Consider the following 57,197-nt stretch of genomic DNA (forward strand, 5'->3'; position numbering starts at 1 on the left):
TGCCGGCCGCCGTGCCGGCCGCCGTGCCGGCCGCCGGGCCAGTGTCCGCGCCGCCAGCAGCGGGCGTGGAGGCGCGTTGCCCGCCGTGCCCGCCGCCCGCGCCCTCCGCCGCCATGTCCGTCATGCCATCGGTCCCACGAGCAGCCATTGCCATGACTCCTTTCCGAACACGCTCCGTTCGCCGCCCGTCGAGCCGATCTCGACGAGCGTTCCGTCCGGGCCGGCGGCTGTGCCGGTCTCCGGGTCGTAGGGGGTGACGTACGCGGCCGGGTCCGCGCCGCCGCCGGAAGGCCCCGACGGGCCGGGTGCGTTCTGCGCACCGCGGACCGAGGTGGGTCCGCCGCGCGGGGCCGTGCAGCGCGCCGCCGTGTTCGCGGGCCGCTCCCGGGTGTCCGAGGGGTCGCGCCGCTGGGTGCCGTAGCCCTGCCGGCACGCCGGCGGGTCGTCGGCGTTCGCCACCATCCCGAAGTGGGTGGTGCCGTCTCCGGGGATCACCGTCCAACTGCCCGCCACCACCACGGGGAAGGTGACCAGGGCCTGTTCCACACCGGGGAGCCGGACCACCGCGATCTGGCCGCCGCTGATCAGGTTTCCCAGCAGGACGGGCAGATGCGGCCGGGTCTCCGACAGCAGCGAGTCGACCTCCTGCGCGGCGGGAGCCCCGGCGCCGACGAGCCGGCGGATGTCACCGTCGGAGGACTTCAGCTCCGCGGTCAGCGCCGCGAGGTCCCGTGAGAAGGACCGGATGGCCGAGCCCTGTTCGGCCTGTGTGCCGAGCACCTTCCGGGAGTCCTCGATCAGGGCGATCGTCTGCGGCAGCGACGCGGACGCCGCCTCGACCAGGCTGTTGCCGGAGTCCACCAGCCTGCTCAGCTCCGGACCGGTGCCCGCGAACGCCTTGCCGAGTTCGTCGACCGTGATCCGCAGGTCCTCTTTGCCGACGGAGTTCACCAGCCGGTCCAGGCTCAGGACGACGTCGGTGGTGGGCAGCGGCACCCGGGTGTCGGAGCGGGCTATGACGTCGCCCTCGCGGAGGTACGGGCCGCCCGTGCCGCGGGGCTGCAGGTCGACGTACTGCTCGCCGACCGCCGAACGGTTCGCCACGACCGCCACGGTGTCCGCCGGGATCCGGGCACCGTCCTCGATGTCCAGGTCCACCGAGACGCCGTCCCGCCCGGTCAGCCGCAGCTCCCCGACGCGGCCCACGGGCACGCCCCGGTAGGTGACCTCCGAGCCCCGGAAGACGCCGCCCGAGTCGGCGAGGTCGGCCCGTACGGTGTAGCCGCGGTCGAGGACGGCGTCCACCAGGCCCGTGTAGCGGGCCCCGACGTACGACACACCGATCGCGGTGACCGCGGCGAAGGCCGCGAGCTGGATCCTGACCGTTCGTGTGATCACGGCTGCATCCCCTTCAGCATCAGCTCCGCGAGGGCGAGATCGATCCCCGGTGGAGGTCCGCCGCCGTTGTCGCCCCCGTACGACGCCTGACTGCCCGCGCACACCGGCGGGCACAGTCCGCCGCCGGGAGGTGGGGGAACGGCGGGCCCGCCGGGCCCGTCCGGAAGGGCGGTGGACTCCGGGACACCGGGGACGTCCGGGACGTCGGGGACGCCGGGGAGTTCCGGCGGGTCCGGTACGCCGGGCACCCCGGGCCGGTCCGGTCCGCCACCGTCGGGCTGCGACGGCCCGTCGGCCAGATTGCCGTAGACCGAGGCGAGGTCGAGATCGGCGGTGATCTTCAGGTTGACGTAGTCGCCGTGGATCGCGTCGACGGCGTTGCGCGGGAACGGATACGTCGTCAGCAGTTCCAGGGCGTTGGGCAGATCGGCTCCCGCCGCGTTGAGCTGCTCCAGGATCGGCCGCAGGCTCTTCAGGTTGGCCACGGTGTCGTCCCGCGACGCGTTGATCACACGGCTGCCGGTCCTGCCCAGTTTCGACAGCGACGTGAGCATGGCCGTGAGGCTGCGCCGCTGGTCGGCCAGGACCTTCAGGGCCGGAGGCACCGTGTCGAGGGCCCCCGCGATCGTCTTCTTCTCCTGTGCCAGCCGTTCGGCGAGCCGGTCGATGCCGGCCAGCGCCCGGACGATCTCCCTGCGCCGGCCGTCGAGACCGCCGATGAAGGTGTCCAGCTCCGTCAGCAGGGACCTGACCCGGTTCTCCCGGCCCTCCAATGCCTTGTTGAGCTCGGTGGTGATGGTCTTCAGCTGGGCGACCCCGCCGCCGTTGAGCAGCGCCGACAGCGCGGACAGCACCTCCTCGATCTCCGGATTGCGGCCGCTGCGGGACAGCGGGATCCGGGCGCCGTCCTTCAGCCGGCCCGCCGGGGCGGCGTCCACGGGCGCTGACAGCGACACGTACTTCTCGCCGAGCATGCTGGTCTGTCGCAGCTCGGCGATCGCGTTGGCGGGCAGCGCAACCGAGTCCGCGACGCGCAGCCGGACCCGGGCGTGCCAGCCGTCCAGTTCGACCTTCTCGACCGCGCCGACGGTGACGTCGTTCACCTTCACCGCCGACTGGGGCACCAGGTCGAGCACGTCCCTGAACTCGACGGTCACCCGGTAGGCGTTGCCGTCGGCCGCGGCACCGCCGGGCAGTGCGACGTCGTACAGACCGCTGAACTCACAGCCCGTCAGCAGCAGCGAACCGGCCGCCGCCCAGGCCGCCGTCCCCGTGCGCAGCGTCCTCATGCGCGGGCCCCCAGGATTCCGCCGAGCGTACGGTCGACCTGGCCCGTCCCGGACACGGCCCGGGTGCCGGCCGGCCCGAGCTCCGGCAGCGAGCCGAACAGCTTCCGCAGGTCCGCGCAGTCCTCGGCCCCGGCCTCCCCGGTCGTCCGCAGCAGCGAGCAGAGCAGCGCGGCCGGGTCCTGCGGCCGGTCCGGGTTGTTGCGGGTGTCGAGCGTCCCGGCGGACGGGTTGTAGGCGTTCTGCAGGTTGGACAGCCCGGCGGGGGCGACCTCCAGCAGCTCCGCGAGCGCGGCGCGCTGGGTGACCAGCACCTTGGTGACCTTGCTCAGCCCTTCCACGTTCGATGCCAGCGACCGCTTGTTCGCCCGGACGAAGTCGGAGACGTCGGCGAGCGCCGCGCCCAGGTGCCGCAGCGCCGCCGCGAGGTCCTTGCGCTCCGCGGCGAGCTGTCCGGCCACCTTCGCGAGGCTGTCGTTGAAGGACCGGACGTTCTTGTCGTCGGCGGCCAGCGCCGCCGTGAACACCTGGAGGTTGCGCACGGTCGAGAACAGGTCCTGCCGTCCGTCCGACAGGGTCGTCACCGCCCGGGAGAGGTCCTCCACGGACCGGTGGATCGCACCGCCCTGCCCCTGGAGGTTGTCCGCGCTCACGCCCAGCAGCCGCGACAGCGCGCCGTCGCCGTTGGCACCGCGCGGACCGAGCGCCTCCGACGTCGTGTGCAGACTGTCGAAGACCCGGTCCAGCTCCACCGGTACGGCCGTGCGCCGTTCTGGGATGACGTCCCCGCCGCGCATCACCGGGCCGCCCCGGTACACGGGCAGCAGCTGCACGTAACGGTCGCTGACCACGGACGAGTTGATGATCGCGGCCCGGGCCCCGGCGGGCACCTTCCGCCCGGCGTCGTACTCGAGGACCACCCGCACCCGGCGGCCCTCCGGCGTGATCTCCGCGACCTCGCCGATCCGGACCCCGAGCACCCGGACGTCCGAGCCCGGGTAGATGCCGACGGTCCGCGGGAAGAACGCGGTGACGCGGACCGGGTCCTTGCGCGGCCACAGTGCCACCGCGCACGCCGCGACCAGCGCGAGGGCGGTCACCAGCGCCGCCCCCCGCAGCAGCGTCGTGCGCGGCGGACGTACACGCCGTACAGCCATGCGCGGCACACGTATGCGCGGCACACGTATGCGTGACAGGGACGCTTTCACGAGGGACCTCCCGTCCGCGGGACCACCGGAGCGGCGACCAGGTTCTGGATGTAGCTGTCGAACCAGCGGCCGTTGCCGAGGGTGTTGGCGAAGACGCGCACATACGGCGCGAGCAGCCGCACGCTGCGGTCGAGGGCGGCCTGGTTGCGTTCGAGCATGCCGACGACCTGGTTCAGGCCCTTCAGCGCGGGCCCGATCTCCCTGCGGTTGTCCTCGACCAGCCCCGACAGCTGGATCCCGAGCGCCGCGGAACTTTTGAGCAGGGCGTGGATCGCCGCTCGCCGCCGGGAGATCTCCTGGAACAGCGCGTCGCCGTCCTTGACCAGGGCGGAGAACTCGCGGGAGCGCTCGGCGAGGACCGCGCTCACCCCGCCGGCGTGGTCGAGCAGTTCCCGCAGCGCCCGGTCGCGGGAGGCGACCGTGCGGGAGATCCGCGAGAGGCCCTTCACGGACTCCCGCACCTCGGCGGGGGAGTCCTCGAAGGTGGTGGAGATCGTCTCCAGGGCCGCGGCCAGCCGCTCGGTGTCGACCTTCTCGGTGGTCGTGGTCAGATCGCTGAAGGCCGTCACGACGTCATAGGCGGGCGTGGTCCGGTTCAGCGGGATCTCGCTGCCCGGCCTCAGCTGCCCCGGGCCCTCGGGCCTCAGGGCCAGGTACTTGGCACCCAGGATCGTCTTGACGCGGATGGCCGCACCGGTCCGGGTGCCGAGGCCCGGCTCCCCCCTGACCCGGAAGACCACCTTGACGTGGTCCCCGTCCAGGTCCACCTCGTCGACCTTGCCCACCTTCACCCCGGCGACCCGGACCTCGTCTCCGGGCTTGAGCCCGCCGGCCTCCGAGAACGCGGCGCTGTAGGTCTCGCCGTCGCCGATCAGCGGCAGGTCGTCGGCGTTGAACGCGGCGACGGCCAGCAGCGCGAGCGCGGTGAGGCCGGCCGCGCCGATCGTCACGGGGTTCCGGTCCCGGAACGGGATCATGCGTGTCCTCCGTCGTCCCTTCATGCGCACCTCGCCCGGGCGACGTGGAGTTCGGGGGTGATGACCTCCCGGGTCCTCGGCAGCACCACGCGGCCGTCGAAGTCGCAGAGGTAGAAGTTGAACCATGAGCCGTACGAGGCGGTCCTCGTGAGCTTGTCGAGCTTGCCCGGCAGCCGTTTCAGCACGCCCTCCACGGTCTTCTCGTTGTCGTTCAGCGTCCCGGTCAGCTCCCGCAGCTCCGCGATGTCGTCGCGCAGCGGCGGGCGGGCGTCCTCCAGCAGGCCGGCGGTGGCCTCCGTCAGGCCGTTGATGTTCACCAGCGACTCGCCGATCGGCCTGCGGTCGGCGGAGAGACCGGAGACCAGCCGCTGGAGCTGCTTGACCAGCCCGGAGAACCGGGCACCGCGCCTGTCGAGGGTCGCCAGCACCGTGTTGAGGTTGTCGATCACCGAGCCGATCAGCTCGTCGCGGTCGGCGAGGGTGCTGGTGAGCGAGGCGGTGTGCGCGAGCAGGCTGTTCACGGTGCCGCCCTCGCCCTGGAGCGTCCTGACGATCCCGGTGGCGAGCCGGTTCACGTCCTTCGGGCTGAGGGCGGCGAACAGCGGCTTGAACCCGCCCAGCAGAGCGTTCAGATCGAGCGCGGGCTGGGTGCGGGAGAGGGGGATCCGGCTCCCCGGCGGCAGCGTCGCGCCGTCGCCCGGGCCCTCCGTCAGCGCGATGTACCGCGAGCCGACCAGATTGCGATAGCGGATCACGGCACCCGTGCCGGTGAGCAGCGGGCGCTTCTCGGCCACGGTGAACGTGACCTCCGCCAGGGTCCGGTTCCTGATGCCGATCTCCCGGACCTCGCCCACCCGCACGCCGGCGACGCGGATGTCGTCGCCCTCCTCCAGGCCGGTGACATCGCTGAACACCGCCCGGTAGGTGTGCTCCGGAGTGAAGGAGACGGTGGCGATGGTGGTGGCGAGCAGCGCCGTCGCGAGCACCGTCACCACCGCGAAGAGACCGAACTTGATCAGCGGCGAGGCGGTCTCCCCGGCCCGCCGCAGGGACGCGGCCCTCATACGACGCTCACCGCCGTCCCGCGGGCCATCGGGCCGAACAGCAGGGTGGCCACTGCGGGAACCTCGTCCGCGGGTACGCCCAGGACCGGTGCCACGAGCGATCCGACGGCACGCTGCTCGGCCCCGGTCGCGGACACCCGCCGTCCCGCCGCGCCGGCCGGCGCGATCCGGGCGGTGCCGTCGTCCAGCTTCACGTCCGGTGCCGGGACAAGCGGCCGGGGCATGCCCCGGCAGTCGGGGCCCGAGCGCTCCCCCCACCGGGGCTCCTCGCCCGGCCGGTACCCCGGCCGGGGGCGGACGAATTCGAGGGTGATGTGCATCTTTCCGCCTCTGAAGGTCTGTTCCGACGCGGCCTCCTGCCTCACCAGACCGTCGAGCAGGCAGGGGTACTCGGGCGAGTAGCGGGCGAACAGGGCCAGCGTGGGCCGCGAGACACGGCCCAGGGTGATCAGCCGCTCCCCGTTCGCGTCGAGGAACGCGTCCGCGGTGCCCGCGACCCCGGCCGTCGAGGTGAACAGGGCGGCCAGCTGCTCCCGTTTCTCCACGACGGTCCGGCTGGTGGTGAGGGTGTTGCGCAGGATCCTCATCAGGTCCGGTGCGGCGTCCCCGTACACCTCGGCGACGTCCGCGAACCGCGAGATGTCCTCCTGCAGCGACGGCAGATGGGGGTTGAGCCGGCGCAGATAGCCCTCGACCCGGGTCAGGTTGTCGCCGATCCGTTCGCCGCGGCCCTCCAGTGCGGTGGAGAACGCCGAGAGGGTGGCGTTGAGTTCGGCGGGGCGGACCGCGCGCAGCAGCGGCAGCAGATCGTTCATCAGCTGCTGCACCTCGATACCGGCCGCGGTGCGGTCCTGGGTGATGACGTCCCCGGCGCGGATCGTCCGCGCCGGAGGGCCGCCGGGGTCCACCAGGTCGACGTACTTCTCGCCGAACAGCGTCTTGGGCAGCAGCCGGGCCCGGACGTCGGCCGGGATGCGGGAGACGTGCTCCGGGTCCAGGGCGAGGTCGAGCGTCGCCTTCTCCCCGTCGGCCCGTACCCCGCGCACCTCGCCGACCAGCAGTCCGCGCAGTTTCACATCGGCCTGCGGCTCCAGCTGGTTGCCGAGGGCGCCGGTCTCCAGCGTGACCCCGACGACGGGGGTGAACGCCTTCCGGTACACGGCCACGGACAGTGACAGCAGCAGGGCGAGCACGGCGATGAAGACGATTCCGTGGATCCGCAGTCGGACGCGCATCGGCACTACCCCGCAATCCGTACGGTCGTGCTGGCGCCCCAGATCGCCAGGCTGAGGAAGAAGTCCAGGACGTTGACGGCGACGATCGAGGTGCGCACCGCTCGGCCGACCGCGACGCCGACCCCGGCCGGGCCGCCGTTCGCGTGGTAGCCGTAGTAGCAGTGCACCAGGATGATCACGACGGCGAAGACGATCACCTTGCCGAACGACCAGAGCACGTCGACCGGCGGCAGGTACTGCTGGAAGTAGTGGTCGTAGGTGCCGGCCGACTGGCCGTGGTAACCGGTCGTGATCGTCCGGGCGGCGAAGTACGAGGACAGCAGCCCGACCACGTAGAGCGGGACGACGGCGACGAACCCGGCGATCATCCGGGTCGTCACCAGGAACGGCAGCGACGGGACGCCCATCACCTCCAGCGCGTCGGTCTCCTCGCTGATCCTCATCGCTCCGAGCTGGGCGGTGAAGCCGGCCCCGACGGTCGCGGACAGCGCCAGCCCCGCCACCAGCGGGGCGATCTCCCGTGTGTTGAAGTAGGCGGAGAGGAACGCGACGAAGTTGGAGGTGCCCAGCTGGTTGAGCGCCGCGTACCCCTGGAGGCCCACCTCGGTGCCGGTGAAGAAGGACAGGAACGCGATCACCCCCACGGTCCCGCCGACGACGGCGAGCGCGCCGCGGCCGAAGCTGACCTCGGCCAGCAGCCGCAGGACCTCCTTCTTGTAACGGCGGAGGGTGCGCCCGGTCCAGGCCAGCGAGCGCCCGTAGAAGGACAGCTGGGCGCCCAGCTCCTCCAGGGAACGCAGCGGTCGTCCCACGAGACGGTCGATCAGCGCCACGGTCAGCCCTTCTGCGGAACGACTTGGAAGTACACGGCGGTCATCACGAAGTTCGTGACGAACAGCAACATGAAGGTGATGACCACCGACTGGTTCACCGCGTCGCCCACGCCCTTCGGGCCGCCCTTGGCCGTCAGCCCCTTGTACGAGGCGACGATCGCCGCGATCGCCCCGAACACCAGGGCCTTCAGCTCGGCCGCCCACAGGTCGGACAGCTGGGCGAGTGTGGTGAACGAGGCGAGATAGGCCCCGGGAGTGCCGTTCTGCAGGACGACATTGAAGAAGTAGCCGCCCGCGACCCCGACCACCGACACCAGGCCGTTGAGCAGCACCGCGACGACCATCGAGGCCAGCACCCGGGGAACGACCAGGCGGTGGATCGGGTCGATGCCCAGCACCTGCATCGCGTCGATTTCCTCGCGGATCCTGCGGGCGCCGAGGTCCGCGCAGATCGCGGTGCCGCCGGCGCCCGCGATCAGCAGCGCCGTCACGATGGGCGACGCCTCCCTCAGCACGGCGAGCACCGAGGCCGCGCCCGAGAAGGACTGGGCGCCGAGCTGCCGGGTCAGACTGCCGATCTGCAGCGCGATGACCGCGCCGAAGGGGATGGACACCAGAGCCGTCGGCAGGATCGTCACACTGGCGATGAACCAGGCCTGCTGGATGAACTCCCGTACCTGGAAGGGCCGCCGGGGGAGCGTCCTCAGGACGTCCAGGGCCAACGCGAACAGGCTGCCGGAGTGCCGCAGGGCTCCGGTGGGGGAGAGGCTCACGTCCCCGCCACCTCCTTGCGGCCGTGCCGTTCCGCCTCGCGCCGAGCGATGGCCTCCCAGCGGGGCGGGCGGGTGATGCCGGGGCTCGGAAGCAGGCGGGGAGTGACCACGCGGGCGTCGCCGCCGTCGCCGGCCGCCGCGCCCCGGTCCAACTGCGCGAGTTCCAGCTCGACCTGGGCGGCGTCCTTCTCCTCCGCCATCCCGATCGGCCCCTGCATCCTGCCGTGGAGGAACTGCCGTACGACGGGCTCGTCACTGTTCAGCAGCCGCTCGCGGGGCCCGAACACCACCAACTCCCGCCGGAACAGCAGACCGATGTTGTCCGGGACCTGGCGGGCGGAGGCGATGTCATGGGTGACGATGAGGAAGGTGGCGTCGATCTGCGCGTTGAGGTCGACGATCAGCTGGTTGAGATAGGCCACCCGCACCGGGTCGAGTCCCGAGTCCGGCTCGTCGAACAGGATGATCTCCGGGTCGAGCACCAGGGCGCGCGCCAGCCCGGCGCGCTTGCGCATCCCTCCCGAGATCTCGCCGGGCAGCTTCTCCTCGGCGCCGATCAGACCGACCATCTCCATCTTCTCGAGGACGGTCCGCCGGATCTCCGCCTCGGACCGGCGGGTGTGCTCGCGCAGCGGGAAGGCGATGTTGTCGTACAGGTTCATCGACCCGAACAGCGCGCCGTCCTGGAAGAGGACGCCGAACAGCTTCCGCACCTCGTACAGGTCGTGCTCGCGGAGCCGGGTGATGTCCCGGTCCGCGATCCGCACCGACCCGCGGTCGGGCCTGAGCAGCCCGACGAGGGTCTTGAGGAACACCGACTTCCCCGTGCCCGAGGGGCCGAGCATGACCGAGATCTCCCCGGCGGGCAGAGTCAGCGACACGTCCTGCCAGATGACCTGATGGCCGAAGGACTTGGTCAGTCCCTCCACACGGATCTCGACACCCATCCGGTACACCCTCCAGCCGTTGAGCAGCTCCGACACCTGCTCTACGGGGAGGGGCGGGGCGTCCGTCGCGGAGAGGACCGACTTTTTTCGGCGAGGGTCGGCCGGTGCGGTCGGTCACACCCGTGCACCGGGAGGGTGTCGGCTCGGACGGGCCCGGCGCGCCTGCCGCGCGGCCGGTGCGGATCGGCGTGGGCGGGTGCGCACCCGGGGCCCGTGGGTGCGGACGGGGGTGCGTCCCGCGGCTCAGGGCGAGGGCGCGTCCCCCGGAGCCGACGGGGTGGACGGCGGCTCGGACGACACGGTGCGGGACGGACCGGACCCGCCCGGTGCGGGGTCCCCGGAGACGGCGGTCCGCGGCAGGGCGGGTGCGTCGCGGACGGTGGTGTCCTCGGCGGCCGTCGGGTCGGGCAGCGCCGGGATCCCGGAGACCTCCGGAGACCCGGGCACGTCGGGCACATCCGGTACCGACGGCACCGCGGGCGGGGGCACCGGCGGCAGCGAGGGCAGCGCCGGGTCCGGCAGGGGCAGCGGCACGGACGGACCGCCGGGCGTCCGCGTCGCACCCGCGGAGGAAGCGGCCGCGGGGCCGGCGGAGGGAGCCGGCCCGTCGGTGCCCCGGTTCCGGTCGTCGCCGGCCGGCCACTCGTCGGCGGTCTCGGACGTGGCGGGGCGACGTCCCGGCCCGTCCCCGTCGTCGGCGAACGGCACGACGAAACCGGCGACGGCCAGGGTCGCCGCGGCCGACGCCGCGACCACCGGATGAGCGTGGCTCCCCGTCCGGGGCCTGCGCCCCAGCAGCCACAGCGCCAGTCCCAGCGTGCCCGCGAGCGACGCCCGCAGCGTCCGCCGGGCCCGGGCCAGCAGTGATTCCACCGTCCGGTAGCTCAGCCCCATTTCCCGGGCGACCTCCCCGACGTCGAGGTCCTCGGACTTCAGCCGCAGGGCCTCCGCCTGGCGTGCGGGCAGCTCTCCGCTGCGCACGGCCAGCCACCTGGCCTCGGCCCGGTCGCACACGACCTCGTCGAGCGGCGCGGGCCGCGGCACCACCAGCCGCGGGCTACTGCGCACCTCCGCCTCCCGGCTGACCTGCCGGTACCGGTCGACGCACAGCCGCATCGTCACCGTCGTCAGCCACGCCCCCAGCCGCTCGTCGTCGAGGTGGGGGTTCTCGGCCGCCCGCAGCATCGCCTCGTGCACGGCGTCCTCGGCGTCCTCCGGGCTCATCGACCGCCGGCGCGCCACCTTGAGCAGGTCCTCGCGATGGCTCCAGGCACGCTGCCAGCGCTCCTGCGCCGCCCGCTCCTCGGGCCCGCCGGACGCCGCCCCGTCCTGCGGCCCGCCCGAATGCGGTGTGTGCGTCTCCGTCGCCATGAGGGCCCCTTCACGCTCGCCCCGCCGGTCCCGTCCTGCCCGGCGCGGGGTGACATTACCGCCGGGTATCGGGGCTTGTGGAGGGGGCTGCGCGCATCGAGTCCCGACCGTTGCCCACCAGCGGATCCGTGCCGGCGGGCGTTCCGCCGCGGCCGGGACGGATCCGGGAAGGGGGCGCGGCAACCGGCGTGGGCGACGGGTGCGGCGGCACCCTCCTACCGGCTCGCACTCGCCCGTCCGCGGCACCGGCGCCGCCGCGGGCGGCGGACCTCGCGCCGAGGCGATCGCGTTTCCCGCACCGCCCGAGGACGCCGGCGTGCGCGGGCTTAACGTTGGGGCATGCGATTGCGAGTGGAGTTCACGACGGAACCCTTCGACCTCGACGAGGCCCCGGTCCATGCACTGGTCGCCCGCGAGGTCATCCAGGCGGCCCACCTGGACGCCGTGGACGTGGGCCCCTTCGGCAACACGGCCGAGGGTGGGGCGGACGCCGTGCTCACCGCGGTCGACTCGCTGTTGCGCCGGGCACTGGGGGCAGGCGCCACCCGGGTCTCGCTGCAGGTCAACGTGATCGGGGAGCAGGACGCCGCCCCGGCGGTCCGCGACGGCGCGGACGAGGACGAGGAGGGGGAGCAGTGACCGAGCCCGGAGACCACCCTCTGGTCGAAGCGGTGAAACCGCTGGTGGACGCGATGGGCGCGGAGATACTCCGCCCCGACCAGGCCCAGCCGGACGATGTCGTCCTCTCCTGGGACGATGCCGAGGTGCTGGCCGTCCGGCTGCCGCAGCTGTCCGACTCGCTGGACCACATCCTGGCCGCCATGGAGCGCCGCTACGGCATGCCGCTGTCGGCTCTCGACCGCAAGGTGAAGCAGTCGGTCGTCCGGACGCTGGAGGCACGCGGAGCCTTCTCCGTACGGCACGGGGTGGAGACGGTGGCGAGCGCGCTCGGGGTCAGCCGGTTCACCGTCTACAACTACCTGAACCGGGAGAATGCCGCTCGGGGTGAGTAGCCGGGCACTCCGCGTACACGGCCGCCGTCCATATGTCGGGACGGCGGCTTTTCCGTCCAGGAAATTTCAACAAAGTGTTGACGGGCTGTCCGGGGAAGGCGTTAGCTATCCGCAGCCCGTCCGACGCACCTTGCAGAACAGCCACGGAGGCTCCCGTGTCTTCGACTTCCGTACCGGGCCTCACCCGGTTCAACACCTCGACGGACAGCGAGGCCCAGGCCGTGCTGCACGAGGTGTGCGCCAGCTCGGCCTGGGGCGGCGAACTCCTCGCCCGGCGCCCCTACGCCACCGTCGAGGCCCTCCTCGCGGCCAGCGACGCCGCCATGGCGGAGCTGACCGCCGAGGACCTGGCCGAAGCGATGGCGGGGCACCCGCCGATCGGCCGGCCGAAGCCCGGGGACCCGACCTCCTCCCGCGAGCAGAGCGGGATGGCCGGTGCCTCCGAGGAGCTCAGAGCCGAAATGCTCGAACTCAACCTGGCCTACCAGGACAAGTTCGGCCATGTCTTCCTGATCTGCGCCACCGGCCGTACCGGTGAGCAGATGAGGGACGCCGTCCGGGAGCGGATCGACCACTCGCCCGAGCAGGAGCGGGAGATCGTCCGCGCCGAACTGGGGAAGATCAACCGGATCCGGCTCACCCGTCTCGTGGAGGAAGAGAGCGTATGAGCACCGAGACAACGGCGTCCGTGTCCACCCACATCCTGGACACGAGCAGGGGCCGCCCCGCCGAGGGCGTCGCCGTCTCCCTGTCGGCCCGCGAGGGTTCCGGCGGCGGGTGGACGGCACTCGGCGGATCCGCGACCGACGCGGACGGCCGGTGCAAGGACCTGCCGGCACTGCCGGAGGGCACGACCCACGTACGGCTCGACTTCGAGACCGAGTCGTACTTCGCGAAGAAGCAAGCCGAGGCCCAGCAGGACGCCCCCGCGAATCGGGACAGCGGTGCGTTCTTCCCGGAGGTGGCGATCACGTTCGCCGTCGTGCCGGGCGAGCACTACCACGTACCGCTGCTGCTCAACCCGTTCGGCTACTCCGTTTACCGAGGGAGCTAGCAGACAATGACAGCCACATCCCGACCCGGCCGCCCCGTACTCCTGGGACAGAACCAGTACGGCAAGGCCGAGAACCGCGTCGTGAAGATCACGCGGGACGGCGACACCCACCACATCAAGGACCTGAACGTCTCGGTCGCGCTCTCCGGCGACATGGAGGACGTCCACTACTCCGGTTCGAACGCCAACGTGCTCCCGACCGACACCACCAAGAACACGGTGTACGCGTTCGCCAAGGAGCACGGCATCGAGTCCGCCGAGCAGTTCGGCATCCACCTCGCCCGCCACTTCGTGACCTCGCAGGAGCCGATCCACCGCGCGCGCATCCGCATCGAGGAGTACGCCTGGGAGCGCATCGCGACCTCCGACGCCAACTCCAAGTTCATCGGCGCCGACGAGGTCAGGCACTCCTTCGTCCGCCAGGGCCAGGAGACCCGCCTCACCCAGATCACCTACGACGGGAAGTCGTGGGAGGTCGTCTCCGGCCTGAAGGACCTGGTCGTGATGAACTCGACGAACTCCGAGTTCTGGGGCTACGTCAAGGACAAGTACACGACCCTCCGGGAGGCGTACGACCGCATCCTGGCCACGGAGGTCTCCGGCCGCTGGCGGTTCAACTGGACCGACGACGAGCAGAAGGCGCCCAACTGGGACAAGTCCTACGAGCAGGTGAAGAAGCACATGCTCCACGCCTTCGCCGAGACCTACTCCCTCTCGCTGCAGCAGACGCTGTACCAGATGGGCGCGCGCATCATCAACAACCGCGCGGAGATCGACGAGGTCCGCTTCTCCCTGCCGAACAAGCACCACTTCCTCGTCGACCTGGAGCCGTTCGGGCTCAAGAACGACAACGAGGTCTACTTCGCCGCCGACCGTCCCTACGGGCTCATCGAGGCGACGGTCCTGCGGGACGGCGCCGAGGCGCGGATCCCGGTCGACCTGACCAACCTCTGACCGCCGCCCCGGCCGCCCGTCGACACGGCCGCGGCGGTCGGAGAGCCGCCCGTCGGACGGGACCGGCCGCGGCCCCGTCCGTCCGTCCGTCCGGACGGACGGACGGGGCGGTACCGGGCACGAGGGAACAGGTGGTTTCCTTGACACGTGCACGTGGGGCGGACACGCCCGCGCCGGTCCCGCCCACCCGGTCCTCCCACCCTTTCGGCACCCACGGCCCCCGGGCCGTGGCACTCAAATCCTCCAGGGTCCTGCCGTGCCCGCACCGCCACTGAAAGTCAAAGGACGCACCGCCATGGCAGCATCGGCAGCAGCCCCGCGCATCGTCATCGAGAACTGCTCGATCGCGACCGTGGACGCCGACGACACCGAGTACGCCTCCGGCCACATCGTCGTCGCCGGCAACCGCATCGAGTCGGTCGGTCCGGGCAGGGCCCCCGAGAACCTGGAGAACGTGGTCCGACGCGTTGACGGCACCGGCCACCTCGCCACCCCCGGCCTGGTCAACACGCACCACCACTTCTACCAGTGGATCACCCGCGGCCTCGCCACCGACCACAACCTGTTCGACTGGCTCGTCGCGCTCTACCCGACCTGGGCCCGCATCGACGAGCAGATGGCGTACTCCGCCGCGCAGGGCTCCCTGGCGATGATGGCCCGCGGCGGCGTCACCACCGCGATGGACCACCACTACGTCTTCCCGAAGGGCTCCGGCGATCTTTCCGGCGCCATCATCCGGGCCGCGTCCGAGATGGGTGTCCGGTTCACCCTGGCCCGGGGCTCCATGGACCGCAGCGAGAAGGACGGCGGTCTGCCGCCGGACTTCGCCGTCGAGACCCTCGAGGGAGCCCTGGCCGCCACCGAGGAGACCATCGACGCGCACCACGACGCCTCCTTCGACGCGATGACGCAGATCGCGGTCGCCCCCTGCTCCCCGTTCTCGGTCTCCACCGAACTGCTCAAGCAGGGCGCCGAGCTGGCCCGCCGCAAGGGCGTACGCCTCCACACCCACGGCAGCGAGACCGTGGAGGAGGAGAAGTTCTGCCACGAGCTCTTCGGCATGGGCCCGACCGACTACTTCGAGTCGACCGGCTGGCTCGGCGAGGACGTGTGGATGGCGCACTGCGTCCACATGAACGACTCCGACATCGAGGCGTTCGCCCGGACGAAGACCGGTGTCGCCCACTGCCCCTCGTCCAACGCCCGGCTCGCCGCCGGTATCGCCCGCGTACCCGACATGCTGAAGGCCGGTGTCCCCGTCGGCCTCGGCGTCGACGGCACCGCGTCCAACGAGTCCGGCGAACTGCACACCGAACTGCGCAACGCGCTGCTCGTCAACCGCCTCAACCCGGTGCACCGCGAAGCCGCGCTGAATGCGCGTCAGGCGCTGCGCCTGGGCACCTACGGCGGCGCGCGGGTTCTCGGCCGCGCCTCGCAGATCGGCTCCCTGGAGCCGGGCAAGCTCGCCGACCTGGTCCTCTGGAAGCTGGACACCCTCGCCCACGCCTCCATCGCCGACCCGGTGGCCGCCCTCGTCCTCGGCGCGGCGGCCCCGGTCACGCTCTCCCTCGTCGGCGGTGAGCCGGTCGTCGAGAACGGCCGGCTGCTCAGGGCCGACGAGGACGCCATCGCCCGCTCCACGCGGGACGAGGCCCAGCGCCTCGCGCGGATCGCCGCGCAGGCCTGACACCCCCGGTAGTCCGGTCGAGGGGGACGGCCCTCGACCGGCGGGCCGCGGACCCGAGCGGGGTCCGCGGCAGCCGCCGCCGGGAGGTTGTGTGCCGAGAACACGGCACACACCTCCCGGCGACGGTGAACTCTCTCGTGCCGGCATCCCTCGGTACTTCTCCACAGGCGCACCTCACAGCAACAGCACCTGCATCACGCACCACTTCTGACCTCCCTGACACCCACGTCGGAGCCGACGTGTTGTTCGAGCTCGCCGCGATCGTCTCCATGTGCATCGTGATGCTCGTCTGCATGACCGAGTCCACCGCGGACACACTGGCCCTCGGCAGGATCGTGGACCGGCCGGCCGACGAGCGGACCATCGAGGGCGGACTGCGCGCCGACACCCTCGGTAGCGCGAGCAGCCCGCTCTTCGACGGCTTCATGCGCAGCGCCTTCGCGCAGAACATCGGCCTGGTCGCGATGACGAAGGTCCGCAGCCGCCATGTGGTGGCCGCCGGCGGCATCCTGATCCTGCTGGGGCTCTGTCCCGTCGCGGCCTCCGTCATCGCCCTCGTCCCGCTGCCGGTCCTCGGCGGCGCGGGCATCGTCCTCTTCGTCCTCTTCGGTTCGGTCGCCGCCGGCGGCATCCAGACGCTGGCCGCGGCCGCACTGGAGAAGGGCGAGAACGCGCTGATCGTGGCGTGTCCTCCGTGGGCATCGGGCTGATCCCGATCGCGGCGCCGGAGTTGTGCCACGCCTTCCCGAAGGACCTGCTGGTGGTGCTCGACTCCGGCATCTCGACCGGCTGCGTGGTCGCCATCGTGCTCAACCTGGCCGTCAACCACCTCGGCACCGGGACGCGCACCGGCGACGCGTCACCGGCCGAGGCGGAACGGGTGCCGGATCCGGTCCCGGTGCACTGAGGGACCCGCCGTGCTGGGCACGGCGACGGCGTGCTGCGGGCCGTCGCCGTGCGTGTCCGGGGCTCCCCGTCCGCGGCGGCCCGACGGCGACGCGGGGCGCGTACGGCAGACCGGGCCGCCGGACCCGCTGACCGCCGTGCCCACGTCCGTTCCGCCCCGGGCCACCGGCCGGGGCCGGCCGTGGGCGAAGTGACCCGCCTCAGTCCCCCGGACGCCAGTCCGGCCGGCGGCCGCTGAGGCCGATGACCCGGTCGAGCAGCGTGGCGTCGTCCGGCACCTGGACCACGGGGCCGAACATGCCGCCGCGGCCTCCGTCGTCCGCGGCCGGGGCCAGCAGGCCGTAGGACACCCGCAGGGCGGCCTCGTCCGGCGCGTAGTCCCGGCCGGTGGCGCGCGCCAGGTCCCAACCGTGGACGAGCAGCTCGTTGAGGGCGACCCTCCCCGCGACGGCGGCCGGGAAGACGATCCCGCCCGCCCGGGTGTCGCCGTCCCACGCCCCGGGGTCGCGCCAGGCGTTCACCAGTTCGTCCAGCAGCCTCGGCAGCTCCGAGCGCCAGTCGCCCCCCAGGACCCACTCCACGGTTCCCGGGTCGACGGCGGTCGACGGCCCGAAGTCCTTGCGGGCGGCGTCCCGGAAGGCCGCGGAGAGCCCGACGACATGGGCGAGCAGTTCCCGTACGGCGTACTTCGGGCACGGGGTCGGCTCCCCGAGGCTCGCGTCCGTCACCCCCTCGGCCAGGCGTGCCACGGCGGTGGCCACCGGACCGAGGTCCGGCGTGCCGGTCCTGTTCGTACCGTTCGTGCTGTTGGTCTCCATGACGGTGCAGACGTCCCGGCCGGCCGGAACTCATCGGCCGGGAGCCGCGCGGGTCCGGGAGGGCCCGTACGGCCGGGAGCCGCACGGGCCGGGCACGTCTCGGTGCGGCCCGGAGCCAGCGGGGCCCGCGCGGTCACGTAGGGCCGTGCGGCCCGCACGGGACCGCGAGTGCCGCGCTCCGGCGGCCGTCCCTCGCCCGAACGGGCCATCCTCCGCACGGGCAAGCGCCTCTGCCCCGGTCAACGCCCATACGCTCCCCAGGTGACCCGTACCACTGCCCTGAACACCGGCCTCGACGCATTCCTCACCTGGGCGGAGACGGAGCGGAAGACCGCCCTGCCGCCCCGCCCCGCGGACGCGGTACTGACCCTGCTGGCGCTGCACGGCGCGGACCGCCGCGCGGGTGTACCCGAGCCGACGCCCGAGCTGGTGCGCCGGGTCCTCGTCGAGGACCTGCCGCTGCTGCTGTGGGCGAGCCCGGACGAGGCCGCCGCCGTCCCGTCCGTGCTCACCGCGCTCGCGGACCGCGTACGCGACGCGGGCCGGCTGAACGCCAAGCGCCATGCGCGCGTCCTCACCGCGGCCGGCGACGCCGTACCGGAGTTCGTCCGGGCCCTGGGCGACCCCCGCAACCTGACCTGGCCCCGCTGGTACGCGTCGCTGCTGCGGGCGGACGGCGTCGAGGCGGACGACCCCGAGGCGGTACGCGCCTGGCTCGCCGCGCTCGACTCGGCACCTCACGCGGAGCGGCCGGGGCTCCCCGAACCCCTGCACCGCTCGGACGTCACCGCGGCCACCTTCGCGGCCCGCATCCGGCTCACCGACGCCCTGCTGGCCGCCTTCGCCCACGACGTCGAAGGACCCTCACCGGCGGGGCCGCTGCTGCCCACGACTCCCGCCCTGGAGGCCGCCCGCCCCGAGGAGGCGCTCACGTCCGAACTGGAGGCGCTGGCGGTGGACCTGACCGACCGCTGGACGGCGGCGGGCCTCGCCGAGGCGCTCTCGGGACCGTACGAGGGCCTCGCCCCCGGGCCCGAGGCCCTGCCGCACGTCGTCCTCGCCGACCGCTTCCTCGACGAACACCTCGACCACCACGGCGACTCCGCCACTCCGCTGCCCCCGCCCGCCGCCGTGCCCGGCCCCGGTGAGATCCGGACGCTGCTGCACGCGGCCCCGCTGCCCGCGGCACTGGCGGCCGGGAGCGACGACGTCCGCGACCTGGCCGAGCAGTGCGGCTTCCCCGGACCGGCCGAGGCCGTCTGGACCGGCGGCACGCCGCAGGAACTCGTCGAACTCGGGGCCGACGTGCTCGCCGCAGTCGTGGAGCGCATCGCCGCCGGCTCCGACCCGGACCGCGCCGCCGACGAGGAGTACGCACTCGACGCCGCGCACGTCCTCTACGGGCTGTACGCGCGGGGCGGCACCCCGGAGTCCGTGGCCCGCAAGGCGTCGGGCCACACCGACCTGACCGTCCCGCCCGACCTGGAGGACGCCCCGGCCGTCGTCCCCGCCTCGGCCCCGCCCGGGTACGAGACGCCGCCGCTCGCCGAACTGTCCGGAGTACTCGGCATTCCCGGTCTCACCGAGGACGACCGCGCGGCGGTCGACGGCCCGGCCCGCGCGCTCGCCGCCGTGGTGGACGCACTGACCCGTACCGGCTGCGTCTTCCGCACCGGCGACGCCTACGGTCTCACCCCGCTCGGCAACGCCGTCGTCCGCCACGTCCTCGCCGTGGGCCACGTCGCCGCCCCCGACGAGCACGAACTCGTCTCCTGGGACGCGGCACGCACCGTCACCGCCGTCCAGTACTGGCCGCCGGCCGTCGCCGCCACGGCGGTCACCGCGTGGACGACGGCACGTGGCGCCACCGACGCGGCGTGGAGCGAGCTGCTGGACGCCGTCTCCGCGGCCAAGTCCGCCGACTTCCACCGCACGCTGACGACGGCCCTGTTCGACCGGCTGGACCGGGCGGGCATCCCCGACGGACCCCTGCGGGCCGCGCTCACCGACCCCGTCACCGGTGCCCACGCCCACCGGCTTCTCCACTCCCGGGGCGAACCCGCGGACGAGGGCCTCGTGCCCCTCACCGCGCGGGCCACGCTCCTGCTGGAGGAGCTGGACGCCTGCTGGGCGGCGGACATGCGGACCTTCGTGGCCGCCGCCGACGCGGACCGCGCCCCCGAGCCCGCTCCCACCGCCCTGGTCGAGGCATTCGACGAGGCCGCCGCCGGCTGGCCGGGCGGTGCCCCGTCCTTGCTGACGGCACTGGCGGAGAGCGACCCTGCGGGCGCGGCCCGCGTCCTGGAGGACCTGCGGGGACGCCACCCGGACGGCAGGGTGGCAGACTTGGCGGCGCACGCCGCGAAGACGGCGAGGGCGACCGTGAAGCGGTCCGCGGCGCGCCGCCGCGGCACGGGAAGGTGAGGGCGCCGGATGTCCGCGGCAGACGAGGTGCCGGAACTCGGGCCGGAGCGGGAAACGGCAGGCCACCGGCTGCAGATCGAGTACTGCACCCAGTGCCGCTGGCTGCCCCGCGCCGTATGGCTGGCCCAGGAACTCCTCGGCACCTTCGACCGCACCGAGCTCACCGAGGTGGCGCTGAAGCCGGGCATCGGGGGCGTGCTCGTGGTGCGGGTCGACGGAGAGGTCGTCTGGGACCGCCGTGAGCAGGGGTTCCCCGAGCCGACCGCCGTGAAGCGGGCCGTCAGGGACGTGGTCGCGCCTGGCAGGACGCTGGGCCACAGCGAACGTCAGGACCCCGTGGGCGGCTCTCCCTCCTGACTCCCGGGCATCTCCGTCCGCCCGCCCCCGTGCCCTCCGCCCTCTTGCCGGGCGCGGCCGGACTGTGCGATACAGGTCTGGACCAATGCCCGGCGGACGGAGGCAGCCCGGTGCGACGACCCCTGCTCTTCCCCGTGCTGACGTGTACGTGCGTGCTGCTCGTCGCGGCATGCGGCGGTGGCGCCGGGGCCGCGGACACCCGCAGTCCCTCCGTGCCGAGCGGCGTCACCGTCCAGGCGAGCAGCGCGACCTCGGTGCACGTCATGTGGGAGCACTCCACGGACGACACCGGCGTCAGCGGCTACGAGGTCTACCGCGCCGGCACGAAGGCCGCGTCCCTCCCGGCGGCCACGCGCATGACCGACATCGACGGCCTCACCCCTTCCACCCCGTACGCGTTCACCGTCCGCGCCCTCGACACCGCAGGCAACGCTTCGGCACACAGTGCCCCGGTCCGCGTCACCACGCTCGAACCCGCCGTCGAGGACCGGCGCCCGCCCGGCCGCCCGGGAGTCCTCCGGGGCCGAGCCGACGGGAGTCGTGCGGTCACCCTGTCCTGGGGTGCCTCGGCCGACGACCGGGGAGTGACGGCGTACGACGTCTACCAGGCGGACTCCCGTATCCACAGCGTGCCCGGAACCGCCACCACGGCCCGGGTCACCGGTCTGCGTCCGGGCACGGTCTACACGTTCACCGTCCGCGCCCGGGACGCGGCCGACAACTCCTCGCCGGACAGCGCCCCGCTCGACCTGACGACCGCCGGGGCACCGGGCGCGGGCCCGGGAACGGCACCCACCGGGCTCACCGCGGCCATCCGGCGCACCGCCCCCTCCGTCCACACGGTCGAGCTGACCTGGACCCCGCCGGCGACGGGCGGGCCGGTCCGGGAGCACCAGCTCTTCCTCGACGGCACCCTCGCCACGACGATCGTCTGGGGCGCCGAACCTCCGCCCGGCCCCGTGAAGTACACCCTCACCGTGACCGACCCGCCGGGCACCCGCCACTCGCTGAAGCTGCGTGCCAGGCTCCCGGACGGCGATTGGGGGGACTTCTCGGCCCAGCGGACGGTGGTGGTGGGGGACTGAGGCGGGTCCGGGGAGCCGGCCCGGACCGTGTCCGCACCGTGAACGGTCCCGGTGAGGACCGGCACGGACACGTCGCCGTCGGTTCCGTCCCCGGTCGCCCCGGGGCGCCGTTGCCCCGGGCGCGGGCAGCCGGAGCGCGGGCAGCCGGAGCGCGGGCAGCGTCCGTCGACACCCATCGCGGTGGTCCCGTCGTCCACCGCGACCACCGGCCACCCGTCGACGGCCGCCGGACCAAGCGGAACGACACCTGCCGGGATCCGGCTCAGGGAGTCCGCCGTGCGGCGCCGTCCCTGTGCGGGGCGGGCACGAACCGCACCCGGAACGTCTTCGGCCACCACTTGCCGGTCAGCAGGAACTGATCGGTTCCCGGGACGGCCGCGATCCCGTTGAGGACGTCCGCGTGCCGCCGCTCGGCCGCGCCGATCAGGCCGTTCGCGGAGATCTCCCCCGTCACACGGCCGGTGCCGGCGTCGATCCGCACGATCCGGTCGGTGGGCCAGACGTTGGCGTACACGAGGTCGCCGACGCACTCCAGTTCGTTGAGCCGGTTCACCCGCCGCCCGTCGAGGGTGACGACGACCGAGCCCTTCCTCCCGAGGGTCCCGGGGTCCCGGAAGACGAGGCGGGCGGAGCCGTCGCTCGTCACCAGGCGGCCGTGGCGCGGCTGGTGGCACACTCCCCAGCCCTCGCCGTCGTACGGAACCCGGCGGAGCTCGGCGAGAGTCCTTGCGTCGCGCTCGATCGCGACACCGTCGCGCCAGGTGAGCTGCCACAGGGTCCGGCCCACGATGGTGATCCCCTCACCGAACAGCGGTGCCGGCAGTCGCACACGCCGGGTGGGCGCGGCACCCGGCGGGCCCCATCCGATCGTCGAACGGCCGGAGACACCCGTGCTCTCGTAGAGCACGCCGCGGGCCATCTCCAGGCCCTGGGTGAAGGCCTCCGGGTCGTGCGGCAGGGTCCCGACGACCTCGACCCGCAGACGCTCGACCGTTGTCGCCGCCCGGCCCTGCGCCGGACCCCGTCCGCCGGCACCGCCGTCCGCCGTACAGGAAGGTGCCAGGGCCCCGGCGGCGAGGGCCAGGACGACCACAGGGGTCACGAAAGCGACGCGCATGCCCCGCACCCTCGCACGACGCCGCTGCCCCCGCCGCTGTCCCTCCACCGGCTCACCGGGGGATTCGCCCCCGTGACGCACTCCCCCGCCGTGATCCTGTGCGGCGGCCCGGGCCGCGATTCCCACACGGGAGAGCTCCCGGACAGCGAGGACGCTGCCGGGAGCTCTCCCGTACCGCGATGGTGCCGTTGTGCCGGTGGCCGGCCCGTCAGCCCCGCTGGGAGGCGTTGCGCCGGCGCTTCGCGACGACCAACGCGCCGCCGCCGAGCAGCAGCAGACCGCCGGTCGCGGTCAGCAGTGCGACCGTTCCGTCGGACGAGCCGGTGTCGGCCAGCGAGGGTCCCGAGTCCTTGTCGTCGTCCCCGTCGTCCCCGTCGTCGTCGTGGTCGCGGCCGTCGCGGTCGTCGTAGTCGTCGTGGTCGCGGCCGTCGTGGTCACGGCCGTCGCGGCCGTCGTGGTCGTCGCTGCCGTGGCGTCCGTGGTCGTCGTCACCGCTGCCGGGGCGCCCGTGGTCGCCGTCACCGGGGCGTCCGTGGTCGTCGTCGCCGTCACCGGGGCGCCCGTGGTCGTCGTCGCCGTCGCCGTCGCCGTCTGCGTCGATGGTCACCCGAACGGTGAGGACGAGCTCGGACTCCGCGCCGGCCAGCTGGAAGTAGTAGGCGCCTTCCGGCGTCCCCGCGGGGACGGTGAACGTCGAGTCCACGACTCCGCTCCCGTCGGCTGTCCACGTACCTACCGTCACGACGGGACGGTCGTCACCGCCGCCGACCGACGACGTGGGTGACGGGCTGGGCTTGGGGCTGGACTTGGGGTCGGCCGCAGTGAAGGACTGCGGGACCGCCGCGGAGCGGCCCAGCGCGGCAGCACCGCCGGGTCCGCCGGCGCCGCCACCACCGCCGACCGGTACGAGACGACCGGTGGTCTGCTCGTTCGGCTGGAAGCCCCGCCCGAGGAAGTCGACCACCTGTCCGGTCTCCAGGACCAGGTCCACGTCCTCGACGGTCAGATTGGGGGCGGGCGGGTACTGCGCGAATGCCGGCTGGGCCGCGATCAACGGGGCTGCGGCAACAAGGCTTGCGGCAGCGGCGGCCACGACGAGTCGCCGTACGGAGCGTCTGGGCATGGTTTCGGGCTCCTTAGTGGAAGACGCTTGACGAGTGGTGATCGTTATTGCTTTTCGAAAGAGAGGTTCGAACCGCTTTGCAGGACAGGTTGTGTGCCGCACGCGCGGCGGGCCGTGGTCACCGCGACGGCAACCGGGGACGGCCACGAGGCAGGCGCCTGCTTTGCCCGACCACCGGACGCCCAGCGGCACCGGACCGGGCCTGTGTGGCTTCCGGGGCTGCGGCGCCTACTGCTCGCCGTCATTCGTTCGCATGGGTATGTCCAAAGCAGACACTCGCGTGCCCTCCGCACCGCCTCCACCGGCACTCGTGGTCGTACTCCGTCAGGCCGTTCGAGAAGATCAAGCGCTTCGATCCGTAGACATGAACCGGCCCATCCGAAACAGGCGCACCACGGTGTTCGGCAGGACGGTGTACGAGCAGCACTCGGATGGAGCTGAAGGGTCGCCGTCACGGGCGGAGGAGTGCGTTCGGGAACGCGGGCCGCGGCCGTGCGTCAGGAGATCCGGACCGGGAACGAGCCTCGGGAGCGTTCGTCCGGGCCGCGCGGGCACGGCCGCGGGTTCGGAAACCCGGGCCCGGGGACGTGAGCCCGGGACGAGCGTCCGGTCCCGGCCGGGGCCGGCGGGACCGGACGCCGTGGTCGATCAGAGCCGCAGCGCGCCGGAGGCGAGGTGGTCCGCGTACCAGGCGTAGGTGTCGGCGAGGCCGTCACGCAGGCCGATCCTCGGTTCCCAGCCGAGCGCGGTGATCCGGGAGATGTCCAGCAGCTTGCGCGGGGTCCCGTCGGGCTGCCCCGGGTCCCATTCGAGGGTTCCGCGGTAGCCGACGACCTCCGCCACCTGCTCCGCGGCCTCCCGGATGGTCAGGTCCGTTCCGGTGCCGACGTTGACGGGGCCGTCCGCGTCGTAGTGCTCCAGCAGGTGGAGGCAGGCCCGGGCCAGATCGTCCACGTGCAGGAACTCCCGGCGCGGCGTTCCGGAGCCCCAGTTCACGACCCGTGGTGCTCCCTCCCTGCGGGCCTCGTCGAAGCGGCGGATCAGCGACGGCAGCACATGGGAGTGCTCGGGATGGAAGTTGTCCCCGGGGCCGTACAGATTGGTCGGCATGGCACAGATCCACGGCAGGCCGTGCTGGCGCCGTACCGACCGGACCTGCTGGATCCCGGCGATCTTGGCGATGGCGTAGGCGTCGTTGGTCGGTTCCAGCGGGCCGGTGAGGAGCGCGTCCTCCCGGATGGGCTGGTCGGCGAACTTGGGGTAGATGCAGCTGGACCCCAGGAACAGCAGCCGCTCGACCCCGTGCTCCAGCGCGGCGTCCAGCACATTGACCTGGATCCGCAGGTTGTCGGAGATGAAGTCGGCGGGCCGGGTGGCGTTGGCCCTGATCCCGCCCACGCGGGCGGCGGCGAGCACCACCACGTCCGGTCGGGCGGCGGCGAACCAGTCGAAGACCTCACGGCGCTCGCGCAGGTCCAGTTCCGCGGAACCGGGTCCCGTCAGGCCGGTGAAGCCCTCCCGCGACAGATGCCGCCACACCGCCGAACCGACGAGTCCACGGCGTCCGGCGACGAGCACCCGGGCCGAGCGGTCCAGGGGGCGGCGGACGGCCCCGTACGGTTCCGAGAGCACGGAGGTCACGACTGCACGCTCCGTTCGACGGCCACCGGGCGCGGTGCCTCTTCGGCGAGCGCCTTCACCGGGGCGGCGAGCCGGGCGTCCGGTCCCCCGCCGGGAGTCGGCAGGGCCGGGGCGGTGCCGGCCGACCGCCTGCGCCTGACGGCCCGCGCGATCCCGACCAGTCGGGACGGGCGTCCGGTCCGGCCCGGACGGGAGATGCGGGCGAGCCGGGCCAGGCGGGCGGACCGGCCGGTCGTGTGGCACTGCGGCCGGTATTCGTAGGCGTACCCGTGGGCACCGCGGTCCTCCTTCGGCGAGGCCATGTTGAGGACCGTGCCGACCACGGAGGCACCCACGTGCCGCAGGGCGCGCAGGGCCTCCGCGACCTGGTCGCGGCTGGTCCGGGACGCCCGGACGACCAGGAGGTAGCCGTCCACCTCGGAGGCGATCACGGAGGCGTCCGCGACGGGGAGCACCGGAGCGGTGTCCACCACGACATGGTCGAACTTCTCGGCGAGACCGCGGAGTACGGACTTCAGCTGCGCGCTGCCGAGCAGCTCGGTGGGGTTCGGCGGAACCGCGCCGCTGGTCAGTACGGAGAAGGATCCCGCGGACTGCAGCAGTTGCTGCACCTCGGCCCGGCCGATCAGCGCGGTGGTGAGCCCGGCGTCCCTGATCAGGCCCAGGGTCCGGGCGGTGGAGGGACGGCGCAGGTCGGTGTCGACCAGGCACACCGAGGCTCCGGTCTCGGCCAGGGTCGCGGCGAGGTTCACCGCGACACTCGTCTTTCCCTCGCCGGACAGCGGGCTGGTCACCGCGATCACCTTCGGCGGCCGGTCCACGTCCACGAACTGCAGACAGGTGCGAAGCCGCCGGAAGCCCTCGGCGCGCAGCCCGTGCATGTCGTCGCGGAGTGCCAGCGGCCGGCTGGTCGCCCGGGGGTCGTGCACGATGCTGCCGAGCACGGGCGGTCCGCCGAAGCCGGCCACGGCGTCGGTCAGTGCCTTGGACGTGCGGACCGACGAGTCCAGGGTCTCCCTCGCCAGGGCGAAGCCGACCCCGAGGATCAGCCCGGCCAGGAGCCCGAGTGCGATGTTCACGGCCGGCCGCGGCGAGAACGGCGCGCCGGGCACGGAGGCCGGCTCGGTGACGCTCAGCCGCACCGGTGACGAATCGGCGTCGATCGGGCGCTCGAGACCGCGGATCACCTCGGTGAACCGTACGGCGACGGCGTTGCTGATGCGTGCCGCCCGTTCCGCACCGGTGTCGGTGACGGTGAGCTGGAGCAGCACCGTGTCGGGCTGGGCTGTCGCGCTGATCTTGCTGCTCAGTGCGGCCGGTGACATCTTCAGCTTCAGCTGTTTCACGACGTGCCGGGTCACCAGGGGGCTCGTCGCCACTTCGGCGTACGAACGCACACGGGCCTGGGTGAAGAGATTGCCCTGGGCGAGCTGCGCGGTGTCGGCGTCGGTGCCGCCCTGCAGCGAGACGAAGAGCTTGGAGGTGGCCCGGTATTCGGGGACGGCCGTGTACGTGAGGAGCACGCCGGCCGCCGTGCCGAGCAGGGTCAGCGCGGTGATGGCGCGCCAGCGGCGAGAGAGGACTCGTAGGTAGTCGCGAAGGTCCAAGGTGTCCGTCCCCGATCGGATCCGGTGAAGGGCTGGGTGGGGTGGTGCCCCACCTTACGGCGAAAGGGGCGAAATACGACATAACGCCACATTGCATAAGAAATGCAGTAATTGTTGCCTACACTGGTGCGGTGCCGGGGCGCCCATCTGCAAGGGACCTTCCGTCGCCTCGTGAAACCTCATCAGCCAAGGAGCGCGTGTGACCGCCAGAACGGCACTCATCACCGGCATCACGGGCCAGGACGGCTCCTATCTCGCCGAACTGCTGTTGGACAAGGGCTACCGGGTGCACGGGATCGTCCGCCGCGCCTCCACCTTCAACACCGAGCGCATCGAGCACCTCTACCGTGACCCGCACGACCCGGAAGCACGTCTCTTCCTGCACTACGGCGACCTCACCGACGGAACGCGGATGACGGGCCTGCTGGAGCAGGTGCAGCCGGACGAGGTCTACCACCTCGCCGCCCAGTCGCACGTGCGGGTGTCGTTCGACGAGCCCGAATTCACCGGTGACACCACGGGGCTGGGCACCACCCGGCTGCTGGAGGCCATCAGGAGGACGGGCCTGCCCTGCCGGTTCTACCAGGCCTCCAGCTCGGAGATGTTCGGCGCGGCCCCACCGCCGCAGGACGAGCGCACCGCCTTCCATCCCCGCTCGCCCTACGGGGCGGCGAAGGTGTACGCGTACTGGGTCACCCGCAACTACCGTGAGGCGTACGGTCTGTACGCCGTCAACGGCATCCTGTTCAACCACGAGTCCCCGCGCCGCGGCCCGACGTTCGTCACCCGGAAGGTGGCCGTGGCCGCCGCCCGGATCAAGGCCGGCCTCCAGGACGTGGTCCACCTCGGCAACCTCGACGCCCGCCGGGACTGGGGCTACGCCGCCGAGTACGTCGAGGCCATGTGGCTGATGCTGCAGCAGGACGAGCCCGACGACTACGTGATCGCCACCGGTGCCGGCCACAGCGTGCGCGAGTTCGTCGACCAGTGCTTCGCGCACGTCGGCCTCGACTGGCGCGACCACGTGCGTTTCGACGAGCGCTACTTGCGCCCGACCGAGGTCGACCACCTGATCGGCGACGCCTCCAAGGCGCAGGCGCGGCTCGGATGGCGCGCCACCGTGCGCGCACCCGAACTGGCGCGGCTGATGGTCGACGCGGAGCTCAACGTCCTCCGGAACGGCCTCGCTCCGGGAGGCCTCGCCGCGCCCTCCGCCGTCCCCGCTCCGGCCGCGCGGTGACCGGGTGCACGCCGAACGCATTCCGCCCGGGGGCGCCCCGCGGGGTGTCGCCGTTCTGATGACCTGTCACAACCGCCGGGACAGGACGCTCGCGGCCGTCTCCTCGGTGCACGCCCAGACCGGCCTTCCGGCCGGCACCCGCTGCACCGTCCACCTCGTCGACGCCGGCAGTGCCGACGGCACTGCCGACGAGGTGCGGGCCGCCTTCCCCGGCACCGACGTGGTGACGGTCGGCCCGGACGTCTTCTGGGGCACCGGTACCAGGATCGCCGCCACCCGTGCCGACCCCGCGGCCCATGTGCTGTGGCTCAACGACGACGTGGTCCTCGACCAGGGAGCCCTCGCCGCACTGCTGCGCACCGCCGCACCCCTCGACCGCCCGGCCGTGGCCGTCGGCGCCACGCGCTCCGGCGACGGAACCCGCACCACCTACAGCGGCTACCGCCTCGTCCGGTCACCCCTGCGTCCCCCGGCCCTGGAGCGCGTCGAACCGGACGCCCGGCGGGCGACGCCGTGCGACACCTGCAACGGCAACGCGGTGCTGGTCACCGCCGCGGCCCGGCGTGTGCTGGGTGACCTCGACCCCGCCTTCCCGCACCGCATGGGCGACCACGACTACGGGCTCCGTGCCCGCCGGGCCGGCATCCCGCTGCTGCTGGCACCGGGCCACGTGGGCACCTGCGAGGACAACGCCGGCGCCGTCAGGGGAACCTCGGCCGAACCCGGCATCGACGCACGCACCGCGCTGCGGCGGCTGGCCTCGGTGCGGGAGCAGCCGCCGGCGCCCTGGTGGCGGTACTGCCGCCGTCACCTCGGCCCCTGGGCCCCGCTGGTCTTCTGCTCCCCGTACGTGAAGACCGTCCTGCGGTCCACCGCGCGCAGGCCGGGAGTCGTGCCGCGGCGCCGGCACACGTCCCTCCGCGCGGACCCCTGAACGACCGGGAACGGGGCCCGGCGGAAGGCTGACGTACCGCCGGCCGCAGGGACCCAATCCATCCCCAGCGCATTTCCCACGTCCCAGAACGGATCACGGTGCCACTCCTTCCCGTCGACCCGCAGACCCTGCTGATGCTGTTCACGGCACTTCCGCTCGTGGCGCTGCTGCTGTGGGTCTTCGCCCGGCACTGTGGTGTCGCGATCGGACTGCTGCTAGCCGTACCCGTGTGGTCGGTCGCCGTCGACGGGCAGACGGCCGGTCTCGACCTCGGCGTCCGCCTCTATCCGGCGGACGTCCTCACCGCCTGCGCCGTGTGTGTCGCCGCGGCCCGTCTACCCCGCCGCGACGTCCGGGCACGCTCGGGGCTGCTGCCCGCTCTGGTACTGGTGGCCCTGGCCGGATGGTCGACGCTGCGGGGAGTCGCCGCATTCGGCCTGGAGGCGGCGGGCAACGACGCCCGCGTCTACTTCTGGCACTTCCTCGCCTTCACCCTCTACGTGGCCACCCTCCCGGCGGACGCCTCGCTGAACCGCGTCGTCCGCCGGGCCTGGCTGGCCTCCGCAGCGGCGTACGCACTGCTGAGCCTGGCCGGCTGGCTGGGCCGCGGGCTGCACTCGCTGACCACGCACGTGGCGGTGGACGGGGTGACGGTCGACCCCAGGCCCGTGCCCGCCGGTGCGGCGCTGGTGATCGCGCAGGGCGCGCTGCTGCTGCTGTGCCCACCGGTGCCGGACCGTTCACCGTCCGGCTCGTCGGAGTCCGACGGGCGGAGGGCCGCACGTCGCGGCGTGCTCGCGGTGCCAGCGGCCCTTCTGCTCATCGTGCTCGTCGTACTGCTGCAGCACCGCACGGTGTGGGTCGCCGCCGTGGCCATGGGCGTCGGATGGTGGTTGCTGCGTCCCGCCCGTGCCGGGCAGCGCATGACGTCCGCGATGGCGGCGGGAGTGGTCCTGGCCTTCGCGGCACTGCTCTACTTGATCGGCGCCTTCGGCACGGTCGGCGCCTCGCTCACGGACTCCTTCAACGAGGCCCAGGGCTCACGCAGCTCCTTCGTGTGGCGTGTGCTCGGCTGGCAGGAACTGCTGAACGCCTCGCGTTCGACGGTGCAGTGGCTCCTGGGCTCCCCGTTCGGCTCCGGCTACGAGCGGTCCATCGCGGGCGGTCTCGCCACGGTCTCGCCGCACGACTACTACCTGCACTTGATGCTGCGACTGGGCACGGTCGGGCTGGCGGCGCTGCTCGTCCTGTACGTGCTGGTGTGGTGCCGACTCGGCCGCGGACCGGACGGAAACCTGGTACTGCGCCTGGTGATCATCGGTCAGCTGGTGCTCTTCGTCGCCTACTCGGCCCCGCCGGAGCAGGCGGTGCTCCTGGGGTGGTGCCTGTGGCAGGCGCGGCTCTCGGAGGCCGAGGCGGCCCGGCCGCCGTCTCCCGCCGGCATCGGCATGCCCGCTCCTCCGGAGGAGCGGCAGGCCCTCCCCGCGACAACCGTGCCTGGACCGGCGCCGGTCCGGAACGGCGGCGACGCGACGGACGCGCTGCCCGCCCGGGCCGGGGCACGGTGGCCCGGCGGAGACGGAAGTCGCGGCGGGTGAGTCCCGCGCGGCACGCAACACCGCTCAAGCGACAGCGGGTACGACGGTGACACCGGTTCAGCGGGCATGCGGAACCCTCGGCGAACGGGCCTCGACCGGGCTCCGGTCCGCGAACAGGACTGCCGGTCCGGACCCTTGCAGACCTCGCGTCGCTGCACGCCTCGGAGAACCTCGGCCTGGTAAATCTGACCTGCAAGGTTGCGTTACCCGGGACGAATCTGCGGCGTAGTCGGTCGCGGGCGAGGAGAAGACCCTTGGAGTTGACACGCGCTGCAGGAACTCTGGTTCAGCGACTGGCAGGGTGGGCCGCGCTTTCCCTGTCGAAAGCGGAAGTGGCCTCGAAGGTGACGGCGATCGGCCGTCCGGTGGTGAGTCTGGCCCAGGGATCCACGATCGAGCTCGGCTCCGGTACCACGCTGATCTCACGAGTGCCCAACACGCCGCTCGGAGTCGCCCGGCCGGTCGTCCTGCGCACGATGCGCCCCGGTGCCCGTATCGCTATCGGGGACCACACCGGACTGAGCGGGACGACGATCTGCGCATCGACGTCGGTGGTGATCGGAAGGCGCGTTCTGATCGGTGCCGACGTGCTCATCGCAGATACGGACTTCCATCCCGTCGACACGCTTCCCCGCCGGTTCGAGCCCGAGTCCCGAGCCGCCGCCGCCCCGATCGTGATCGGCGACGACGTGTTCCTGGGGGCGCGCAGCATGATCCTCAAGGGCGTCGAGATCGGCGCGGGGACGGTTGTCGGAGCCGGCGCGGTCGTCACCGCCTCGCTTCCCCCCGGCGTGGTCGCCGGGGGAATCCCCTGCCGTGTACTGCGCCCCCTGGAAAACGCCTCGCGCGATGACGACACGGTATTCCTGCCCTGACCCCGCGGGGATTTCTGCAGGTCATCACGAGGGCGTGTCAGTTCCGAGCCGGAACGCGGCTGGGATAGCCTCTGAATTCGGCGCGGCTGCATCCGTACAGGCCGACCTCCTTTTCCCTTCGGCGTGCCGGGGTCTCGTGCCAACAGCCCGGTGCGATCTGCAGCAATTTTGAGGAGAGGCGTCATGCCACATCCCGGATTCTTCGTCCACCGTCTGCCTGTCGGACCGGTCATGCCCGAGCGGGACGCGCTCCTGCTCGAACTCTGCGCCGGGCGCCGGGTGCTGCACATCGGCTGCGCCGACTCGCCGCTGACCGAGGAAAGGCTGGGCGACGGTTCGATCCTCCACGCACGGCTGCTGAAGACCGCATCCGCGGTGCTCGGGGCGGACATCGACGCCGAGGGAATCGAGATCCTGCGGAACCGGCTGGGCGGGGAGTACACCGTCATGGACGTCTCCGACCCGGCCGACAGGTCCGTCGCCGTCGCGTTCAAGCCCGACGTCATCCTCGCCGGCGACGTCATCGAGCACGTACGGGACGCGGCCAGCTTCCTCCGTGGCATCGCGGACCTCATGCGGGAAGCGGGGAACGGGGCCGAGTTGATCCTCTCCACTCCCAACGGGCTCGCCTTCAAGGGGATCGTCAACACCATGCGGGGGTGGGAAAGCATTCACCCGGACCATGTGTACGTATTCACCCCCGCCTCTCTGGCCCGCCTGGTCTCGGACTGCGGACTGCATCCGAGCCGGTGGCTCTACTACCACGTCCTCGGCTCGGGGAAGAGGGTCCGGGAACGCTTTATGCGCGCTGCCTTCCACGCCGCCGTCAAATTGCGGCCGGCATTCTCCGAGGGACTGGTTCTCGTCTGCAAGGCGCCCTCGCTCTGACCTCCTGAAGCCGGTCACGGTACGCCCGTTCCCCTTCGTGCGGCATGAGGTGGTTCCTGCGTGAAACCCGCTGACGCCGGCCCTGCTCCCGCGGTCGGTGCCCGGTCCGCTCTCCGCTGGCTCGGGTGGAACTGCTCCGGCTCCGCCGTGCTCCTGGTGCTCCAGCTCGGGTACACCATGTACACCGGGCGAACGGTGACGCCGGGCGCGTTCGGTGCCTACGCCATCGCCCTCACCATGATCCAGTTGCTCGGTTACGTGTCGAGCGGGGGACTGGCCACCTACGTCCTGCGGGCCGGAGTGCTGACGCGATCTGCGGTGCACGCAGCTCTGCGACTCGGTACCGCCTGCGGTCTCCTCTGCTTCCTCGCGATGCAGACGACCGCCCCGCTGGTCGGCGCGCTGTGGCACATGCCCGAGATGACGCCGTTGCTCCGCCTGCTGGGCTGCCAGTTCCTCGTCCAGCCGGCCGCCACGGTCCTGATCGCCACGCTGCGTCGCACCGGGCGGGCCCGCACGGCGGTCACCGGTGAACTCACCGGCCAGGCCAGCGGTATCGCCGCCGGCGTGACACTGATCGCCTTCGGCTTGAATCCGCTCGGGCTGGCCGCAGCGCAGCCCGCGGCGGCGGCCGTCACCCTGGCACTCGTCACCTTCAGGGTCTCCGCCCGGCCCGAGCTGCCCCCCGGCCCACCGGTCAGGATCCGGCAGCTCCTGGCGCCCTCGGGCTTCCTGGCCGGCTTCGGTCTTCTGGAGTTCGTCGGCGCCAGTTCGCCGACGTGGATGGCCGGGCACTTCTTCGGGGCGGGTGCCACCGGAGCGTACTCCCGCGCCGCCTACTTCGTCGGGCTCCCTTCCCAGGTTCTCTTCCAGGGCCTCAACTCGGCGGCCACTCCGCTGCTCGCCGAACGGCGGGCCTCGGACCGGCTGGTGGGCGGCCGTGCGGCGGAGTACGTCGTGTGCGCGGCCTCGGCCGCCGCCTTCGTGGGTTTCGGGACACTGTGCGGGCTCGGACCCGCCGCGCTCGGGCTGCTGCTCGGTCCGGGCTGGGAGCTCGCCACCGCACTGGTACCACTGACCGCGGCCGGCGCCGGCATGGCGCTCCTGTGCCGGTCGGGAATGATCATCGACCAGACCAGGCACGCGAACAGGGTCGTACTGGCGACACAACTGACGGTGCTGTCGACCACGTTCGCGGGGATCGGCATCGCGGTCGTGGAGCAGAGCCTCGTCCTGCTAGCCGGTGCCGTGGCCGTCGGGCAGACGGCCGGGCACCTGGTGCAGCTCGGCGGCTGGCACCGGGCCGGACTGCTGTCCACAGCGGCGGCGCTGCGCATGCACGCGATCCATGCCGTCGTCGGCGCGGGTCTGGGCGGTGCGGCGGCACTGGGGGGTTCCGGTCGGTCCCCGGCCGCCGGACTGGGGTACGGCCTCGTCTGCATGCTGCCGGTCGTCGCGCTCTGCGCGCTCCTCCGCCACCGGATCCCGCTCTGCACGATGGCGTCAGCGGCCGGGGTCCTGCGTTCTCCGGGAGGGCGGCGTGCCGCCCCGGAACCCATCGGCGCAGGGGTACGGCTCGCGGCCGCAGCCCACGACGATGTGAAAGGAAGCTGACCATGCACATCGGCTTTGCCGGCCCCGTGGGTCTCGGGATGCTGCGCGGCCACCTGCCGGACGGGGTCCCGGCCGTCTACGCCTTTCCGTACACGGGCTGGCTGGTGCGGACATGGCTGGAGCAAGGGCACCGCGTGACCGTCTACGCCCTGACCACCGAGCTGAGCGAGTGCCGTGTGTACGGTGACGGCGATCCGCTCCGGATCGTCGCCGTGCCGCAGCGCCCCATGGCCGGGCATCGGGCGCGCGACTTCTTCCTCCGCGAGCGCCGGGGTCTGGCCAGGGCCATGCGCGAGTACCCCGCCGATGTGATCAGCGCCCACTGGACCTACGAGTTCGCACTCGCGGCGACGGAGACCGGACTGCCGTCCTGCGTCACCGCGCACGACGCCCCCCTGCGCGCGGCCTGGGAGATGCGGAGTGCCTTTCGGTGGATGCGCCACAGCCTGGCCCTGCCCGCCGTGCACCGGGCGACCACCCTGAGCGCCGTCAGCCCGTACACCGTCCGACATCTGCGGCGCTGTCTCGGGGTGCGGCGGCACGTCGAGGTGATCCCCAACGGCGTGCTCCTCGACTCCCTGCCGCGTGCCGAGGCTCCTCGTCACCATGCAGAGCCGGTGTTCGCGTCGGCGCTGCAGGGCTGGGGCCGGCTGAAGAACGGCACCGGTCTGCTCCGGGCCTTCCGGCAGGTGCGCGACCGCCTTCCCGGGGCGCGGCTGCTGTTGTGCGGCGCGGGATTCGGTCCTGGCGGGCCCGCGGAGGACTGGGCCGTGGCGAAGGGCCTCCACCGAGGGGTGGAGTTCGCCGGCCCCACCGCCCACCCTCTGCTGCTCCAGCGCCTCGCCCGGGAAGCGGACGTCCTCGTGCACCCGTCCCGCGCGGAGAACCTCCCCCTCACCATCCTCGAGGCGATGGGCGTCGGGGTTCCGGTCGTGGCGGGTGCCCGCAGCGGAGGAGTCCCCTGGGTCCTCGACGACGGCCGGGCCGGAGTTCTCACGGATGTCGACGACCCCGCGGTCCTGGCCTCGGACATGACGGAGCTCTTCCGTGACCACGAGCGCCGGGTGCTGCTCGCCGAGCGGGCGCGGAAGCGCGTCGAAGGCTGTTTCCGGCTCCAGGACGTGGCCCGTGCCTACGTCGACTGGTTCCAGAAGGCATGCTGACCATTTGTCACTTCGGCGGTCGCGCACGGGTCCGGCCCTCACGACGGACGGCCGGGTGCGCGTTCACCGCAACCGGTGTACCGCCGTCGCATCCTCGGCGCACGAGCGAACCGGCTCAGGAGCGCCATTGCCACAGCACCGTCTCCGAGCACGCGGCTGACGCGACGAGCGAGGCTCCCGGCCCGCCCGGTCTCGGCCAGCCCGCCGGTATCCGACGATCTTCCCGGGGCCGCCTGCTTCGCCTGCGCGTGGGGACGTCCGACGGACCCGTGCCGCCGCCGGGGCGCCGCGGACGCTCGTCGCCGTGCTCCGCCGAGCCGGCGGGTGTCCGCGGCCCCCGGCCCGGAGCTCACCCGGTGACGGGCGCCGCCGGTTTCCTGCCGGCGGGCATGCGCGGCGTGCGGGTCGCGGGCGTTCCCAGGGACGCGAGGTAGTTGCTCACTCCACGGAAGTGCTCGAGTTCCTCCGTGTACGCCTGCACGGGCAGCAGGACGCCTCCGGGGCAGATCCTCCACAGACGGTAGCCGAGCGGGGTGAGGAGGTCCCAGAAGTCGCGGAAGAAGGTGCGGGAGTAGACGTTCGCCGAGCCGAACTCGAAGGCGATGGTCGTCACCCTCCTGTCCCGGAGGCTGCCGGCCGCTCCGCGCAGGGCCTGGAACTCAGCTCCCTCGATGTCGAGCTTCAGCAGGTCGATCCGCTCGACCCCCCACCTCTCGACCTCCCGGTCGATGGTGGTGACCGGTACCTTCTCCTGATGCGCCGTCATGTCGCCGAAGTAGGAGTCCCGGCGTCGGTGGACGGATGCCACGCCCGAGCCCGGGGCGTCGGCGAAGATCGTCGCGGAGCCCTCCTCGTCGCTCACGGCCGCGGGAATGACCACCTGGTTCGGGACCCGGGCCCTGGCGAGTGCCGGCCGGCACGCCGGTTGTGGTTCGAACAGGAAGTAGCGGCCGTTCCGTGTTCCGAGGGCAGAGTGCAGCCCCGTCGACCACTGACCGTGGTTCGCGCCGACGTCGAAGATCACCGGTGCTTCGACCCCCCGGAGGCAGCGCTGCGCCGCGACGATCTCGCCGTGAAGGTCCCAGCCCGTCCCGGCGCCCCGTCCCTGGAGGATCTCCAGGTAGATCTCCAGCAGACGGGTCCCCTGCCGGATCCGCCGGCTGCTCGCCAGCCGGCACAGCCGGGGTGCCGCGGCCTTGGCGGTCCGGCCGAGGAGGCCGGCTTCATGTACCTGCATGCGGATTCCTTTGGTGTCGTTCCATCGCCTTCAGCAGCCCGTCGCAGAAACGCGCCGCCATACCCTCCGTCGTGTACGCGGGAACGTCGTCCCGGCACGCGGTACGGAGGGCCTCCAGCCGTGCGGGGTCGCGCAGCAGCGCGGTCACCGCGCCGGCGTACGCCGCGGGGTCGTCGGGCGTGACCAGCGCGTTGCGGCCGTCGGCCAGGTACTCGAACTCGGGGGCGTGCCAGGGCCAGTCCGTCGTGACGACGGGCGTGCGCAGGGCGAAGGAGTCCACAGCGCAGAGTCCGACCCGGCCCGGCATCAGCATGACGTCGCTGACCGCCCCGAGCGGGGCGGTGCTCGGCCCGCCCGTGTGGCCGATCGCGACCACCGGGCTACCGGGCCGGTTCGCGGCGGCGTCGACGAGGTCCCGGTCGGCGCCGTCGCCCGCCACCAGCAGCCGGAAGCCGGGGAGTTCGGCGGCGATGCGGTCGGCGCAGTCCAGAAGGAACGGGATCCGCTTGGGCGCGTCCAGGCCGCCGAGGTACAGGGCGGTGCGCCCCCCGGTCAGGCCGAACCGCTTGCGCAGCAGCGCGGCCTCGGCGAATTCCGCGGTCCCCGGCCGCGCGGCCCGGACGCGGGCGGCCACGAGTTCCGTGGTGTCGACGGAGTTGCGCACCACGGTGATGCGGTCGCGCGGGAAACCCCGCGAGGCGACATGTGCGGCCCCGTCTTCGGTGTAGGCGAAGAACCAGGACCCAAGTCGGGTCAGCGCGTCCTTCACGACGGCTTCGGGACGGCTCTGCGGTTTGGTGTAGGTCCGGCCGTGTCCCCAGAAGGCCACCCTGGAGGCGCCTCCGCCCAGGCGCCCCGTCGGCCGCCGCAGCAGCAGGGGGTACGCCTCCAGGTTGTGCAGCGCCTGCTCCAGTACGACGAGGTCGGCGGAAGCCGCCCGGCGCTGCACCCGGCGCCAGAGCAGCGACCGTCCGCCGGGCAGGGACAGGCGCCGGACGGGGACCTCGCTCGCGCAGGCGCAGGAAGCGGCGTCACCTCGTGCGGCCTGGTGCGGGGGCGTCGGCCCGTGGAGCACTTCCAGGTCCACGCCCTCCGAGGCCAGCCGGGCTTGCAGGTGGTCGAAGAAGGACGTGCGGTAGCCAGGGACGTACGGCTGCACCACGGCCACGCGGCGCCGGGTGCCCCGGGCGGTCAGCACGCCCGCTCCGTGACGCCCGCCGGCCGGCGGCCCGCGGCGTGCGCCAGGGCCTGTGCGTAGACGGCCTCCATGGCGGCCGTCCAGGACCGGGCGCTGTACCGCTCGGCGTGCACCCGGCGGCAGTGCTCACGCAGCCGGGGGAAACGCTCGCGTGCCGTCGCGAGGGCGAGCGGCAGTTCGCCCGGGCCGCCGTAGACCGCGCCGGTACCGTTCCCGCGCACGCTGTCCGCCGCCGCCGATCCGGCGAGGGCGAGTACGGGCACTCCTGCCGCCAGTGCCTCCTGGCAGACGAGCGCGGTGGCGGACTCCGGACAGACGCTGGGGAAGACGAGGCCCGTGTACCGCGGCAGCCGTGCGGTGATCTCCCGGCGCGGCAGGGCTCCGAGCAGTCGGACGCCACCGGGCGCGGCCTCCCGGCAGGCGGACTCCAGGGGGCCCGAGCCGATCACGTCGAGGGGTTCGTTGTCCGGCCAGCTCCGGAGCAGGGGCAGGACGCCCTTCTCGTCGCTCAGCCGGCCGACGTACACCCACCGCGCTGCCGCCCCCGGGGCCGTCGCCGCCCGGTCCGCCCCCGTCGCCGCCGTGGTGCGGTCCTCCGGGCCGGCCGGACTGCCGAAGCCGACGAAGTTGGGCACCAGGGCGAGCTTCTCCGACGGTACGCCGAACCTCAGGTACAGGTCCCGGCTGCGCTCGGAGAGCGTCACCAGCCGCTGAGCGCGCCGCAGCAGGGGATGGGCCGCCGCGCCGCGTCGGCCTGCCCAGGCGAGGGGGAGCGTCGCGCCGCGGCGTCCCCGGTAGCACCCGTGCCGCAGTCCGGTCCACCGGTCGCCGTCCGGGCAGGCCGTGCACGTCTTCCCGTCGCGGAAGAGCGTGGCGGCGGCGCACACAGGACGGTAGTTGTGCAGCGTGGCGACCACGGCACCGGGCCAGCGGTCCAGCCAGTCGGTGGCGAAGTTGGGGAAGAGGTTGTGCACGTGCACGACGTCGGGACCGAGCCGGCGCAGTTCCGTCAGCGGTGACCGGCCGCGGCCCGTGGCGACCCTGACCGCCGCACGCAGGGTGTAGCCGCGCTCGCTCTCCAGCGCGTCGGTGTGGGCGGCGACCAGCGTGACCTCGTGCCCGGCGGCACGCAGCGCCTCCGCCTGGTCGAGCACGGCGGCGTTCTCCCCGCTCGGCCGGCGGGAGGAGTAGAAGCTGTGCACCAGCGCCACGCGATAGGCCGCCGGGTTCCTTGGGGGACTGCCCGTCCGGAGACGGGGTGCCTGTTGTGCTGGCATGCGCTCTGCTGCTCTTTTCCGTTGCGGGCGGGCGGGCGGGCGGGCGGCGGACGGGGCGGGGCACCGGCCGGCGGGCGCGGCCGCCGGGGACCGCCGGTGCTTCAGCGACGGTTCAGGACGGATTCGTAGAGCCGCTCGGCGAGTTCGGCCTTCGAGGCCCAGGTGTGCTGACGCGCCCACCGCGGTCCGGCCTCCGCGGTGCGGTCGCGCACCTCCTCGTCGGTGAGCACTCCGGCGAGCGCGTGGGCGAGGCGCTGCGGCAGGTCCGCGGGATCGCCCAGCGGCACGGGAGCCCCGCAGCCCGGCGCGCAGAAGTCCCCGACTCCCTGGTGGTCGAGACGCACCACCGGCAGTCCCCGGGCCCAGGCCTCGAGGTTCTGCACCCCGAAGGAGTCGCGGAGGCTGGTGAAGAGCAGCACGTCCGCGTCGTCGTACGCGCCGAGGGCCTCCTTCCAGGGCAGCCGGCCCCGGAAGCACACGGAGCCGGCCACACCGAGCCGCGCCGAGAGCCGTTCCAGATCCGCACGGAGCGGACCGTCCCCGAGCACCGCGAGACGGGCGCCGGGAACGCGGGCGAGGAGGAGCGCGAACGCTCTCAGGGCCAGTTCCGGGGCCTTGATGGCGGTGAGCCGTCCGACCCAGAGCACCGTCGGCGGGCGTTCCGGGCGCCGCGCCCCCTCCTGCGGAGGTTCGCGCAGCAGCTCGTCCGGCACCCCGTCGCTCAGGACCAGACGCGGGTCGGCGCGACCCAGGCGGCGGGCCCGCTGCGCGGTGTCGTGATTGGTGGTCAGGACCAGTGCCGCCTCGCGGAGCGTCGCACGGCACGTCGGGCGCAGGCTCATGCCCCGCACCCACAGCAACTCCCTTACCGCCTCCTGGAAGTACGCCGGTCCCAGCCAGCGGCGGTGACTGCGCGGAGCGGTCTGCCCACCGCCCACGGGGCCGAACACCAGCGGCGGTCCGAGCCGGCGCAGCGCGCTGCCGCCCACCAGCGAGCCGTACGAGACGTGGTGCACCAGATCGGCCCCGTCGAGCCCTTGGGCGCGCGCGTGTTCGAGGGCGTGCCGCTGCCATCCGTCGTAGTGGACGAACTCCAGCGCCTGGCCGCGCAGGAAACCCGGCAGCAGACGGACCCACCAGGGGCGTGGCGGGACGGGCACGACATGGGTCCGGATCCGCCGCCCCACCGTGCCGAGGGCCTCGATACGCCGGCCGATGTGCTCCGTGTTGCCGCCGTGGGGGCGGGTCAGCAGTTCGACCGTGTGCCCGCGGCGTGCCAGTGCCTCGGCCCATGCCCAGCCCATGCCCGGCTCGGTGCCGCGGCTCGGGTCGCACGCGTACGAGGCCAGGACGATGCGCAGCGGGCGGGCGGGCGGGCGGACGCCCTGCCCGCGGTCCACGTCCGGGACCTCGCCGGTCGGAGCCGTCAACGCGTCCTCTCCCGCCTGCCGGCGAGCGCCGCCCCGGCGTCCGACGGCCGCCCGGTCGGGGCGGATGCCCCCGGAGCCGTCCGGAGGGCCGCCTGCCGGACGACGCCCCCGACGAACCGGGCGTTGCCGAACAGATAGCGCCGCCACAGCCGGCGCGGCTCGCAGGCCAGCCGGAACACCCACTCCAGCCCCCCGTTCTGCATCCAGGCCGGTGCCTGCCGCTTGTTGCCCGCGATGAAGTCGAACGCGGCGCCCACCGCCACCGTCACCACGGGCAGCGCGGCACTGATCTCGGCCGCCCGGTGGTCCTGCAGGGGGGTGCCGAGTCCCACCCAGACGATGTCGGCCCCGCGGGCGCGGATGTCCTCCTCCTGCTCACGCAGCTCCTGGGCGGTCAGCGACCGGAACGGCGGGGAACAGGCGCCGGCGATCAGGGCACGGGGGAAGCGCCGCCGCAGTTCGCGCTGCAGCGTGGCCAGCACCTCCGGTGTGGAGCCCAGCAGGTAGTGGCGCAACCCGGTGCCCTGGCTCATGGAGAGGACGTCCAGCATGAGGTCCGGTCCGTACACGCGTCTGCGCGGCAGCGCCGTGCCCCGGTGGAGGAGCTGGTTCGCCCAGACCACCGGCTGTCCGTCGGCGAGGTTGAGGAACGCCTGACGGAGGGTCCTGAGCAGGTCCGGGTCCCTGTCGCCGAGGGCGAGCGTGTAGGCGTTGCACAGGTGCACATCGCTCCCCTCGGGTGCGGCGGCTTCCTCGGCGTCTCCCGTCCGGTGCGCCTCGCGGGCGTCCCGGAGGTGCAGGGCGCGGTGCACCACCCGGCGGGCCGCGCCCTCACGGGTGTGCGCCGTGACGGGGACGCCGAGGCACGAGACCACGGGAACGTCCGCCGTGCCGGTCGCCGTCCGGTTGCCGACCGGCGTCATCGGCGGGCCGTGCCGTTCAGCACGGTGACGGGATGCCGGCGGGGGGTGGCGCCGAAGTCGTCGAGGTCGATCCGGCGGCGGAAGTCCTTGATGGTCTCCCGGAGTCCGTGCTCCACCGGTGTGGTGGGATTCCAGTCCAGGAGTTCCCGGGCCAGGGCGATCGACGGACGGCGTTTGCCGGGGTCGTCCTGCGGCCGGGGGACCAGCACGATCTCGGACGGGGACTCGGTGAGCTTGCTGATCCACTGGGCCAGTTCGAGCATCGTGATCTCGTGCGGGTTGCCGAGGTTGACCGGGCCCCCGTGGCTGCTCCCGATCATCCGCATCAGCCCCTCGACCAGGTCGTCCACATAGCACAGCGACCGGGTCTGGCTGCCGTCCCCGGTGACCGTGATCGGCTCTCCCCGCAGTGCCTGGCGGATGAACGTGGGGATCGCCCGGCCGTCGTCGGGGCGCATCCTGGGTCCGAAGGTGTTGAAGATGCGCACGATCTTGGCGTCGACGCCGCGGTCCCTGCGGTACGCCATCGTCAGGGCCTCGCCGAAGCGCTTCGCCTCGTCGTACACCGAGCGCGGGCCCACCGGGTTGACGTGGCCCCAGTAGCTCTCCGGTTGCGGATGCACCTGCGGGTCTCCGTACGACTCCGAGGTGGAGGTCAGCAGGAACCGGGCGCCCTTGGCGGCGGCCAGGTCGAGAGCATGCCATGTGCCGGCCGACCCCACGCGCAGCGTCTCCAGCGGCAGCCTCAGGTAGTCGGCGGGGGAGGCGGGCGACGCCAGGTGGAACACGGCGTCCACCGGTCCGCTCACGCTCAGGCCCGCGGTGACGTCCCGGCAGTCGAACCGGAAGCGAGGGTCTCCCATCAGATGGGCGACGGTGTCCTCACTGGACGTCACGAGATTGTCCACGCACAGCACGGAGTGGTCTGCGGCGAGCAGGCGCTCGCACAGATGGGAGCCGATGAACCCGGCCCCACCCGTCACTACAGCACGCATGAAGGTCCTCTCGACCGCCACGTCGCGGGTCGACGGCGGCAAGGTGATGTGTCATTGCCGAGGCCTGCCCCGACATCGTGTTTGCATCTATTTGTCGGTTATCGACCATTCGAGACGTTAGGTGACTGAATATGCCTCCGCGATGGGCAACTTTCCCTCGTTCAGTTGAAGAGGATGGTGGGGTGGCCTCACCCGTCGCAGTGACGGCCGGTCGCGGTCCCGCTCGGCCGGGGCTCGGACGTCTGGCCGTCAAAAGGGTCATCGACGTCGTCGGGGCAGCGGCCCTGCTCCTCCTGCTCGCGCCGCTGCTCCTCGCCGTGGCCGTCGCGGTGAAGGCGGACTCCCCGGGTCCGGTCCTGTTCCGGCAGAAGCGCACGGGCCGCCACGGCAGGGAGTTCGAGGTGCTGAAGCTCCGCACCATGCACGTCGGGGCGGAACGGATGAGGGCCGGGCTCGACGCCCGGAACGAGTCCGACGGACACCTGTTCAAGATCCGCGAGGACCCCCGGGTCACCACGACCGGTCGCTGGTTGCGCCGCTGGTCCCTGGACGAACTGCCGCAGCTGGTCAACGTACTGATGGGGCAGATGTCGCTGGTCGGTCCACGGCCGCTGCCGGTCCGGGACTCCGCGTTCAGCGAGGAGGCCCGGCGCCGGCTGCTGGTCAGGCCGGGCCTCACCGGCCTGTGGCAGATCGGCGGACGGTCCGACCTCGGCTGGGAGGAGGCGCTCCGCCTCGACCTGGAGTACGTGCGTGCCTGGTCGATCCGCATGGATCTGAAGATCCTCGTGCGCACGCTGCCCGCCGTCGCGCGCGGCGACGGCGCCTACTGACGCGGCGTGCGAAGCACCGCTGCCCGACGGAGGGAGACGCGCATGCCGCGTCCGGAACAAGGCTTCGTGACCCGCATCGCGGACAGGGCGGCGTGCTGGTGCCGCCGCCGGCCCGCCGCGGCCTCGATGTGCGCCGCCGCGGGGCTGCTCCTGGCCGGGGCCGTATGGATCGCCGTCACCGGAGTGCTCGCCCGCCACGAACTGCTGGCCGCCCAGCGGAGCCTGGAATCACTGCGCGGCCCGGCCGCGGCGGGCGCGCCGGCGACGAGCACCCCGGAGGGCGCCGTGCGCGAGGCCGCCGACCGGGCGGCCGGGGCGCACCGCCTCACCACCGGGCCGGCCTGGTACGCCGCCGCGCACCTGCCCGTCCTCGGCGGTCCCGTCCGCACCGTACGCGGTACGGCGGAGGCGGCCGACCGGCTGACCCGCGACGTGCTCTCGCCCCTCGCGGACACCGCCGGCGAACTCGTCGGCGGTGCCGGGGCGGACGGCGGTCATCTCGATCTCTCCGCACTGCGCCGTGCCGCTCCCGCCCTCCACGAGGCATCGCGCAGCGCCTCCGAGGTACGTGCCGCCGTGGCCGGCCTGCCCCGGAGCACCTGGCTGCCGGCCGCGGACCGGGCGCGGGCCCTGCTCGCCGGCCGGCTCGACCGCCTCGTCCCCGCCACGGTCGAGGCCGCGGCCGCGGCGCGGGTGATGCCGTCCATGCTCGGAGAGAAGAGCCCGCGACGGTATCTGGTGGTCTTCGAGAACACGGCGGAGGCGCGCGGCACCGGCGGGCTGCCCGGCGCGTTCGCGATCCTCACTGCGGACCGCGGCCGCCTGGGATTCGAACGCTTCGGCAACGACAGCGAGTTGGCGGAGGTCCGTGCCTCCGTCGACCTGGGCGCCGAGTACACCGCGATGTACGGCCGCCACGCGCCCACCGGTGTCTGGGTCAACTCCAACGTCAGTCCGCACTTCCCGCACGCGGCGCGGATCTGGACCGCCATGTGGCGGGAGCACAGCGGCCAGCGGCTGGACGGCGCCTTCGCCCTCGATCCCGGCGCCCTGGCGGGGCTGCTCGCCGCCGCGGGCCCCGCCAGGCTCCCCGACGGGACCGCCGTCACCGCCGCCAACGTGGTGGACCTGACCGAGCGCACCAGCTACGCGGCCTTCCCCGACACCACGGAACGGAAGGCGTACTTCCTCGACGTCGCCCGCGCCACCTCCGAGGTGCTCCTGGGCAGTGCCGGCGACCCGGCGCGACGCTCCGCGCTCTTCGCGGCGCTGCGGGGCCAGCTGCGGGAAGGGCGGGTCAAGGTGTGGAGTGCCCATCCGGCCGAGCAGCGCGAGCTCGCGGCGCACCCCTTCGGGGGCGTCCTGCCCGACGGCCCCGCCCCGTTCGCCGGGCTGGTCGTCAACAACGCGGCCGGCACCAAACTCGACTACTACCTGGACCGGCGCATGGACTGGACCGCCGGGCGCTGCACGGAGGCCGGACGGGAGGTGACCGTGACCGCGTCGCTGACGAACAGGGCACCGGGCGCCGGCCTGCCCGCCTACGTCACCCAGCGGGTGGACCGCCCGCCCTACCGGACCCGGCCCGGCGACAACCGGTTGCTGGTCTCGTACTACGCCACCGAGGGAGCACGGCTGGCGAGCGCGACCGTGGACGGCCGGCCGGCCATGCTGAACCAGCTGACCGAGCGCGGCCACCCGGTCTACACGGTCGACATGGAGCTGCCCCGCGGCGTCACGCGCACCCTCGTCCTGGAACTCGTGGAACGTCCTTCGGACCGTCCCCCGACGCTGCTGCACCAGCAGCTCGTCCACCCCCTGCGGGTCACGGCACGGCCGCCCCGCCCCTGCGGCGGCTGAACCGCCGGTCCTCCCACGGCGGCCACGGACTCCGGAGCGGGCGAGGGCCCACCCGCGGCGGGCGGCCGGCGCGGGTGGACCCGCTCAGCGCGCAGCGGCCAGCACGGCCTCGGCGATGCGTTCCACGGGCTCGGCGATCCGCCGGGCCACCTCCCGGGCCGTCTCCGGGGGTGCCCCGTGCGGATCGGCCACGTCGTCGTCGTCCGCCCGGCCCGAGTTCCCCCGTCGTGCCGCGGCTCCGCCGACCAGCGCGGCGGCCCGTCCGGCGGGATCCGTGACGCCCGCGGCGTCCTCCGGCCTCAGCAGCCGGGCGAACTCCCGCAGGGTGAAAGCGCGATGTAGTGCCCACAGCGGGGAGAGCCGCACGACCGCCTCGCGATGCTCCGCAGCGGCGCCCAGGACGAGGTCGGAGTCCTCCACGTGGGCCGTGGTCAGCCGGCGGGCGAAGGCGCCGCGCGGATCGCCGCCGAGCTCGGCCAGGAGGGACGCGGCGAAGGGATCCATGGGGGTGCCGGTGGTGCCGGCGGTTCCGGCACTGCTCACCTCGAACATCCCGGGCGAGGCGGCGAGTCTGGCCCTCAGCAGGCGTTCCGCCAGCGGCGAGCGGTGCAGATTGCCCGTGCAGACGACGAGAACGCGAAAGGGCCGGACCACCCGTTCCGGGGCCGGCGCGGAAGGGGAAGGGAGCACAGCGGAATTATCGTGCCGGTCGTGGCCGTCCGGCGCGTACCTCGCCGGGCGTGGCGCCGTGCGGCCGGGCGCGGCGGAGGTGTGGGCCGGACGTGTCCGGTGTGCGGCCGGCCGGCATCGCGTCCCGGGAGATCGGCGGACCTTGTGTCGGGGCCGTCTGAGGGGCTGCGGAGGGTGGTCGCCTCTCGGCGAGGGGCTCCATGGGGCTTCAGCCGAACGATCTTCCCCATGGGCCGTGGATGGGGCCCGGGGACACTGCCCCTCCGCGGCCATGCATAGGTGAACGGTCAACGTTTGGGGATCGTCCCGAACCGTACCCGGCGTACGGTGTGGCTCCGGTCGCGCCGTCGTCGCCGCTGTCGCGGGCGACGGAACCCGACGCCGACGGCCGGCCGCCCCCGGCGCTGTGCGGTGCCGGGGGCGGCCGGCCGTGACCGACGCGCGGTCAGCCGACCAGCTGCTCGTACGCGGGCAGGGTCAGGAAGTCCGCGTAGTCCGCGTCCAGCGAGACGTGCAGCAGCAGGTCGTGCGCCTGCTGCCACTTGCCCGCCGCGAAGGCGTCCTCGCCGATCTCGGCGCGGATCGCAGCCAGTTCCTCGGCGGCGACCCTGCGGGCCAGCTCGGGGGTCGCCGTCTCGCCGTTCTCGAACACGACGCCCGCGTTGATCCACTGCCAGATCTGCGAGCGGGAGATCTCGGCCGTGGCCGCGTCCTCCATCAGGTTGAAGATCGCGACGGCGCCGAGGCCCCGCAGCCAGGCCTCGATGTAGCGGATCCCGACCTGGACGGCGTTGCGCAGACCCTCGTACGTGGGGTGCGCGTCGAGCGACGCGATGTCGATGAGGTCGGCGGCCGTGACGTGCACGTCCTCGCGGAGGCGGTCCTTCTGGTTGGGCCTGTCGCCCAGCACCGCGTCGAAGGAGGCCATGGCGATGGGCACCAGGTCCGGGTGGGCGACCCAGGAGCCGTCGAAGCCGTCACCGGCCTCGCGGTCCTTGTCGGCCTTGACCTTCTCGAAGGCGACCTTGTTGACCTCGGCGTCCTTGCGGGACGGGATGAAGGCCGCCATGCCCCCGATGGCGTGCGCGCCGCGCTTGTGGCACGTACGGACCAGCAGTTCGGTGTACGCGCGCATGAACGGCGCGGTCATCGTGACCGCGTTGCGGTCCGGGAGGACGAACTTGGCCCCGCCGTCGCGGAAGTTCTTGACGATCGAGAAGAGGTAGTCCCAGCGGCCGGCGTTGAGACCCGCAGCGTGGTCGCGGAGCTCGTAGAGGATCTCCTCCATCTCGTACGCGGCCGTGATCGTCTCGATCAGGACGGTGGCGCGGACGGAGCCCTGGGGGATGCCGACGTGGTCCTGGGCGAAGACGAAGACGTCGTTCCAGAGCCTGGCCTCCAGGTGCGACTCCGTCTTCGGCAGATAGAAGTACGGGCCCTTGCCGAGGTCGATGAGCCGCCGGGCGTTGTGGAAGAAGTACAGGCCGAAGTCGACCAGCGCGCCGGGGACCGGGCGCCCGTCCACCAGCACGTGGCGCTCGTCCAGGTGCCAGCCGCGGGGACGCATCACGACCGTGGCGAGCTCCTCCGCGGGCCGGAGGGCGTACGACTTGCCCGAGCGCGGGTCCGTGAAGTCGATGCGGCGCTCGTAGGCGTCGATGAGGTTGAGCTGACCGAGAACCACGTTCTCCCAGGTGGGTGCCGAGGCGTCCTCGAAGTCGGCGAGCCAGACCTTCGCCCCGGAGTTCAGGGCGTTGATGGTCATCTTGCGGTCGGTCGGCCCGGTGATCTCCACGCGGCGGTCGTCGAGCGCGGCCGGGGCCGGCGCGACCTTCCAGTTCTCGTCCTCACGGATCCGGGCCGTCTCCGGGAGGAAGTCGAGGGTGCTGGTACGGGCGATCTCGGTGCGGCGTTCGGCGCGGCGGGCCAGGAGCTCGTCACGCCGGGGGGTGAACCGCCGGTGCAGCTCCGCCACGAAGGCGAGTGCCGCGTCGGTGAGCACCTCCTCCTGCCGTGGCAGTGGTTCGGCTTCGACGACGGCCAGCGGCGACGGCGCTGGTGCGGACATGAGCTGTCACTTCCTTCAGCGAGCTTCACGGGCGGTACGGGTGGCTGCGGAGCACAGTGGAGTGGCACTCGGTGCCAGGGCTGCTGCGGTGCGGCCGGGGGCGCCGTTCACGGGTCAGGCGCTTCTGATCAGTGGATAGTAGTTATCGCATGGTGGAAGTTCAATGGTTTGTTGATGTCGAGATTCTTCTGGTCGACAGATCGTGGCGCTCGGTGCCAGGTTCCTCACGTGACGCGACGCCGCCGCGCCGGGGCGCGTGCCCGGGCCCGGGCCCGCGGCACCTGCGGGGCTGCGGGGCGGTGCGCCGCGTCCCGGATGCCGCGTCCCGGATGCCGGGTCCTGCCCGGCTCACTCGAGGTGCGCCAGATCCTCCGGTGTGTCGATGTCGTACGCCTCCGCCACGTCCCCGCACTCGACGAGCGCGATCTCCGTCTCGTGCTCCGCCAGGTAGTCCCTGGCGCCGCGGTCGCCCGAGGCGCGTGCCGCCACGGCCTCCCAGTGCCGGGCGCCGAAGAGCACCGGGTGGCCCCGGCGTCCGTCGTACGCGGCTGACACCAGCGCGGAGGGTGAGTCGCACGCCGCCACGATCCGGGCCACGGCCGCCGCCCCGATGCCGGGCTGGTCCACCAGTGACACCAGGGCCGCGTCGTGCCCCGCGCCCCCCGTGGCGAGCGACGCCAGGCCCACGCGCAACGAGGAGCCCATCCCCTCCGCCCAGTCCGGGTTCACGGCCACCACGCAGCCGGCCAGATCGGCCCGCCTCATCACCTCCTCCGCCGCCGCGCCCAGCACCACGTGCACGGACCGGCAGCCGCCCGCTCGCAGGACCCGCACCGCGTTCTCCACCAGGGGGCGTCCTCGGTGCTCCAGCAGCGCCTTCGGGCGGCCGCCCAGCCGGCGTCCCTCACCCGCTGCCAGCACCAGCCCCGCGACCTGCGGTTTGTCTGAAGTGTGCGCCATGCTTCCTGCTTACCCCATCGGGCGGCGCTGTGGCATGACGACCCGGCCCGGCGGACGGACCCGCCCCGCGGCACCTGCGGGCGGACCGCGCGGCAGCCGGTGCCGCGCCGTGCGCGTCGCGGTCGCCGGAAGCGGACCCGTCGAGCTGAATTTCGTACCACGGAGTGGCGGAGCGCCTACGGAATGGCGTTAACTGGCCCGCGACCCCAGGCGTTCGACCACCGTCCGGCGGGCGTTCGCCGGGCAGCACAACGACGTGCGAGGGGGAGGGCTTTGTTGCGGAGTGTGGGGCAGGCGCGGAAGACACGGAGCGGCGAGGATCCGAGGGTGACGGAGTTGCGTGCCGCCGTCTCCCGGCTCCGACGCGAACTCGCCGGCCATCCGGCCGAGTTCGCGGACCGCGGCATCGCGGAGGAAGAACTGGCGGCCATGGACGCGATGGCGCTGAGCGGCGTGCCGGAGATCCGGCGGCTCCGCCGGTCCCTGCTGCTGGTCGCCGGAGCGGTCGGCTCGGTCAGCGCACTGGCGGCCGGACTGGCGAACGTACGGAACGCCGTGGAACTGTTCGGCGAGCCGAAGGGCTGAGTGCGTGCGGCCGGCCGGCCTTGTGTCCACGCGGACGGCGCCGTCCCGCGCGTGACTTCCCGCGCCCGCGACTTTCCTGCATCCGCGACCTTCCCGCGCCCGCGCTGACTACGCTGGGAGTCGATGTTCACCTCCCAGGGCCCCACCCTCCGCGAACTCGCCGTGCAGGCGCTGTCGTCGGTCGAGCGCGGATACGACCTGCTCGCGCCCAAGTTCGACCTGACCCCGTTCCGTACCCCGGACCGCGTTCTCGACGAGACCGCGGACGCGCTGCGGGCGTTCGGTCCGTTCCGCGACGGGCTGGACGTCTGCTGCGGCACGGGGGCGGGCGTGCGAGTGCTGCGCGGACTCTGCGAGGAGCGGGTCGTCGGCGTCGACTTCAGTGCCGGGATGCTGCGTGAGGCCCGCCGGGCCCATCCCGCGGCGGACTGGGTCCGCGCCGACGCCCGCGCCCTGCCGTTCCGCCCGGTCTTCGACCTCGCGGTGAGCTTCGGCGCCTTCGGGCACTTCCTGCCGCGCGAACGTTCCGGACTCTTCGCCCAGGTGCACTCCGCGCTGCGCCCCGGCGCTGTGTTCGCGTTCCCCGTCGGAGCGCCGCCGCACCTCGGGACCTTGCCCTACTGGGCGATGCTCGGCTTCGACGCCGTGATGCGCGTGCGCAACCGGGTGTGGCGGCCCGCCTTCGTCATGTACTACCGCACGTTCCCGATGGGTGAGGTACTCGCGGAGCTCCGTCAGGTCGGCTTCGACGTGGAGGTGGCCCCTCTCGAAGGACTCGGACGACGCTCCGACGGCACCCCGCGCTGCGCGATGGTGGTGGCCCGGCGCCGAGGCTGAGCGGCCCGGCGCGCGTTCCGTGCCCTCGGTCTCCGCACGGAGGGCGCCCTGGGCGGGCTGGCCCGGTGTCGCGTCGGGCAGCGCTCGCCACAGCACGTAGTACTCTGACTGAAGTGGTCTGAAGCGATGCTGTGGACGGAGCGGTGGGCCGATGGTGAGGCGGAACGACCAGAGGCGTGCGGCCCTCGTCGACGCCGCGATCGAGGTGCTGGCCAGGGAAGGCGCGCGAGGTCTGACGTTCCGCGCGGTGGACGGCGAGGCCGCCGTCCCCGCGGGCACCGCGTCCAACTACTTCGCCAGCCGTGACGAGCTGCTCACGCAGGCCGGAGCCCGGGTCTACGAGCGGCTCCAGCCCGACGAGGCCACGATCGCCCGCCAGCGGACGGCCGGGCGCGACCGGGAGACCTACGCGGAGCTGATGCGCGAACTCGTCGGCCGCGTCGCCGCCTTCCGTACCGGCTACCTGGCGCTGCTCGAACTCCGTCTGGAGGCCACCCGCCGGCCCGCGCTGCGCGAGGTCCTCACCGAGCGGGTCCGGGCCGATGTCGACGCCAACATCGCCTACCACGAGGCCTCGGGCCTCCCTGGCGACGCGATGGCGGTGAAGCTGCTGATCCTCGCTCTGAACTGGCTGATCGTCGAGCAGCTCACCCTGCCGGACGTCTTCACGGAGGCGGAGCGGGAGCGACTGGTGACGGCCGCGGTCGAGCGCATCGTGGCGGAGTAGGAGGAGCTGGCAGGCCCGGCGCGGGCGCGTGCGGCGGTTGCTCGTGTGCGGCACTCGCCACCGCGGCTTCTGCCGGTGCGGGCCGGTGGTCGCGTGCGGTGTCTGCTCCCGTGCCGCCGTGGTCGGGTGCGGTCGCTACTCCCGTGGTGCCGACGTGTTCGCCAGGGCCTCCGAGAGTTCCTTCGCCACCGTCTGGAGGACGGGGACGATCTTCTCCGTCGCGGCCTCCGTCACCCGGCCCGCCGGGCCGGAGATGGAGATCGCCGTGGCCGTGGGGGAGTCGGGTACCGGGACGGCGAGGCAGCGCACCCCGATCTCCTGCTCGTTGTCGTCGACGGCGTAGCCCGCACGGCGGACCTGCTGCAGCGCCTCCAGGAAGCCCTCGGGCGTGGTGATGGTCTTCTCCGTCGCCGCCGGCATGCCGGTGCGGGCGAGCAGCGCCCGTACCTCGTCCGCCGGGAAGTGGGCGAGCAGCGCCTTGCCCACGCCGGTCGAGTGCGGCAGCACCCGGCGCCCGACCTCGGTGAACATCCGCATCGAGTGCTTGGACGGCACCTGCGCCACGTAGACGATCTGGTCACCGTCGAGCAGCGCCATGTTCGCGGTCTCGCCGGTCTCCTCGACGAGGCGGGCGAGGTACGGGCGGGCCCAGGTGCCGAGCAGCCGGGACGCGCTCTCGCCGAGGCGGATCAGGCGGGGGCCGAGGGCGTAGCGGCGGTTCGGCTGCTGGCGGACGTAGCCGCAGGCGACCAGGGTGCGCATGAGCCGGTGGATCGTGGGCAGCGGGAGCCCGCTGCTCGCGGAGAGTTCGCTCAGCCCGACCTCGCCCCCGGCATCGGCCATCCGCTCGAGCAGGTCGAAGGCGCGCTCGAGGGACTGCACACCGCCGCTGTTCGCGGCGGGCTTTGCGGCGTCGGTGGTGCTGGCGCTGGACGTCGGCACGTCAACGGTCCTTTCAGGCGGGCGGGCAAGGCAGCAGCCTACCGGGCGGTGCTGTGGCGCACACCGCCCGCGCGGGGGCGTCGATGCGGGTCAGGGCGCGTTTGTCCGTGTGTGGCCGGTCATCCCCGATGGTCCCGCGGTGTTGCCTGTGTGCATAACTACGTTCTGCTTGCCGAAATTATAGTTCCACTTTGTGGAAACCTCTGATCGTTGTGAACCCACTCGGGAGGATCCCGGGAGGTCTTGACTGTCCGGGGGTGGAGGGGAAGACTCCTTCAACAGTTCGTTGAATTTCGCTGTGCGGAAGTACCGCGGTACGGAAGTGAGGGGCAGGGTGTCCGACACGCACGTCAAGGACGTGGATCTGGTGCTGCGCTCGACACGGGTCGTCACCCCCGGCGGCACGCGGCCCGCGTCGATCGCCGTCGCCGCCGGAAGGATCGAGGCGGTGCTTCCGTACGACGCCGAGACGCCGCCCGGCGCCCGGCTCGAGGACGTCGGCGACCACGTCGTCCTGCCCGGGCTCGTCGACACCCACGTCCACGTCAACGATCCCGGCCGCACCGAGTGGGAGGGCTTCTGGACCGCCACCCGCGCGGCCGCCGCGGGCGGCATCACCACGCTGCTGGACATGCCGCTGAACTCCCTCCCGCCCACGACCACGGTCGGCAACCTGCGCGTCAAGCAGGACGTGGCGCGGCCCAAGGCGCATGTGGACACCGGGTTCTGGGGTGGGGCGCTCCCCGGCAACGTCGAGGACCTCCGGCCGCTGTACGACGCCGGCGTCTTCGGCTTCAAGTGCTTCCTGTCGCCGTCCGGCGTCGAGGAGTTCCCCGAGCTCGACCAGGAGCAGCTCGCCCGCTCCCTGGCCGAGATCGCCGGCTTCGGCGGACTGCTGATCGTGCACGCCGAGGACCCGCACCGGCTGGCCGCCGCCCCGCAGCGGCCGGGCCCCCGGTACGCCGACTTCCTCGCCTCCCGCCCGCGCGACGCGGAGAACACGGCGATCGCGAACCTCGTCGCCCAGGCCCGGCGCCTGGACGCCAGGGTGCACGTGCTGCACCTGTCCTCCGGCGACGCGCTGCCGCTGATCGCCGCCGCCAAGGCCGAGGGCGTGCGGATCACCGTCGAGTCCTGCCCGCACTTCCTCACCCTCACCGCCGAGGAGGTCCCCGACGGCGCCACCGAGTTCAAGTGCTGCCCGCCGATCCGCGAGGCGCGGAACCAGGACGTGCTCTGGCAGGGGCTCGCCGACGGCACGATCGACTGCGTCGTCTCCGACCACTCGCCGTGCACCGGCGACCTGAAGACCCCGGACTTCGCCTCCGCCTGGGGCGGGATCTCCTCGCTCCAGCTGGGGCTGCCCGCGATGTGGACCGAGGCCCGCAGGCGCGGCCACACCCTGGAGGACGTCGCCCGCTGGATGTCGGCCGCCCCGGCGGAGCTCGCCGGCCTCACGCAGAAGGGGGCCGTCGAGGCCGGACGCGACGCCGACTTCGCCGTACTCGCCCCCGACGAGACCTTCACCGTCGACCCCGCCGAACTCCACCACCGCAACCGGGTCACCGCCTACGCGGGCAGGACCCTGCACGGTGTCGTCAAGTCGACATGGCTGCGCGGCACGCGGATCGTGGAGAACGGCACCGTCGCCGAGCCCACCGGCCGGCTGCTCGAAAGGAACGACTGACACCGTGGCGATACCGTCCTTCACCGGCAACGCGCACCCGTACGGGGGCGGCGACCCGTACGCCGACTACCGCACCGCGGACTTCCCGTTCACCGGTCTCGCGAACCTCGCCGACCGCCGGCTCGGGGCGGGTGTGATCGCCGCGAACGACGAGTTCTTCGCCCAGCGGGAGAACCTGCTGGTGCCCGAGCCCGCCGAGTTCGACCCCGAGCACTTCGGCCACAAGGGCAAGATCATGGACGGCTGGGAGACACGGCGCCGCCGCGGTGTCTCGGCCGAGCAGCCCTGGCCGACGCCCGACGCCCACGACTGGGCGCTGATCCGCCTCGGCGCGCCCGGCGTGATCCGCGGCATCGTCGTCGACACCGCGCACTTCCGCGGCAACATGCCGCAGGCCGTGTCCGTCGAGGGCACCACCTGGGAAGGGGCCGAGGGCGCGCCCACCCCGGAGGAACTGCTCTCCGAGGGCGTGAAGTGGACGACCCTCGTGCCCCGTACCCCCGTGGGCGGTCACGCCGCCAACGGCTTCGAGGTCACCGCCGAGCAGCGCTTCACGCATCTGCGCGTCAACCAGCACCCCGACGGCGGTATCGCACGGCTGCGCGTGTACGGGGAGGTCGTCCCGGACCCGAAGTGGCTCGCCACGCTCGGCACGTTCGACGTCGTGGCGCTGGAGAACGGCGGTGCCGTGCAGGACGCCTCGAACCGCTTCTACTCGCCGCCCGCCAACACCATCACCCCGGGCCGCTCCCGCAAGATGGACGACGGCTGGGAGACCGCGCGCCGCCGCGACCGGGGCAACGACTGGATCCGGTACCGGCTGGTGGCCGAGTCCGAGATCCGCGCCGTCGAGATCGACACCGCGTACCTCAAGGGCAACTCCGCCGGCTGGGCCGCCCTGTCCGTCAGGACGGGCGAGGACGGCGAGTGGACCGAGTTCCTGCCGCGCACCCGTCTCCAGCCCGACACCAACCACCGCTTCGTGCTCGACGCTCCGGCGGTCGGCACGCACGTCCGCATCGACATCTTCCCGGACGGGGGCTTCTCCCGGCTGCGGCTCCTCGGCTCGCTCACCGAGCAGGGTTCGGCGGCGCTGGCGGCCCGGCACCGGGAGCTCGGCGGCTGACGGAGCCCTTCCCGGCGGGCGGCCGCGGCATCGGCCCGCCCGGGACGCACCGGTTCCGACGGCACCGGTGCGTCCCGCCCCCGCCCCCGGTGCCCGGCCCGCGGTCCGCGGTGACGCCGCGGTCCGCGCCGTCCGCCGATGCCCGCGGTGCGCGGCTCTCAGCGCCGCAGGATCCGGCTCTGCACGGATTCCAGCGGCCCCTTGGAGAACCGCCGCAGCCACACCGCGGAGCCCACCATCAGCACCGCGCACACCGCCGCCCACAGTCCCATCACCCACCAGGGCCGGCCCGACTCGCCGAGCCGTTCCGCGAGGCCGAGACCGATGCCGTACGAGACGAGCACGCACAGGACGTTCTGCAGCACGTAGGCCGACAGGGCCGTCCGCCCGACCGAGGCGAGCCCCTTCGTGAACCAGCCCTTGCGGCGGACCCGGTCCACGACGGTGCCGATCAGGCCGATGTAGCCGACCGCCACCAGGGGGGCGGCGCAGTAGCGCTCGAGCAGGAAGCCGTCGGGTACGGCGAATACGGACAGGCCGGTCAGCGGTACGCCGAGTCCCAGGCCCCAGCCGAGCATCCGGGTGCGTATGCGCCGGCCGGCCGCGTCGGCGCCGAACGCCCCCGCCCGGTACAGCCGTACGCCCAGCAGGAACAGGAAGACCAGGAGACCGAACGTCAGCACCGGCTCCAGACGCAGGGCGACCGCGTTTTCCAGGCGGAACGCGATCTGGTCCGCGTAACCACCGTGCGCGTACAGGTCGACGACCTCGCGGGAGACCTCCCCGCCGGACCCCGCGCCGCCGTCGTCCCCGAGTGCGGTCAGGGCCGCCGTCAGCCCGCCCATCAGCAGCAGGTGCAGACCGCCCGCCCACCACATCACCCGGCGGCGGGCCCGGTCGGAGCGGGTCAGCAGCCAGGCGACGAGCAGCGCCGTGACCGCGTATCCCATGAGGACGTCCCACGCGAAGACCAGGACGAAGTGGACGGTGCCCTCGGCGAGGAGGAACAGCGCCCGTCCCCGGTACGTGCCCGGCCAGGGCAGCCCGCGCCGTGCGGCGGAGTCGAACTGGATGGCGAGTCCGGCACCGAAGAGCATCGTCAGCATGGCCAGGAACTTGCCGTCGGCGACGAGCCGGAAGAGGGTCTCGGCGCCGTCGGGCAGGGACGTGAACCCCGGCGTGTCCCCGGCGCCCGTGAGGCTCCCCCATTCCGCGCCGGGCGCCGTGAAGATCCACACGTTGGTCATCAGCGTGCCGAGGATCGCGGTTCCGCGGAGTACGTCGAGCAGGGCCAGCCGGCCGCCCGAGGCGCCCGGCGCGCCGACCGGGGTGGACAGAGTCTTGGTCATGTCCTCATCGTCCGCGCCGTCACGCGGCGGTTCGTCATGGCGGATGACGAATCCCCCCTACACCGAAGGATGTAGAGGCGGTGGTGCCGGCTACGCCCCGGGCGCCCGCGACCCGGGTGCGGCGCGTCCGGGCTCGCCGCCCCCGGTGAGGTACGCGGACCCGGCCGGACCGTTCATCGACTCAGCGCTGGACTCTCCCACCGTGGGAGAGTCCACCATGATGGCGTGCGAGACGAACTCCTCACCATCGGGCGCTTCGCCCGCCTGTGCCGCCTCAGCGTGAAGCAGTTGCGGCACTACGACGACATGGGGCTGCTGGCTCCCATCCGGGTGGACGCCGGCTCCGGCTACCGCCATTACGCACCGGAACAGGTGCGTGATGCCCTGACCATCGCCCTGCTGCGCGAGATGGATCTTCCCCTGGCCGTGATCGCCCAGGTACTGGCTGCCGGGCCCGAGCGCAGGTCAGGGATCCTGCGCGCTGAGCGGGATCGGCTGGCCGAGCGGATCAGCAGGGACCAGGTCCGGCTGGAGATGCTGGAGCGGTTGGCGGAGGGCGGTCTGCCCGGCTACGAGGTGATCCTGGCCAGAGAGCCGGAGCGACGGCTGGCGGTGGTGCGGGCGGTCTGCACCCCCGCGGAGATCGGAACCAGGGTCGGGGAGTGCGTAGGTCGACTACCGCCCACGCTCGGCGAGACGGGAATCGCATGGGAGCCGCCGCTGTGGGGGCTGTACCCGCTGGACCTGGAAGAGCGGATGGAGATCGCCGTCGGAGTGCAGACCTCAGAGGGGGAAGGCGCGCCCGGCTTGGAGTTCGAGGTGCTGCCCGGCGGACTCGTCGTCGAGACCAGGCACATCGGTCCCCACGCGCAACTTCCCTTGGCCTACAACGCGCTCTTCGCGGCCCTCCACGAGCGTGGACTGCGCCCGCAGGCACCCGTACGCGAGGCGTATCTCGTCGGACCGGCGGAGGCGCCACAAGAAGAACTGCTGACCCGACTGATCGTCCCCGTCCAGGAGAGCGCGGCATGACCACGGTGTCAGACATCGACGCCCGCGGTACGCAGCACTGCGAGACGACAGCCCTGGGGGTGCTGCTGCGGCACCAGGGGCTCGATCTGTCCGAGCCCATGCTGTTCGGCCTCGGCTCCGGTCTGTCCTTCGTCTACTGGGACGGCAAGAACATGGGCTTTCCCTTCCTCGGGGGACGGGTCAGGCCCCTCGGCCTCACCAGGACCTTGGCCACCGGGCTCGGGCTGGAACTCCTGGTCCAGGAGACCACC

At 72.8% G+C, this 57,197-nt stretch carries 50 protein-coding genes and 2 pseudogenes (1 of these 52 running past the window's edge); 26 read left to right on the forward strand and 26 right to left on the reverse strand.

Annotated features, from left to right (window positions below; translation table 11 throughout):
• Window positions 1–120: 120 nt before the first annotated feature.
• The 10 genes from QMZ92_RS00005 to QMZ92_RS00050 form a co-directional block, all read right to left on the reverse strand.
• Window positions 121–1,398, reverse strand: coding sequence for an MCE family protein (locus QMZ92_RS00005; RefSeq protein WP_283295113.1), 1,278 nt, complete (start codon window positions 1,396–1,398; stop codon window positions 121–123).
• Window positions 1,395–2,687, reverse strand: coding sequence for an MCE family protein (locus QMZ92_RS00010; protein WP_283295114.1), 1,293 nt, complete (start codon window positions 2,685–2,687; stop codon window positions 1,395–1,397). Before QMZ92_RS00010 ends, QMZ92_RS00005 begins: the two co-directional genes overlap by 4 nt.
• The gene (locus QMZ92_RS00015; protein WP_283295115.1) at window positions 2,684–3,841 is read right to left on the reverse strand and encodes an MCE family protein; all 1,158 of its coding nucleotides are present in this window, start codon (window positions 3,839–3,841) and stop codon (window positions 2,684–2,686) included. The genes QMZ92_RS00010 and QMZ92_RS00015 overlap by 4 nt, the downstream gene beginning before the upstream one ends.
• 47 nt (window positions 3,842–3,888) lie before the next feature.
• On the reverse strand, window positions 3,889–4,869 hold the full coding sequence (locus QMZ92_RS00020; RefSeq protein ID WP_283295116.1) for an MCE family protein: 981 nt from the start codon (window positions 4,867–4,869) through the stop codon (window positions 3,889–3,891).
• 20 nt (window positions 4,870–4,889) lie between these two features.
• Entirely contained in the window at window positions 4,890–5,933 is a 1,044-nt protein-coding gene (locus QMZ92_RS00025) for an MCE family protein (RefSeq protein ID WP_283295117.1), read from the reverse strand.
• On the reverse strand, window positions 5,930–7,168 hold the full coding sequence (locus QMZ92_RS00030; RefSeq protein ID WP_283295118.1) for an MCE family protein: 1,239 nt from the start codon (window positions 7,166–7,168) through the stop codon (window positions 5,930–5,932). Before QMZ92_RS00030 ends, QMZ92_RS00025 begins: the two co-directional genes overlap by 4 nt.
• Window positions 7,169–7,173: 5 nt before the next feature.
• Entirely contained in the window at window positions 7,174–8,001 is an 828-nt protein-coding gene (locus QMZ92_RS00035) for an MlaE family ABC transporter permease (RefSeq protein WP_283295119.1), read from the reverse strand.
• A 2-nt stretch (window positions 8,002–8,003) separates the two neighbouring features.
• A complete protein-coding gene (locus QMZ92_RS00040) occupies window positions 8,004–8,774 on the reverse strand; it encodes an MlaE family ABC transporter permease (protein ID WP_138052342.1) in 771 nt (256 codons plus the stop codon).
• Window positions 8,771–9,721: an ABC transporter ATP-binding protein gene (locus QMZ92_RS00045; RefSeq protein WP_283295307.1), complete on the reverse strand. Its 951-nt coding sequence runs from the start codon at window positions 9,719–9,721 to the stop codon at window positions 8,771–8,773. The genes QMZ92_RS00040 and QMZ92_RS00045 overlap by 4 nt, the downstream gene beginning before the upstream one ends.
• 243 nt (window positions 9,722–9,964) lie before the next feature.
• Complete coding sequence (locus tag QMZ92_RS00050; protein ID WP_283295120.1) at window positions 9,965–11,092, reverse strand: RNA polymerase sigma factor; 1,128 nt, start codon at window positions 11,090–11,092, stop codon at window positions 9,965–9,967.
• 339 nt (window positions 11,093–11,431) lie between these two features.
• On the opposite strand from QMZ92_RS00050, the gene QMZ92_RS00055 reads away from it, so the two are divergent.
• From QMZ92_RS00055 to QMZ92_RS00085, 7 genes and pseudogenes are all read left to right on the forward strand, one after another.
• A complete protein-coding gene (locus tag QMZ92_RS00055) occupies window positions 11,432–11,731 on the forward strand; it encodes a YkoF family thiamine-binding protein (protein ID WP_138052340.1) in 300 nt (99 codons plus the stop codon).
• Window positions 11,728–12,105 carry a helix-turn-helix domain-containing protein gene (locus QMZ92_RS00060; protein ID WP_283295121.1) on the forward strand — a complete coding sequence of 126 codons (378 nt, stop codon included), beginning with the start codon at window positions 11,728–11,730 and terminating at the stop codon, window positions 12,103–12,105. The genes QMZ92_RS00055 and QMZ92_RS00060 overlap by 4 nt, the downstream gene beginning before the upstream one ends.
• A gap of 155 nt (window positions 12,106–12,260) precedes the next feature.
• Window positions 12,261–12,773 (forward strand): 2-oxo-4-hydroxy-4-carboxy-5-ureidoimidazoline decarboxylase, encoded by a 513-nt coding sequence (gene uraD, locus QMZ92_RS00065; protein ID WP_283295122.1) that lies wholly within the window; start codon window positions 12,261–12,263, stop codon window positions 12,771–12,773.
• Window positions 12,770–13,159 (forward strand): hydroxyisourate hydrolase, encoded by a 390-nt coding sequence (uraH, locus tag QMZ92_RS00070; protein ID WP_138052338.1) that lies wholly within the window; start codon window positions 12,770–12,772, stop codon window positions 13,157–13,159. Before uraD ends, uraH begins: the two co-directional genes overlap by 4 nt.
• A gap of 6 nt (window positions 13,160–13,165) precedes the next feature.
• Window positions 13,166–14,113, forward strand: a complete 948-nt coding sequence (gene pucL / locus QMZ92_RS00075) for a factor-independent urate hydroxylase (RefSeq protein ID WP_283295123.1) — start codon at window positions 13,166–13,168, stop codon at window positions 14,111–14,113.
• 295 nt (window positions 14,114–14,408) lie between these two features.
• Entirely contained in the window at window positions 14,409–15,800 is a 1,392-nt protein-coding gene (locus QMZ92_RS00080) for an 8-oxoguanine deaminase (protein ID WP_138052336.1), read from the forward strand.
• Between the two features lie 224 nt (window positions 15,801–16,024).
• Window positions 16,025–16,707: pseudogene (locus QMZ92_RS00085) on the forward strand (solute carrier family 23 protein); the annotation flags it as partial.
• 199 nt (window positions 16,708–16,906) lie between these two features.
• On the opposite strand, the gene QMZ92_RS00090 reads toward QMZ92_RS00085, so the two are convergent.
• On the reverse strand, window positions 16,907–17,524 hold the full coding sequence (locus tag QMZ92_RS00090; protein WP_283295124.1) for a TIGR03086 family metal-binding protein: 618 nt from the start codon (window positions 17,522–17,524) through the stop codon (window positions 16,907–16,909).
• A gap of 261 nt (window positions 17,525–17,785) precedes the next feature.
• On the opposite strand from QMZ92_RS00090, the gene QMZ92_RS00095 reads away from it, so the two are divergent.
• The 3 genes from QMZ92_RS00095 (at window position 17,786) to QMZ92_RS00105 (ending at window position 21,390) form a co-directional block, all read left to right on the forward strand.
• Window positions 17,786–19,948, forward strand: coding sequence for a hypothetical protein (locus QMZ92_RS00095; RefSeq protein ID WP_283295125.1), 2,163 nt, complete (start codon window positions 17,786–17,788; stop codon window positions 19,946–19,948).
• 9 nt (window positions 19,949–19,957) lie between these two features.
• Complete coding sequence (locus tag QMZ92_RS00100; protein ID WP_283295126.1) at window positions 19,958–20,305, forward strand: Rdx family protein; 348 nt, start codon at window positions 19,958–19,960, stop codon at window positions 20,303–20,305.
• A 110-nt stretch (window positions 20,306–20,415) separates the two neighbouring features.
• Complete coding sequence (locus QMZ92_RS00105) at window positions 20,416–21,390, forward strand: fibronectin type III domain-containing protein (protein WP_502961959.1); 975 nt, start codon at window positions 20,416–20,418, stop codon at window positions 21,388–21,390.
• Window positions 21,391–21,652: 262 nt separating this feature from the next.
• On the opposite strand, the gene QMZ92_RS00110 is transcribed toward QMZ92_RS00105, so the two are convergent.
• The 4 genes from QMZ92_RS00110 to QMZ92_RS00125 all read right to left on the reverse strand — a co-directional run bounded on the left by QMZ92_RS00110 (window position 21,653) and on the right by QMZ92_RS00125 (window position 26,878).
• Complete coding sequence (locus QMZ92_RS00110) at window positions 21,653–22,507, reverse strand: glutaminyl-peptide cyclotransferase (protein ID WP_283295127.1); 855 nt, start codon at window positions 22,505–22,507, stop codon at window positions 21,653–21,655.
• A 208-nt stretch (window positions 22,508–22,715) separates the two neighbouring features.
• On the reverse strand, window positions 22,716–23,630 hold the full coding sequence (locus tag QMZ92_RS00115; RefSeq protein WP_283295128.1) for an LPXTG cell wall anchor domain-containing protein: 915 nt from the start codon (window positions 23,628–23,630) through the stop codon (window positions 22,716–22,718).
• Between the two features lie 648 nt (window positions 23,631–24,278).
• The gene (locus tag QMZ92_RS00120) at window positions 24,279–25,271 is read right to left on the reverse strand and encodes a GDP-L-fucose synthase family protein (RefSeq protein WP_283295129.1); all 993 of its coding nucleotides are present in this window, start codon (window positions 25,269–25,271) and stop codon (window positions 24,279–24,281) included.
• The gene (locus QMZ92_RS00125) at window positions 25,268–26,878 is read right to left on the reverse strand and encodes a tyrosine-protein kinase domain-containing protein (protein WP_283295130.1); all 1,611 of its coding nucleotides are present in this window, start codon (window positions 26,876–26,878) and stop codon (window positions 25,268–25,270) included. Before QMZ92_RS00125 ends, QMZ92_RS00120 begins: the two co-directional genes overlap by 4 nt.
• 199 nt (window positions 26,879–27,077) lie before the next feature.
• On the opposite strand from QMZ92_RS00125, the gene gmd reads away from it, so the two are divergent.
• From gmd to QMZ92_RS00160, 7 genes are all read left to right on the forward strand, one after another.
• On the forward strand, window positions 27,078–28,118 hold the full coding sequence (gmd, locus tag QMZ92_RS00130; protein ID WP_283295131.1) for a GDP-mannose 4,6-dehydratase: 1,041 nt from the start codon (window positions 27,078–27,080) through the stop codon (window positions 28,116–28,118).
• Between the two features lie 4 nt (window positions 28,119–28,122).
• A complete protein-coding gene (locus tag QMZ92_RS00135; RefSeq protein ID WP_349307692.1) occupies window positions 28,123–29,052 on the forward strand; it encodes a glycosyltransferase family 2 protein in 930 nt (309 codons plus the stop codon).
• A gap of 98 nt (window positions 29,053–29,150) precedes the next feature.
• Window positions 29,151–30,650 carry an O-antigen ligase family protein gene (locus tag QMZ92_RS00140; RefSeq protein WP_283295132.1) on the forward strand — a complete coding sequence of 500 codons (1,500 nt, stop codon included), beginning with the start codon at window positions 29,151–29,153 and terminating at the stop codon, window positions 30,648–30,650.
• A 332-nt stretch (window positions 30,651–30,982) separates the two neighbouring features.
• Window positions 30,983–31,525, forward strand: coding sequence for an acyltransferase (locus QMZ92_RS00145; protein WP_283295133.1), 543 nt, complete (start codon window positions 30,983–30,985; stop codon window positions 31,523–31,525).
• Window positions 31,526–31,708: 183 nt separating this feature from the next.
• Window positions 31,709–32,413, forward strand: a complete 705-nt coding sequence (locus tag QMZ92_RS00150; protein ID WP_283295134.1) for a class I SAM-dependent methyltransferase — start codon at window positions 31,709–31,711, stop codon at window positions 32,411–32,413.
• Between the two features lie 60 nt (window positions 32,414–32,473).
• Complete coding sequence (locus QMZ92_RS00155) at window positions 32,474–34,027, forward strand: oligosaccharide flippase family protein (RefSeq protein ID WP_283295135.1); 1,554 nt, start codon at window positions 32,474–32,476, stop codon at window positions 34,025–34,027.
• A 2-nt stretch (window positions 34,028–34,029) separates the two neighbouring features.
• On the forward strand, window positions 34,030–35,190 hold the full coding sequence (locus QMZ92_RS00160; RefSeq protein WP_283295136.1) for a glycosyltransferase family 4 protein: 1,161 nt from the start codon (window positions 34,030–34,032) through the stop codon (window positions 35,188–35,190).
• Window positions 35,191–35,539: 349 nt separating this feature from the next.
• Here the strand turns inward: QMZ92_RS00160 and QMZ92_RS00165 are convergent, their stop codons facing one another.
• The 6 genes from QMZ92_RS00165 to QMZ92_RS00190 form a co-directional block, all read right to left on the reverse strand.
• Complete coding sequence (locus tag QMZ92_RS00165) at window positions 35,540–36,427, reverse strand: FkbM family methyltransferase (RefSeq protein WP_283295137.1); 888 nt, start codon at window positions 36,425–36,427, stop codon at window positions 35,540–35,542.
• Window positions 36,414–37,625, reverse strand: a complete 1,212-nt coding sequence (locus QMZ92_RS00170) for a glycosyltransferase family 4 protein (RefSeq protein ID WP_283295138.1) — start codon at window positions 37,623–37,625, stop codon at window positions 36,414–36,416. Before QMZ92_RS00170 ends, QMZ92_RS00165 begins: the two co-directional genes overlap by 14 nt.
• A complete protein-coding gene (locus QMZ92_RS00175) occupies window positions 37,619–38,902 on the reverse strand; it encodes a glycosyltransferase family 4 protein (protein ID WP_283295139.1) in 1,284 nt (427 codons plus the stop codon). The genes QMZ92_RS00170 and QMZ92_RS00175 overlap by 7 nt, the downstream gene beginning before the upstream one ends.
• A gap of 101 nt (window positions 38,903–39,003) precedes the next feature.
• Window positions 39,004–40,332, reverse strand: coding sequence for a glycosyltransferase family 4 protein (locus tag QMZ92_RS00180; protein ID WP_283295140.1), 1,329 nt, complete (start codon window positions 40,330–40,332; stop codon window positions 39,004–39,006).
• The gene (locus QMZ92_RS00185; RefSeq protein WP_283295141.1) at window positions 40,329–41,255 is read right to left on the reverse strand and encodes a WecB/TagA/CpsF family glycosyltransferase; all 927 of its coding nucleotides are present in this window, start codon (window positions 41,253–41,255) and stop codon (window positions 40,329–40,331) included. Before QMZ92_RS00185 ends, QMZ92_RS00180 begins: the two co-directional genes overlap by 4 nt.
• Window positions 41,252–42,250 carry a UDP-glucuronic acid decarboxylase family protein gene (locus QMZ92_RS00190; RefSeq protein WP_283295142.1) on the reverse strand — a complete coding sequence of 333 codons (999 nt, stop codon included), beginning with the start codon at window positions 42,248–42,250 and terminating at the stop codon, window positions 41,252–41,254. Before QMZ92_RS00190 ends, QMZ92_RS00185 begins: the two co-directional genes overlap by 4 nt.
• A gap of 236 nt (window positions 42,251–42,486) precedes the next feature.
• Here QMZ92_RS00190 and QMZ92_RS00195 point away from each other — a divergent pair.
• Window positions 42,487–43,083: pseudogene (locus QMZ92_RS00195) on the forward strand (sugar transferase); the annotation flags it as partial.
• Window positions 43,084–43,125: 42 nt separating this feature from the next.
• A complete protein-coding gene (locus QMZ92_RS00200; protein ID WP_283295143.1) occupies window positions 43,126–44,943 on the forward strand; it encodes a DUF4012 domain-containing protein in 1,818 nt (605 codons plus the stop codon).
• 84 nt (window positions 44,944–45,027) lie between these two features.
• On the opposite strand, the gene QMZ92_RS00205 is transcribed toward QMZ92_RS00200, so the two are convergent.
• The 3 genes from QMZ92_RS00205 to QMZ92_RS00215 form a co-directional block, all read right to left on the reverse strand.
• A complete protein-coding gene (locus QMZ92_RS00205; RefSeq protein WP_283295144.1) occupies window positions 45,028–45,633 on the reverse strand; it encodes an arsenate reductase/protein-tyrosine-phosphatase family protein in 606 nt (201 codons plus the stop codon).
• Between the two features lie 445 nt (window positions 45,634–46,078).
• Window positions 46,079–47,701, reverse strand: a complete 1,623-nt coding sequence (gene aceB / locus QMZ92_RS00210; protein WP_283295145.1) for a malate synthase A — start codon at window positions 47,699–47,701, stop codon at window positions 46,079–46,081.
• A gap of 348 nt (window positions 47,702–48,049) precedes the next feature.
• Window positions 48,050–48,661 carry a nucleotidyltransferase family protein gene (locus QMZ92_RS00215; protein WP_283295146.1) on the reverse strand — a complete coding sequence of 204 codons (612 nt, stop codon included), beginning with the start codon at window positions 48,659–48,661 and terminating at the stop codon, window positions 48,050–48,052.
• Between the two features lie 327 nt (window positions 48,662–48,988).
• On the opposite strand from QMZ92_RS00215, the gene QMZ92_RS00220 reads away from it, so the two are divergent.
• The 3 genes from QMZ92_RS00220 to QMZ92_RS00230 all read left to right on the forward strand — a co-directional run bounded on the left by QMZ92_RS00220 (window position 48,989) and on the right by QMZ92_RS00230 (window position 50,810).
• A complete protein-coding gene (locus QMZ92_RS00220) occupies window positions 48,989–49,246 on the forward strand; it encodes a DUF5955 family protein (protein WP_283295147.1) in 258 nt (85 codons plus the stop codon).
• 123 nt (window positions 49,247–49,369) lie between these two features.
• On the forward strand, window positions 49,370–50,083 hold the full coding sequence (locus tag QMZ92_RS00225) for a class I SAM-dependent methyltransferase (RefSeq protein ID WP_283295148.1): 714 nt from the start codon (window positions 49,370–49,372) through the stop codon (window positions 50,081–50,083).
• A 151-nt stretch (window positions 50,084–50,234) separates the two neighbouring features.
• A complete protein-coding gene (locus QMZ92_RS00230) occupies window positions 50,235–50,810 on the forward strand; it encodes a TetR/AcrR family transcriptional regulator (RefSeq protein WP_283295149.1) in 576 nt (191 codons plus the stop codon).
• A gap of 135 nt (window positions 50,811–50,945) precedes the next feature.
• Here the strand turns inward: QMZ92_RS00230 and QMZ92_RS00235 are convergent, their stop codons facing one another.
• Window positions 50,946–51,752, reverse strand: a complete 807-nt coding sequence (locus QMZ92_RS00235) for an IclR family transcriptional regulator (RefSeq protein WP_283295150.1) — start codon at window positions 51,750–51,752, stop codon at window positions 50,946–50,948.
• Window positions 51,753–52,086: 334 nt separating this feature from the next.
• Between QMZ92_RS00235 and allB the strand changes: the two genes are divergently transcribed.
• Window positions 52,087–53,439: an allantoinase AllB gene (allB, locus tag QMZ92_RS00240; protein ID WP_283295151.1), complete on the forward strand. Its 1,353-nt coding sequence runs from the start codon at window positions 52,087–52,089 to the stop codon at window positions 53,437–53,439.
• 4 nt (window positions 53,440–53,443) lie between these two features.
• Complete coding sequence (alc, locus tag QMZ92_RS00245; protein ID WP_283295152.1) at window positions 53,444–54,565, forward strand: allantoicase; 1,122 nt, start codon at window positions 53,444–53,446, stop codon at window positions 54,563–54,565.
• 158 nt (window positions 54,566–54,723) lie between these two features.
• Here the strand turns inward: alc and QMZ92_RS00250 are convergent, their stop codons facing one another.
• Window positions 54,724–55,914, reverse strand: a complete 1,191-nt coding sequence (locus QMZ92_RS00250; protein WP_283295153.1) for a DUF418 domain-containing protein — start codon at window positions 55,912–55,914, stop codon at window positions 54,724–54,726.
• Between the two features lie 225 nt (window positions 55,915–56,139).
• Between QMZ92_RS00250 and QMZ92_RS00255 the strand changes: the two genes are divergently transcribed.
• Together QMZ92_RS00255 and QMZ92_RS00260 are read left to right on the forward strand one after the other, a co-directional pair.
• Entirely contained in the window at window positions 56,140–56,946 is an 807-nt protein-coding gene (locus QMZ92_RS00255) for a MerR family transcriptional regulator (RefSeq protein WP_283295154.1), read from the forward strand.
• Window positions 56,943–57,197, forward strand: the start of a protein-coding gene (locus QMZ92_RS00260; protein ID WP_283295155.1) for a BtrH N-terminal domain-containing protein. It continues 735 nt past the right edge of the window; 255 of the gene's 990 nt are visible here — the first part of the coding sequence; the start codon lies at window positions 56,943–56,945; the stop codon falls past the right edge of the window. Before QMZ92_RS00255 ends, QMZ92_RS00260 begins: the two co-directional genes overlap by 4 nt.

Origin of the sequence: Streptomyces sp. HNM0645, from assembly GCF_030056615.1 — a bacterium.
Lineage (GTDB): Bacteria > Actinomycetota > Actinomycetes > Streptomycetales > Streptomycetaceae > Streptomyces > Streptomyces marianii.

What these genes read in the sequence shown, in the direction of transcription:
- QMZ92_RS00010 (WP_283295114.1), bottom strand. Translation starts at nt 2,687, where the DNA reads ATGAGGACGCTGCGCACGGGGACGGCGGCCTGGGCGGCGGCCGGTTCG.
- QMZ92_RS00015 (WP_283295115.1), bottom strand. Translation starts at nt 3,841, where the DNA reads ATGGCTGTACGGCGTGTACGTCCGCCGCGCACGACGCTGCTGCGGGGG.
- QMZ92_RS00020 (WP_283295116.1), bottom strand. Translation starts at nt 4,869, where the DNA reads ATGATCCCGTTCCGGGACCGGAACCCCGTGACGATCGGCGCGGCCGGC.
- QMZ92_RS00025 (WP_283295117.1), bottom strand. Translation starts at nt 5,933, where the DNA reads ATGAGGGCCGCGTCCCTGCGGCGGGCCGGGGAGACCGCCTCGCCGCTG.
- QMZ92_RS00030 (WP_283295118.1), bottom strand. Translation starts at nt 7,168, where the DNA reads ATGCGCGTCCGACTGCGGATCCACGGAATCGTCTTCATCGCCGTGCTC.
- QMZ92_RS00045 (WP_283295307.1), bottom strand. Translation starts at nt 9,721, where the DNA reads ATGGGTGTCGAGATCCGTGTGGAGGGACTGACCAAGTCCTTCGGCCAT.
- QMZ92_RS00050 (WP_283295120.1), bottom strand. Translation starts at nt 11,092, where the DNA reads ATGGCGACGGAGACGCACACACCGCATTCGGGCGGGCCGCAGGACGGG.
- QMZ92_RS00055 (WP_138052340.1), top strand. Translation starts at nt 11,432, where the DNA reads ATGCGATTGCGAGTGGAGTTCACGACGGAACCCTTCGACCTCGACGAG.
- uraH (WP_138052338.1), top strand. Translation starts at nt 12,770, where the DNA reads ATGAGCACCGAGACAACGGCGTCCGTGTCCACCCACATCCTGGACACG.
- pucL (WP_283295123.1), top strand. Translation starts at nt 13,166, where the DNA reads ATGACAGCCACATCCCGACCCGGCCGCCCCGTACTCCTGGGACAGAAC.
- QMZ92_RS00080 (WP_138052336.1), top strand. Translation starts at nt 14,409, where the DNA reads ATGGCAGCATCGGCAGCAGCCCCGCGCATCGTCATCGAGAACTGCTCG.
- QMZ92_RS00090 (WP_283295124.1), bottom strand. Translation starts at nt 17,524, where the DNA reads ATGGAGACCAACAGCACGAACGGTACGAACAGGACCGGCACGCCGGAC.
- QMZ92_RS00100 (WP_283295126.1), top strand. Translation starts at nt 19,958, where the DNA reads ATGTCCGCGGCAGACGAGGTGCCGGAACTCGGGCCGGAGCGGGAAACG.
- QMZ92_RS00110 (WP_283295127.1), bottom strand. Translation starts at nt 22,507, where the DNA reads ATGCGCGTCGCTTTCGTGACCCCTGTGGTCGTCCTGGCCCTCGCCGCC.
- QMZ92_RS00115 (WP_283295128.1), bottom strand. Translation starts at nt 23,630, where the DNA reads ATGCCCAGACGCTCCGTACGGCGACTCGTCGTGGCCGCCGCTGCCGCA.
- QMZ92_RS00150 (WP_283295134.1), top strand. Translation starts at nt 31,709, where the DNA reads ATGCCACATCCCGGATTCTTCGTCCACCGTCTGCCTGTCGGACCGGTC.
- QMZ92_RS00160 (WP_283295136.1), top strand. Translation starts at nt 34,030, where the DNA reads ATGCACATCGGCTTTGCCGGCCCCGTGGGTCTCGGGATGCTGCGCGGC.
- QMZ92_RS00165 (WP_283295137.1), bottom strand. Translation starts at nt 36,427, where the DNA reads ATGCAGGTACATGAAGCCGGCCTCCTCGGCCGGACCGCCAAGGCCGCG.
- QMZ92_RS00175 (WP_283295139.1), bottom strand. Translation starts at nt 38,902, where the DNA reads ATGCCAGCACAACAGGCACCCCGTCTCCGGACGGGCAGTCCCCCAAGG.
- QMZ92_RS00185 (WP_283295141.1), bottom strand. Translation starts at nt 41,255, where the DNA reads ATGACGCCGGTCGGCAACCGGACGGCGACCGGCACGGCGGACGTTCCC.
- QMZ92_RS00190 (WP_283295142.1), bottom strand. Translation starts at nt 42,250, where the DNA reads ATGCGTGCTGTAGTGACGGGTGGGGCCGGGTTCATCGGCTCCCATCTG.
- QMZ92_RS00200 (WP_283295143.1), top strand. Translation starts at nt 43,126, where the DNA reads ATGCCGCGTCCGGAACAAGGCTTCGTGACCCGCATCGCGGACAGGGCG.
- aceB (WP_283295145.1), bottom strand. Translation starts at nt 47,701, where the DNA reads ATGTCCGCACCAGCGCCGTCGCCGCTGGCCGTCGTCGAAGCCGAACCA.
- QMZ92_RS00215 (WP_283295146.1), bottom strand. Translation starts at nt 48,661, where the DNA reads ATGGCGCACACTTCAGACAAACCGCAGGTCGCGGGGCTGGTGCTGGCA.
- QMZ92_RS00225 (WP_283295148.1), top strand. Translation starts at nt 49,370, where the DNA reads ATGTTCACCTCCCAGGGCCCCACCCTCCGCGAACTCGCCGTGCAGGCG.
- QMZ92_RS00230 (WP_283295149.1), top strand. Translation starts at nt 50,235, where the DNA reads ATGGTGAGGCGGAACGACCAGAGGCGTGCGGCCCTCGTCGACGCCGCG.
- QMZ92_RS00250 (WP_283295153.1), bottom strand. Translation starts at nt 55,914, where the DNA reads ATGACCAAGACTCTGTCCACCCCGGTCGGCGCGCCGGGCGCCTCGGGC.